General features: G+C 70.5%; 36 protein-coding genes and 2 pseudogenes. 23 read left to right on the top strand and 15 right to left on the bottom strand.

The window, feature by feature from the left end:
* The 4 genes from LWC35_RS31690 to LWC35_RS31705 all read right to left on the bottom strand — a co-directional run.
* Positions 1 to 340: iron-containing alcohol dehydrogenase (locus LWC35_RS31690; RefSeq protein WP_232874009.1), on the bottom strand; the 340-nt coding region annotated here is incomplete at its 3' end.
* A 97-nt stretch (positions 341 to 437) separates the two neighbouring features.
* On the bottom strand, positions 438 to 1,397 hold the full coding sequence (locus tag LWC35_RS31695; RefSeq protein ID WP_232874011.1) for a VOC family protein: 960 nt from the start codon (positions 1,395 to 1,397) through the stop codon (positions 438 to 440).
* Positions 1,398 to 1,465: 68 nt separating this feature from the next.
* A complete protein-coding gene (locus LWC35_RS31700) occupies positions 1,466 to 2,425 on the bottom strand; it encodes a PDR/VanB family oxidoreductase (RefSeq protein WP_232874012.1) in 960 nt (319 codons plus the stop codon).
* A 53-nt stretch (positions 2,426 to 2,478) separates the two neighbouring features.
* A complete protein-coding gene (locus tag LWC35_RS31705; protein WP_232874013.1) occupies positions 2,479 to 3,723 on the bottom strand; it encodes a cytochrome P450 in 1,245 nt (414 codons plus the stop codon).
* 221 nt (positions 3,724 to 3,944) lie between these two features.
* Here LWC35_RS31705 and LWC35_RS31710 point away from each other — a divergent pair, with 221 nt between their 5' ends.
* Positions 3,945 to 4,946: a helix-turn-helix domain-containing protein gene (locus LWC35_RS31710; protein ID WP_232874015.1), complete on the top strand. Its 1,002-nt coding sequence runs from the start codon at positions 3,945 to 3,947 to the stop codon at positions 4,944 to 4,946.
* A gap of 311 nt (positions 4,947 to 5,257) precedes the next feature.
* On the opposite strand, the gene LWC35_RS31715 is transcribed toward LWC35_RS31710, so the two are convergent.
* Positions 5,258 to 6,340 (bottom strand): aldo/keto reductase, encoded by a 1,083-nt coding sequence (locus LWC35_RS31715; protein ID WP_232874017.1) that lies wholly within the window; start codon positions 6,338 to 6,340, stop codon positions 5,258 to 5,260.
* A 153-nt stretch (positions 6,341 to 6,493) separates the two neighbouring features.
* On the opposite strand from LWC35_RS31715, the gene LWC35_RS31720 reads away from it, so the two are divergent.
* Both LWC35_RS31720 and LWC35_RS31725 read left to right on the top strand, forming a co-directional pair.
* On the top strand, positions 6,494 to 7,423 hold the full coding sequence (locus LWC35_RS31720; RefSeq protein ID WP_232874019.1) for an AraC family transcriptional regulator: 930 nt from the start codon (positions 6,494 to 6,496) through the stop codon (positions 7,421 to 7,423).
* Between the two features lie 208 nt (positions 7,424 to 7,631).
* Entirely contained in the window at positions 7,632 to 7,928 is a 297-nt protein-coding gene (locus LWC35_RS31725) for a DinB family protein (protein WP_232874020.1), read from the top strand.
* A gap of 75 nt (positions 7,929 to 8,003) precedes the next feature.
* Here LWC35_RS31725 and LWC35_RS31730 read toward each other — a convergent pair whose 3' ends face one another.
* The 3 genes and pseudogenes from LWC35_RS31730 to LWC35_RS31740 form a co-directional block, all read right to left on the bottom strand.
* The gene (locus tag LWC35_RS31730; RefSeq protein WP_308194711.1) at positions 8,004 to 10,004 is read right to left on the bottom strand and encodes a carboxylesterase/lipase family protein; all 2,001 of its coding nucleotides are present in this window, start codon (positions 10,002 to 10,004) and stop codon (positions 8,004 to 8,006) included.
* Between the two features lie 221 nt (positions 10,005 to 10,225).
* A pseudogene (locus LWC35_RS31735) lies at positions 10,226 to 10,609 on the bottom strand (transposase); the annotation flags it as partial.
* Between the two features lie 408 nt (positions 10,610 to 11,017).
* Complete coding sequence (locus LWC35_RS31740; RefSeq protein WP_232874023.1) at positions 11,018 to 12,466, bottom strand: amidohydrolase family protein; 1,449 nt, start codon at positions 12,464 to 12,466, stop codon at positions 11,018 to 11,020.
* A gap of 149 nt (positions 12,467 to 12,615) precedes the next feature.
* On the opposite strand from LWC35_RS31740, the gene LWC35_RS31745 reads away from it, so the two are divergent.
* From LWC35_RS31745 to LWC35_RS31755, 3 genes are read left to right on the top strand one after another with little or no spacing between them, the layout of a single operon-like run.
* Positions 12,616 to 13,491 carry a LysR family transcriptional regulator gene (locus LWC35_RS31745; protein ID WP_232874024.1) on the top strand — a complete coding sequence of 292 codons (876 nt, stop codon included), beginning with the start codon at positions 12,616 to 12,618 and terminating at the stop codon, positions 13,489 to 13,491.
* 52 nt (positions 13,492 to 13,543) lie between these two features.
* Positions 13,544 to 14,452, top strand: a complete 909-nt coding sequence (locus LWC35_RS31750; protein ID WP_232874025.1) for a fumarylacetoacetate hydrolase family protein — start codon at positions 13,544 to 13,546, stop codon at positions 14,450 to 14,452.
* Positions 14,449 to 15,393, top strand: a complete 945-nt coding sequence (locus LWC35_RS31755; RefSeq protein ID WP_232874027.1) for an MBL fold metallo-hydrolase — start codon at positions 14,449 to 14,451, stop codon at positions 15,391 to 15,393. Before LWC35_RS31750 ends, LWC35_RS31755 begins: the two co-directional genes overlap by 4 nt.
* A 529-nt stretch (positions 15,394 to 15,922) precedes the next feature.
* Here LWC35_RS31755 and LWC35_RS31760 read toward each other — a convergent pair.
* Complete coding sequence (locus LWC35_RS31760; protein WP_232874029.1) at positions 15,923 to 19,450, bottom strand: indolepyruvate ferredoxin oxidoreductase family protein; 3,528 nt, start codon at positions 19,448 to 19,450, stop codon at positions 15,923 to 15,925.
* 102 nt (positions 19,451 to 19,552) lie between these two features.
* Here LWC35_RS31760 and LWC35_RS31765 point away from each other — a divergent pair, with 102 nt between their 5' ends.
* Positions 19,553 to 20,749: an RsbRD N-terminal domain-containing protein gene (locus LWC35_RS31765; protein WP_232874031.1), complete on the top strand. Its 1,197-nt coding sequence runs from the start codon at positions 19,553 to 19,555 to the stop codon at positions 20,747 to 20,749.
* A 68-nt stretch (positions 20,750 to 20,817) separates the two neighbouring features.
* On the opposite strand, the gene LWC35_RS31770 is transcribed toward LWC35_RS31765, so the two are convergent.
* Both LWC35_RS31770 and LWC35_RS31775 read right to left on the bottom strand, forming a co-directional pair.
* On the bottom strand, positions 20,818 to 21,612 hold the full coding sequence (locus LWC35_RS31770; protein ID WP_232874033.1) for an SDR family NAD(P)-dependent oxidoreductase: 795 nt from the start codon (positions 21,610 to 21,612) through the stop codon (positions 20,818 to 20,820).
* A gap of 103 nt (positions 21,613 to 21,715) precedes the next feature.
* Entirely contained in the window at positions 21,716 to 22,816 is a 1,101-nt protein-coding gene (locus tag LWC35_RS31775) for a Glu/Leu/Phe/Val family dehydrogenase (protein WP_232874034.1), read from the bottom strand.
* A gap of 387 nt (positions 22,817 to 23,203) precedes the next feature.
* Between LWC35_RS31775 and LWC35_RS31780 the strand changes: the two genes are divergently transcribed.
* The 14 genes from LWC35_RS31780 to LWC35_RS31845 all read left to right on the top strand — a co-directional run bounded on the left by LWC35_RS31780 (position 23,204) and on the right by LWC35_RS31845 (position 34,476).
* Positions 23,204 to 24,817 carry a sugar ABC transporter ATP-binding protein gene (locus tag LWC35_RS31780; RefSeq protein ID WP_232874036.1) on the top strand — a complete coding sequence of 538 codons (1,614 nt, stop codon included), beginning with the start codon at positions 23,204 to 23,206 and terminating at the stop codon, positions 24,815 to 24,817.
* Positions 24,814 to 25,902, top strand: coding sequence for an ABC transporter permease (locus LWC35_RS31785; RefSeq protein WP_232874039.1), 1,089 nt, complete (start codon positions 24,814 to 24,816; stop codon positions 25,900 to 25,902). The genes LWC35_RS31780 and LWC35_RS31785 overlap by 4 nt, the downstream gene beginning before the upstream one ends.
* Before the next feature lie 38 nt (positions 25,903 to 25,940).
* Positions 25,941 to 26,393, top strand: coding sequence for a pyridoxamine 5'-phosphate oxidase family protein (locus tag LWC35_RS31790; RefSeq protein WP_232874042.1), 453 nt, complete (start codon positions 25,941 to 25,943; stop codon positions 26,391 to 26,393).
* A gap of 69 nt (positions 26,394 to 26,462) precedes the next feature.
* On the top strand, positions 26,463 to 27,251 hold the full coding sequence (locus LWC35_RS31795; RefSeq protein ID WP_232874044.1) for an SDR family NAD(P)-dependent oxidoreductase: 789 nt from the start codon (positions 26,463 to 26,465) through the stop codon (positions 27,249 to 27,251).
* 13 nt (positions 27,252 to 27,264) lie between these two features.
* Positions 27,265 to 27,663, top strand: a complete 399-nt coding sequence (locus tag LWC35_RS31800; protein ID WP_232874046.1) for a cupin domain-containing protein — start codon at positions 27,265 to 27,267, stop codon at positions 27,661 to 27,663.
* A gap of 25 nt (positions 27,664 to 27,688) precedes the next feature.
* Positions 27,689 to 28,246, top strand: a complete 558-nt coding sequence (locus tag LWC35_RS31805) for a VOC family protein (RefSeq protein WP_232874048.1) — start codon at positions 27,689 to 27,691, stop codon at positions 28,244 to 28,246.
* Between the two features lie 35 nt (positions 28,247 to 28,281).
* A complete protein-coding gene (locus LWC35_RS31810; RefSeq protein ID WP_232874050.1) occupies positions 28,282 to 29,019 on the top strand; it encodes an acetoacetate decarboxylase family protein in 738 nt (245 codons plus the stop codon).
* The gene (locus LWC35_RS31815) at positions 29,019 to 29,855 is read left to right on the top strand and encodes a mycofactocin-coupled SDR family oxidoreductase (RefSeq protein ID WP_232874052.1); all 837 of its coding nucleotides are present in this window, start codon (positions 29,019 to 29,021) and stop codon (positions 29,853 to 29,855) included. The genes LWC35_RS31810 and LWC35_RS31815 overlap by 1 nt, the downstream gene beginning before the upstream one ends.
* 97 nt (positions 29,856 to 29,952) lie before the next feature.
* Entirely contained in the window at positions 29,953 to 30,936 is a 984-nt protein-coding gene (locus LWC35_RS31820; RefSeq protein ID WP_232874054.1) for a sugar ABC transporter substrate-binding protein, read from the top strand.
* Positions 30,937 to 30,988: 52 nt separating this feature from the next.
* Positions 30,989 to 31,429 carry an Lrp/AsnC family transcriptional regulator gene (locus tag LWC35_RS40590; protein ID WP_232874056.1) on the top strand — a complete coding sequence of 147 codons (441 nt, stop codon included), beginning with the start codon at positions 30,989 to 30,991 and terminating at the stop codon, positions 31,427 to 31,429.
* A 43-nt stretch (positions 31,430 to 31,472) separates the two neighbouring features.
* The gene (locus LWC35_RS31830; protein WP_232874058.1) at positions 31,473 to 32,402 is read left to right on the top strand and encodes a LysR family transcriptional regulator; all 930 of its coding nucleotides are present in this window, start codon (positions 31,473 to 31,475) and stop codon (positions 32,400 to 32,402) included.
* A gap of 123 nt (positions 32,403 to 32,525) precedes the next feature.
* A complete protein-coding gene (locus LWC35_RS31835; protein ID WP_232874060.1) occupies positions 32,526 to 33,194 on the top strand; it encodes an RraA family protein in 669 nt (222 codons plus the stop codon).
* Between the two features lie 8 nt (positions 33,195 to 33,202).
* Positions 33,203 to 33,859 carry an RraA family protein gene (locus LWC35_RS31840; RefSeq protein ID WP_232874061.1) on the top strand — a complete coding sequence of 219 codons (657 nt, stop codon included), beginning with the start codon at positions 33,203 to 33,205 and terminating at the stop codon, positions 33,857 to 33,859.
* Positions 33,856 to 34,476 carry a 4-carboxy-4-hydroxy-2-oxoadipate aldolase/oxaloacetate decarboxylase gene (locus LWC35_RS31845; protein ID WP_232874064.1) on the top strand — a complete coding sequence of 207 codons (621 nt, stop codon included), beginning with the start codon at positions 33,856 to 33,858 and terminating at the stop codon, positions 34,474 to 34,476. The genes LWC35_RS31840 and LWC35_RS31845 overlap by 4 nt, the downstream gene beginning before the upstream one ends.
* A gap of 459 nt (positions 34,477 to 34,935) precedes the next feature.
* Here the strand turns inward: LWC35_RS31845 and LWC35_RS31850 are convergent, their stop codons facing one another.
* The gene (locus LWC35_RS31850) at positions 34,936 to 35,268 is read right to left on the bottom strand and encodes a hypothetical protein (RefSeq protein ID WP_232874065.1); all 333 of its coding nucleotides are present in this window, start codon (positions 35,266 to 35,268) and stop codon (positions 34,936 to 34,938) included.
* Between the two features lie 183 nt (positions 35,269 to 35,451).
* Entirely contained in the window at positions 35,452 to 36,072 is a 621-nt protein-coding gene (locus tag LWC35_RS31855) for a TetR/AcrR family transcriptional regulator (RefSeq protein WP_232874066.1), read from the bottom strand.
* Positions 36,073 to 36,238: 166 nt separating this feature from the next.
* On the opposite strand from LWC35_RS31855, the gene LWC35_RS31860 reads away from it, so the two are divergent.
* A complete protein-coding gene (locus LWC35_RS31860; protein WP_232874068.1) occupies positions 36,239 to 37,198 on the top strand; it encodes a quinone oxidoreductase family protein in 960 nt (319 codons plus the stop codon).
* 106 nt (positions 37,199 to 37,304) lie between these two features.
* A pseudogene (locus LWC35_RS31865) lies at positions 37,305 to 37,478 on the top strand (IS3-like element ISTesp3 family transposase); the annotation flags it as partial.
* Between the two features lie 126 nt (positions 37,479 to 37,604).
* Here LWC35_RS31865 and LWC35_RS31870 read toward each other — a convergent pair.
* Complete coding sequence (locus LWC35_RS31870; protein ID WP_232874069.1) at positions 37,605 to 38,789, bottom strand: LLM class flavin-dependent oxidoreductase; 1,185 nt, start codon at positions 38,787 to 38,789, stop codon at positions 37,605 to 37,607.
* Positions 38,790 to 39,352: 563 nt separating this feature from the next.
* Positions 39,353 to 40,408 (bottom strand): helix-turn-helix domain-containing protein, encoded by a 1,056-nt coding sequence (locus tag LWC35_RS40595; RefSeq protein ID WP_232874071.1) that lies wholly within the window; start codon positions 40,406 to 40,408, stop codon positions 39,353 to 39,355.
* Positions 40,409 to 41,339 lie beyond the last annotated feature (931 nt).

Here is a 41,339-nt window from a genome sequence, read left to right on the forward strand (position 1 = left end):
CCACCGGCAGGCCGCGCGCCAGGGCGACCGCCTTTCCCAGGCCGATCGCCGATCCGCCGCCGACCGCGACGCAGCCGTCGGCCCCCAGCCGAACGGCCTGTTCCCCGGCCCGCTCGGCCACCTCGACCGGCACGTGCATCCGGGCCTGGGCGAACACCCCGGCGGCGAGCCCACCCAGGCCCTCGGCGACCCGGTGGCCGGTGTCGTCCTGCTCGGGCGAGCAGAGCACGAGCAGCCGGCGCAGCCCGAGCCTGCCGAGCTCGTCGCCGAGGCCTGCCAGCGCGCCGGGGCCGAGCACCACCCGCATCGGCAGGGCCTGGTAGGTGAACGCGAGAACCATGGGGAGTCCGATCTGTCGGGCCGCCGGCCGCCGGGCGGCCGGTGTGCCGTCCGGGCGGGAACGCGCGGCTCCCGCCCGGACGCCGGTGCTGGCTCGGTCAGTTGTCGACCGTGATGGGCTCGAGCTGAGCCATGATCTCGCTGCGTTTGTCCTCGAACTGCGGCGGCAGCATGAAGTGGCGGCCGAGCTCCTCGGGCGACTCGTCGCAGTCCCAGCCGCCCTCGGCATGGGTGACGGCGAGCTCGAACAGGGCGCCGCCGGGCATCCGGCAGTAGACCGACTTGAAGTAGGTGCGGTCCTTGAGCTCGGAGATGTCGGTGTAGCCCGCGCCCTCGATCTCGAACTTGACCTGCTGCTGGTTCTCCAGGCTGCCCAGGTTCCACGCGAAGTGGTGGTAGGTGCCCGCGCCGTAGGACCAGGTGCCCTGGTCGTCACGGCGGTTGCCGATGACCTCGACGTGATTGCCGAACTTGTCGTTGCCGATCTGGAAGGCCGCCCGGTCGCCGTCCTCGACGATCCCGCCCTGGGCGAAGAAGACCTGCTCGGCGAACTCGACGGTGCGCTCCGGGGTGTGCGCGTGGATGGCGGTGCCGTGGATGCCGTGCACGCCGAACTCCTGGGGCACCCCGTTGCCCGCGTACGGCAGACGTGGGTCGCCGGTGTTGCCCACCAGTGCGTACTCGATGCCGCAGGGGTGCTCGAAGGTGAGCCGGCGACGGCCGAACACCTCCGCGTTCGCGACCGGCACCTGGTGCTCGGTCAGCCGCTTGTACCAGAAGTCCAGCGACTCCTCGGGCACCGAGAGCAGCACCTCGCGTGCCTGGTTGGTGCCCCGCTTGCCGGAGATTCCGTGCTGTGCCCAGGGGAAGGTGGTCACCACGCTCGACGGGTCGCCGTCGGCGTTGGAGTAGTACAGGTGGTAGACGGGCGTCGAGCCGTCGTAGAGCACGGTCTTCTTGATGAATCGCATGCCGAGGACCTGGGTGTGGAAGTCCACGTCCTCCTGAGCGTGCCCCACCGACAGGGTCACGTGGTGGGAGCCCTGGATGTAGGTCATCTGGTGTTCCTCTCTGGTTGCGCCGGGCGTCGGGTGGCACCCGGGTGGTGCAGAACGGACTGAGCAGGTCAGAGGTCGAGGACGAGCCGTGGACAGGCCGCTCGCGAGACGCAGATGAACATCGACTCGGCGGTGGCCTGCTCGGCCGGGGTGAACAGGCTGTCACGGTGGTCGACCTGCCCGTCCAGCACCGGCGTCTCGCAGGTGCCGCAGGTGCCCTCGGTACATGAGTACGGGACGTCGATCCCGGCCTCTGCGACGACCTCGAGGATCGACCGGTCGGTCGGCACGGGCAAGGTGAGGCCGCTGCGGGCCAGCACCACCTCGAACCCCTCGTCCCGCAACGGCTCGCCCTGCTCCCTCGCGGAGAAGCGTTCGAGGTGCAGGGCTCCGGTCGGCCATGCGGCGCACCGGGCCTCCACGGCCGCGAGCAGCGGTTCGGGCCCGCAGCAGTAGACCAGGGTGAACGGGGCGGGCTCGCCGAGGATCGCCTCGAGGTCGAGCAGCCCCACCTCGTCCTGGGGGTAGGTCCGGACGCGGGCGCCGTGGGCGCGGTCGAGCTCCTCGACGAAGGCCATCGAGGTCCGTCGGCGGCCGCCGTAGTGCAGCTCCCATTCGGCGCCCGCGGCCGCGGCCGCGGCGACCATGGGCATGATCGGGGTGATGCCGATGCCCCCCGCGACGAACACGTAGCGGCCCGCGGGTTCGAGCGCGAAGTGGTTGCGCGGGCCACGGACGTCCACCATGTCGCTCTCGTGCACCTTGTCGTGCACGAACACCGACCCGCCGCGGCCTTCGTCCTCGCGCAGTACGGCGATGCGCCAGGTCGCGGTGTCGGCGGGGTCGCCGCACAGCGAGTACTGCCGGATCAGGTCGGGCTCGAGGCGGAGGTCGATGTGCGCACCGGGTGACCAGGCGGGCAACCGGGCACCCGTCGGGTCGCGCAGCTCGACGACAACGACGCCGTCGGCGACGTCGGCACGTCGGTGCACCTCCAGCCGCAGGTCGATCTCGGGCGTGCTGGACACGGCGTCCTCCTCGCGGATCGTCGGGACGGGGTGGTGGGCGGGCTCGGTGCCACTCAGCCCCAGGTGGCCTGCAGGCTCATCAGTGAGACGTTGGTCAGCGCGGGCGCGTAGCGCAGCCGCTGCTCGGTGACCGTCACCCGCTTGAGCCTGCGCAGCACTGCCTCGATCGCGATGCGGCACTCCAGACGCGCCAGCACCGCGCCGAGGCAACGGTGTTCCCCGCGGCCGAAGCCGACGTGGGAGTCGATGTTCTCCCGCTCCAGATCCATCCGTAGCGGTTCGGGGAACTGCCGATCGTCGGTGTTCGCCGACCCCCACAGCACATGGATCAGCTCGCCCTCGCCGATGTCGGCCCCCCCGAGCGAGACGTCCCGGGTCGCCCGGCGGAACAGACCCTTGCTCGGGCTGTGCCTGCGGACGGTCTCCTCGACCACCCGGGGAACCAGCTCGGGATCGGCGGCGACGGAGTCCCACAGCTGGGGGTCCCGGCTGAGGTAGTAGACCGCGTGCGCGATCGCGTTGGCCGCGGTGTCGTTCCCGGCGACCAACTGCTCGAGCACCATGCCCTTGATGGCGTCGTCGGACAGGCGCTCGCCGTCGATCGAGGCGTGGGTGAGGGCACTGATGACGCCCGCGTCCGGGGTCTCGCGCTTCGCGGCGATCACCTCGCCGAGGTGCTCGCGGAACCGGACGACCCGCTCGAACCGCTCGACCTGGTCTGCGGTGAACGCCGCGTCGTCGGTCGCCTCGGCGTTGCCGGGAGTGAGGATGACCAGCGCGTCCTCGGTGACCTGCTGAACCACGGCGGCGTCCTCGGGCGGCAGGCCGAGCGCCTTGGTGATCGTCCTGATGGTGAACGGGTAGGCGAACTCGTTCATCAGGTCGCCCGCGCCGCGGGCGACCAGCGGATCGAGCAGTTCCTCGGCCAGCTGCTCCATCGCCGGCCGCATGACGTTGACTCGGCTCGGGATGAAGGCGCGCTGGGCCAGGACCTTGGCCTTCTTGTGGTTGTCGCCGTCTCGATTGATCAGGGCGGCGTTGCTCCAGACCCCGTCCGGGAAGGCCTCGCGGTACTGCGCCGGGACTCGGCGTCCGCCGAGGGTTCCACCGTTGGCGAACGTGGTCGGGTCCTCGAGGATCCGGACGACGTCCGCGTACCGGGTCACTGTCCACACCCCGATCTCCGGCGCATAGAAGACGGGGCACTGCTCACGAGCCGCCTGCCAAGTGGGGAAGGGGTCGGCGAGCTGCTCCTCGCTCAGGGGGGCGTAACCGTCAAGGTGCGGGCACCGCGTCATTGCTGGCTCCTCCAGAGTCGGCCTCGTCGCTTCGGACACCGTGGCGGGCCCTCCGGCTCCGGTCGAGGGCGGCAGCAGCTTCCGGTCACGGACGGACAAGTGGCGCCCTCGCGGTGCACCGACGGTCAAGATCACGAGGTCGGCCAGCCTGGACACTCGGTGCGGGGTGGCATACCGTCCAGCGCGCCTGACGATGCTGTCGCCGACGCCTGGAGCGGCCCATGACCCTCGCCTTCCACCTCCGCGAGGTACCGGTCGAGGGTCGGCTCGACGCGTGGCGGCGGGCCGCGTCCCGGCTCATCCATCCCATGATCGTGCGCGCCGAGGCGGCGCCCGAACGCGGCTCGGTGATCCGGCGCCTCGACGCGGGGCTGCACACCATCCGCGTGTCCGGGGTCCGGTCCACCGTGGAGCGGCCCGCGGCGCTGATCCGGCCGGATGATCCGGCCTTCGTCCAGCTCACTGTCGTGCTCAGTGGCGGTCTCGTGGCCGAACAGGACGGCGAGGGTGGCCAGGCGGGAGCCGGGGACCTGCTCTGGTACTCCTCGACGCGTCCCTATCGACTCACCGCCACCGACGAGTTCGAGCTGGTGCACTTCCTCGTGCCACAGCGGTGCACCGCGCTGGTTCGTGAGCATCTCTGCCCCACCCCGGCCACCCCGTTGGCCCGGCACACGCCCGCGTGGCAGCTGCTCGTTCCCTTCCTGCGCGGGATCGCCGACTGGCGCGCGGGCGACCAGCAGACCTATCGCGACGGCGCGCTGGAGTCGGCCCTCGTGCACCTCGTCGGCTCGCTGCCCCGGCGCATGAGCGGGTCCGTCGCGCGGGTGGGGGCGGACCCGTTCGACGCCGCGACCGACTACATCGGTGCGCACCTAGGTGCGCCCGACCTCACCCCCGCCCAGGTCGCCGGCGCCCTGAACGTCTCGGTCCGCCACCTGCATGCCACCTTCTCCCGGCGGGGGCTGTCGGTCGCGGCGTACATCCGCAACGAGCGGCTGGAACACGCCGCACGCGACCTCGTCGACCCGGCCTGCGCCCACGTCGCGGTGGCCGAGATCGCCCAGCGCTGGGGCTTTTCGAGCGCCGCGCACTTCAGCAGGGTGTTCGCGAAGCGGTTCGGCAGGCCGCCCACCGCGCTGCGCCGCGTCACGGCAAGCCGGGCGCCCGGCGAGTCTTCCCCACAGACGCCCCTGCGGCGCGCCCTCCCGTCTCCACCCTGACTTCCTCAGCCCTGACCCCGCCTGAGCCGCCAGCCACGGCCGAACCTGCGCTGGGGACCGGACGTCGAGCTTGCGGAAGAGCCGCTCGACGTGCCCGTCGACGGCCCGCCGGGAGAGCACAAGATGCCGCGGCGCGGAGGAACGGGACATCCGAAATCTCACACGGTCTCGCCGGGGTCGAGGCCGTGGGCCGGCCAAGGTGGGAGGACTGCGGATCCACCGAGCAGGCCAGCCCTGGTCGGCGAGCCGGGTGACCGGGGGCGGCGTATCGCGTGCCTCCGGGCAGCGCTGGCCCCCGTCAGTACCGCACGTCAGTACCGCACGTCGCTCTGCAGCAGCGGCGGGTAGACCTCGGACGCCTCGCCGTCGACCGTGGTGCCGGCGAACTGCAGCATCGCCCGCAGCGGGCCGTGCAGCGGCGCGGGGTAGCCGAGCGTCGGTGCCGACAGCTCGTCGAGGCGCGTGCGCTGCGCAGCGGTGAGCTCGACGTCGAGCCCGGCAAGATTCTGCTCGAGGTGGCTGATCCGGCGCGCCCCGAGGATCGGCACGACGGTGCCGGGCCGGGTGCGCAGCCAGGCCAGGGCGACCGCCGCGGAGGTCGTGCCGAGCTCCTCGGCGATCACGGCGACCGCCTCGATCACCTCGTACTCCCGCTCGTCGGGCCGCCCGACGAAGGCGGTGCGCGCCGAGTCGCCGACCGCGGCGCCGCGGCGGTACTTGCCGGACAGCAACCCGTTGCGCAGCGGGCTCCATGGCACCAGCGCCAGCCCCTGGTCTCGTGCGAGCGGGGCGATCTCGCCCTCGACGGTCCGGGCGAGCAGCGAGTACTCGACCTGTAGCGCGATCAACGGGGTCCATCCGGCGAGCAGCGCCCGGGTCTGCGCCTGCGCGGTGACCCAGGCCGGCACGTTGGAGAAGCCGAGGTAGCGGACCTTCCCCGCCCGCACGACGTCGTCGAGAGTCCGCATCGTCTCCTCGATCGGGGTGTGCCGGTCCCAGTTGTGCAGCCAGTACAGGTCGAGGTGGTCGGTACGCAGCCGGCGCAGGGACTCGTCGAGCTGGGCGAGGATCGCGGACCGGCCGGCGCCGCCGCCGTTGGGATTGCCGGGGAAGAGGTTGGTGAAGAACTTCGAGGCGACGACGACCCGGTCCCGCCGCCCGGGCACGGCGGCCAGCCAGTCGCCGAGGATCTTCTCCGAGTGGCCGTTGGTGTAGAAGTTCGCGGTGTCGACGAAGTTGCCGCCCTGGTCGGCGTAGAGGTCGAGGATCTTCTCCGACTCCTCGACGCTGCACCCGGCGCCGCCGGGGTCCTCGCCGAAGGTCATGGCGCCGAGCGCGAACGGGCTGACCCGCAGCCCGGAACGGCCGAGGGTGACGTAGTGGTCGAGCGGCACGGAGGCCTCCGGAGGTCGTCGGGACGATGCCCTCCCAGGGAAGCCGCCCCGACCGTCGTCGCGGTAGACCGATCCCGCCCACCTCGTGCACGATCCGCTCGATCGCGGCCGGATCGGGTTGCCGCCGCACGGTCCAGGTGATTGCGTGTCGGCATGCGGCACACGGCCCCGGAGCTGGTCACCGAGCTGTGCGCACTCGTCGACGCGCACGCCGGGGCCGGCGTCACGACCGCGATCGAGGGCCTGCTGCTGGGTCGCGCGGATGGCGGCCCAGAGCCGGACCACAGCCTCACCGAGCCGCTGCTGGTGATCATGGCGCGGGGCGGCAAGCGCCTGCTGCTCGGCGAGCGCGTGCACGAGTACCGGGCCGGTGAGATCCTGCTCGTCACCGCCACCCTCGCCGTAACCGGGCACTTCGTCGACGCCACACCCGAGCGGCCGGCGCTGGCCCTGGCGCTCGTGCTACGCCCGTCGCTGATCGCGGCGCTGTCGCTGCAGGCCCCGGCCCCGTCCCGGGCACGGCAGCACACCCCGCAGCCGGCCGTCGCGACCGGGCCGGCCAGCGTCGACCTGCTCGACGCCGCGGTCCGGATGCTGCGCCTGCTCGACCACCCCGCCGACGCGCCGGTCCTCGCACCGCTGATCGAACGCGAGATCCTCTGGCGGGTGCTGACCGGCCCACACGGCGCAGTGCTCCGCGAGATCGGGCAGGCCCGCAGCAACCTCTGGCACGTCGGCCGCGCGATCGCGTGGCTGCGCGAGAACTACGCCGAGCCGGTGCGGATCGAGGACCTCGCCGCTCGGGCCGGGATGAGCCCGTCGACCTTCCACCGGCACTTCCGCGCGATCACCGCGCTGAGCCCGATCCAGTTCCAGAAACGCATCCGGCTGCAGGAGGCCCGCTCACTGCTGGTCGCCCGGCCCGACGACGTCGCCGGCGTCGGGCACCTCGTCGGCTACGACAGCCCCTCGCAGTTCAGCCGGGAGTACCGCCGCTTGTTCGGCATGCCGCCGGGCCAGGACGCCGCACGTCTACGGGCAACGACACCGCGCGAGCGCGAGATCCGGCGACCGCTGCCCTGACCCCGACGTGATCAAGCCGCGTGCCACGAGCCCGAACGCCGAGCCAACTCGCCACGAGGGCCCCAGGCCGCCGTTCCATCGCGAGAGCGGCGAGTGCCCGCTGAACCTCTACTCCGGAACGTCCCGCCCCCTCAGCAGCTGACCCTGGGCCGCGTCCTAGGTGAGGTTCCGGCCGGGTGGCACCGGCGGTGATGTCGGTCAGCCGACGGTGCAGCGCAGCGTGATGCGCGCCCGCGAGACCTGCATCCACGCCGTCGGCCGCGGGACGGGGACCACGTTCGACGACCTCCCCGAGGGCTTCCTGACCGCACTCTTCGCCGACGTCGCCGCCTGGCGGGCGGCGCGTCCGGGGCCCGGCGATCCCCCTCACCACTCCCCCGACCCGCCACGAGTTCGGGGCCGACCCGCCTCTGACGCGGCTCGACCTCCCCGTCGCCACGGCGGCGGCGTGGCTGACCGGGCGCCGCCCGCGGCCGACCTCCCGGTGCTGCGGGGCTGGCTGTAGGCGGTCGGGCATCGCGTCGCCCGTCCGCCACCTCCGGAGCACGCCGGCCACCGGCCTGCACCTGCTCCCCTCAGCTCAGCCGACGAACCCCGGGCCGGACCAGTAGCTGCGCCAGAACGTGAGCCGGCGGGTGTCGAGGATGTCCGCCACGCTGTCCTCGAGGTCCCACACCTTCGTGCGGGGCGAGCGGGCGTCGAGGGCCGGCCACTCGATCCTCCCGCCGTCCGTGGGGTCCCCCGATCGCACGAACGAGATCCACGCGTCCTGCATCCGTGCGGCCAGAACGTGATCCGCCTCGGTCCAGTCCCAGTCGCGGTCCTCGTACGTCCCGAAGAGGTAGAGCACGTCCGCGGTGTGGAAGGCACCCGCCTCCGCCCCCTCCAGCACCTCCGAACGGGCCGGGACGGGGGGTCGCCGGGTGAACCGGAAGTGCCAGACGGGCGCCCGGAGGTTCTCGCTGTGCAGGAGTGCGGCGTTCCACGAGGGCATGATGAAGACCTCGTCGCCGGCGAGGGACCAGCTCGCCTTCCTGGTCGCGGCGTCGTCCGGGGCCGGGTACAGCTCGAACACCTCGTCCGCGCGGTCGCCGAACTTCACCTCCAGGTAGGCGCGATACGCCGTCACGGTCGGCAGGTAGCGGGCGCCGGCCTGCTCGTCGGTGACGTTCCCGACCAGGGCGGGCAGGTCTGCCGCGCGTCCCTGCGCGAACGAGCGCTGGACGGGTTCGGTGAGCACGTACCCGTCGACGACGGGGTAGCCCGAGTCGTAACGGTGCACGCTCAGGCCGCCGGGAGCGGAGTCGGAGACCCACGCACCATGCGTCCGGGGAAGGTCGGCGCGCAGGATCACCTCGGGGTCCAGCGCCCTCGCCTCGGCCACCGAGCCGACTCCGAGGGCAGCGAACAGCTCGACGCCCGCCTGCTCGGCCGCCGCCAGGGTCGAGGCGTACGCGGGGTTGCCGGGACCGTCGATGGCAGGCGTGACCCCCGGCCCGCTGTGCGCGATCACCCGGTGGAAGAGCCCCTGTGCCCGCGGTGAGCAGCGCAGCTTCTGGGCGCTGTCCCCGCCCGCGGAGACACCGGCGAGGGTGACGTTGCCAGGGTCCCCGCCGAAGGCCCCGATGTTGCGGCGCACCCATTCGAGGGCTGCGATCTGGTCCATGAGCCCGTAGTTGCCGGAACCGCCGTAGGTGGTCTCGGCCGAGAGGTCCGGGTGGGCGAGGAAGCCGAGCCGCCCGAGCCGGTAGTTGACGCCCACCACGGTGATCCCCCGGCTCGCCAGGCGAGCGCCGTCGTAGAGCGGATTGCTCGCCGAGCCGAAGTGGAAGGCTCCGAAGTGGAGCCACACCAGCACCGGTCGGTCGGTGTCGGCCGCGGGCCCGGTCCAGACGTTGAGCGTCAGGCAGTCCTCGCTGAAGCGGGACTCCCTCCCGGAGAAGAGCGAGCCCGCGGGCGGCGCGAGCTGCCAGCTCGCCGGACCGAACTCGGACGCCGCCCGTACACCCTCCCAGGGCACTACCGGCTGCGGGGGTCTCCAGCGATTCGCACCCGTCGGTGGCGAGGCGTACGGGATTCCCAGGAAGCGGCGAACCCCGAGATCCGGCAGGCATGTTCCCTTGACAATCCCGCCCTCGACTCTGACGCCCTCGTTCACGGACCGATGCTCGCACCTCCCGCCGTCGGGGCGGCGGCTCTTCTGCACCGAGGAACGCAACGGCCGCCCACCCTGGACGAGGTAGGCGCCCCCGACCGCCACACCTCCGTGACGAGGACCGGCCGCCTGTACGCGCTCGTCGAGGAGCTGCGCGCGGCCCACGGTCCAGCCGCTGGCTCGCGACCGTTTCGGGTGACCCCCCGGACGATCGAACGGCACCTGGCCGTACTCGCGGACTCGGATCTGCCGCTGGTGAGCGTGCGCCGCGCCGAACGCGACGAACAGCTCGGTGTCCGGAGAGCCGACGCTCAGGTGCGGCGAGTCCGGCTCATCCGTCACGCAGAACGGCGGGTGCATGGCCGCCCCGGGCGACGAACTCGTCGGATCGGGCGCGAGCAGTCGGAAAGTGAGCCGCGTACCCATGCAGAATCCCACGGCGCCCTTGGCCCCGGAGGCCGCGGCGTGGTCCTCGGCGACGGGGTCGAGCAGGGCCGCCACGTCGGCCAGCACCGCGCCGTCGAGGGCCAGCCGGCGCCGTGGGACCGGGACCGCGCGGTCGGCGCGGACCCACGGCAGCGGCGCGGGGGCGGGCGGCTCGCCGGCGCGGGTTCGCGTAACGGGGGCGCGTCCGCGGTCAGCCGGGCGAGGGTGTCCGCCAGCGGATCTTTGCCAGCGCCGGACTCTCCGAGCACATAGCTCGTGGCGACCACCGACACCGGCGCCTTCTCCGCGCGGCGACGCCGCTCCGGCAGCCACTCCGGGAAGTACGAGCCCGCCCGCAACTTCGGGATGGCGAGCTCCACGGTGCCAGCGCGGGTGTCCCAGTCCCGATACCGGTAGCCGTTACGCGAGTTCACCCGCCCCTCGCTGCGCTGCCGATAGCCTGCCCCGCAGGCGGTGTCGGCCTCGGCTGCCATCAACGCCTCCGCGAACCGCTTGACCATCGACCGGAGCAGATCCGGGCTGGCTTCGGCGAGCCGCTCATCGAGCCAACCCGCCACATCGTTCACAGTGTCCGACGCGGCCATCGCGTCTCCTCCCTCGAGAACCAGAGCACTCGAAAGATCACGCGATGGCCGTCTCACATCCCGACGCCACGCCCCAGATCAGCAACGACGCCGTACACCAGGTCCCCGGACGCAGCGTCTCCGGCAGCACCGTTCGACGATGTTTCGTGTCACGAGTGGTGTCATGCCGACCCCTCGTAATCACTCGCCGGAAAAACGTGCGTGCCCCGAAGCTCGAACGAGCTTCGCACAGATGAGCGCGCACGAGCGGACAGGCCTGGAGATCGATCTCCAGCGTGTCGAGTCGAGGGCGGGTGGGCCGTCCGGCCCTGCCGGGGGTCGGTCGACAAAAGGGAACGAGGACTCCCACCCGGCCCCGCTCGAGGCGAACGTGTGCCGGGGCCTGTCGAGCCCCGAGAACGATTGCGATCAGGAGGAGGCGCGGCCCTCGACGGCGCGGACGGCTTCCGCGTGCCACCCACGGGCGATCGGCTCCAGAGCCTCGAAGGCACCGGCGGGGGTGCCGGGCAGAGTGTGACCGGCTGCGTGGACCCTTCCCAGGATCGCCTCGGCGGCGGTGTCCGCCTCGGCGGCGAGCCGCGGCAGGTCGACGCCGGTGAGCAGGCCGTCGCGCTTGACGACGCGGCCGTCGACGAGAACCGTCCGCACGTCGGCGGCCGTGGTCTGGAAGACCAGGGTGGCGTAGGGGTCGATGCGAGGGTGCTGCTCGATCCCCGTTCCGCCGATAAGCTGCAGGTCCGCTCGCTTGCCGGGGGTCAGCGAGCCGATCCGGTCGCCGAGCCCGAGGGCGTAGGCGGCGTTCACGGTGGACCAGCCGAGGGCCTCCTTCGCGCTGGTGGTGACCGTCTCGGGCATCGCGTTCGCGAGGTTGACCGCCTCCGTCGCCTCCCATCTCGTGAACCCGAGCCCGAAGCGCATCTCGTGCCACAGGTCGCCGGAGTTCAGCGAGATGACGTCCGCGGACAGCGTCGGGGCAAGCCCGTGGCGGCGGCACCGCGCGAACACCGGCCTGCCCATCCCCATGTTCAGCTCGGTCTCGACGGAGATCGAGACCTTCCCCCCGCTGCGCGCGAGGGCGTCCCACTCCGCCTCGTCGAGGGTGTTGCAGTGCACGTGGATCATGTCCGGGCCGAGGAGTCCGAGGGCGTCGAGCTCACCGACGCCTCCGGTGAGCACGCTGCCCCAGACGCACCCGGTGTGGTTGACGATCAGCGCCCGGCGCTCGCGCGCCGCGGCGAGCTCGGCGACCGTGCGGTCCCAGGGCAGCCCGAAGAGCTCAGAGAGCGAGACGCCGAGGGTGAGCAGCCCGTCCGAGGCGAAGTAGGTGTCGGCGATGCGGTGGAAGTCCTTCAGGCGCGCGCTGTGGTCGCCGAACCGGGTGGCCTCCGGCGAGCTCTCGAAGAAGCCGTAGCAGAAGGCCGCGCGGATCCCGGTGTCCAGCAGCCCCTGCACCGCGCCGTCGGAGTGCTCGGGCGTGTTGTTGCAGTGGGAGAAGTCGAGCAGCGTGGTCACGCCGGCGTTGAGCGCGTCGAGCGCACCGAGCCGGTTGCCGAGCCGGACGTCGTCGGCCGTGAAGGCGGGTGAGATCGCCAGCCGGATGCCGAAGTAGTAGTCACCGAGCGTCCAGTCCCCGCAGATCCCGCGCACCAGCGACTGCCAGGTGTGCCGGTGGGTGTCGACCAGCCCGGGCAGGACCAGGTGACCGGCCGCATCGATCACCTCGGCGTCGGTGACGTCGAGCGACGGGGCCACCGCGGCGATCACCCCGTCCTCGACGAGGACGTCACCGGTGGGGAGGTCGCCGAGGGCGGGGTCCATCGTCAGGACGTGGCCGCCGCGGATCAGGGTTCGCGTCATGTGCTCCTCCAGGATTCGGGTGCCCCAGAGTGACCTGCTCGCTCGGCACGAACATGTGCCGTTCCGGTTGCGGTGGTGGCCCCACCGTCGCCGGGGAGACCGTACGATCGCGCGCGGCGACCCAGGCTCGACGGCGAGGTGGTGGCGACATGGACGTCCGATCGCTCCGGTACGCGGTGACGCTCGCCGAGACCCTCCACTTCGGACGCGCCGCCCAGGTCCACTACATCGCCGCGCAGCCGTTCGGCCGCCGCATCCAGGCCCTGGAACGCGAGCTGGGCACCCCGTTGTTCAGCCGCACGAGCCGCCGCGTCGCGCTCACACCGGCCGGGGAACGGTTCGTGACGCGGGCCCGCCGGATCCTGGCGCAGCTCGACGCGCTGGTCGAGCAGGTCGAGGGCCCGCGCGAGGACCCGCCCTTCCTACGGGTCGGCGTCCTCGGTTTCGGGCTCGCCGACCTGTGGCCGGACGTCCGGGCGCTGGTCGAGTCGCGCTGCCCGGCGCTGGGTCTGGTCACCGTGGAGCTCGACTGGGAGAACCAGTACGACACGCTCCGGGCCGGCGAGGTCGATGTCGCCGTCGTCCACGACGTCGGCGGGGCGGACGACCTGGTTCTGGACCGGACCCCGGCGCTGGACCGCTACGCCGTGGTGCCGGTCGGCTCGGAGCTCGGCGAGGCGGACCGGCTCACCCTGGCCGACGTCGCCGGGCACCGGTGGGTCTCACCGGTCGGCGGTCAGCCCGGCCTCGCGGAGTGGGGAGACTCCGGCGGCCGCGGGCGCGTCGCCGTCCGTTCGCCTGCGGGTGTCCCGACGGCGGTGGCGACGAGCGGCTGGCTGGGGATGCACGCCGAGCCCGCTCGCCGGTACTTCCCCCACCCCGGGGTCCGGTACGTGCCGTTGGAGGGGCCCAAGGCCACCATCGCCGTCGCCACCCGCCCGGACGACCGCCGCGAGGCCGTCGCGGTGTTCCGGGCCGCGGCCCGAGCGGTGGCGGGTGCGGATCGCAACCTCTCCGGACCATGATCTGCGCCGCCCCCAGGAGCCAGACTGGACGGCGACGACGGAGGAGGGCGCGATGCGCTGGAGCACCTGTGCCGATGCGGAGGGCACCGAACGAGCGGCGGTCTGGCGTGACGACCGGCTTTACCTCACCCGCACGACCCTGATCGACCTGCTCGGCGACGACGGCACGCGACTGCGCTCCGCCGCCGAGGCCGCGTTGCGCGGTCCCGGCGTCGACCCGGCGACCGTCACGCTGCTGCCCCCGATCCCGCGCCCGCCGTCCGTGCGGGACTTCATGGCCTTCGAGGAGCACGTGGTCACCGCGAGCGCCGCGATCGGGCTGACCGTGGACCCGCTCTGGTACCGGCAGCCCGTCTTCTACTTCACCAACCCGGCCGCGCTGCGCGGGGCGAACGACCCGGTGCCGATCTCGCCGGGCAGCACGATGTTCGACTACGAGCTGGAGGTCGCCGCCGTCGTCGGGCGGGAGGGGGCGGACCTCTCCCCCGCCGAGGCGGTGGAGCACATCGCCGGGTACCTGATCTTCTGCGACTGGAGTGCCCGGGACCTGCAGGGCGAGGAGATGAAGCTGAACCTCGGCCCGGCCAAGGGCAAGGACTCGGCGTCGAGCTGCGGGCCGTGGATGCTCACCCCGGACGAGCTGCCGGCCGCCGCGGCGATGACCGCCACGGTGAACGGCACGCCCTACAGCAGCGGCTCGCTCGACACGCTGTACTGGTCCTTCGGCGAGATGATCGCCTACGCCTCGCGCGGCACCCGCGTGCTGCCGGGCGACCTCATCGGCAGCGGCACCGTCGGCACCGGGTGCATCCTCGAGCTGTCCCGGGTCCACGGTGCCGACGCCTACCCCTACCTCGTCCCGGACGACCACGTCCGGCTCGAGGTGGACGGACTTGGCGCGATCGACGCCCGAGTCACGGCCGGGGCCCCCGTCCGCCCCCTCCGAGAGGGGCACGCATGAGCGCGCACACCCACGGCATCACCGTCCCCGGCCCGCCCCGCCTCGAGGAGGTGTCCGACGGCATCCACGCGTTCATCCAGCCCGACGGCACCTGGTGGATCAACAACACCGGGTTCGCCGTCGGACCGCAGGGGGTCGTCGCCGTCGACTCCTGCTCCACCGAGCGACGCACCCGGGCGTTCCTCGCCGCCATCAGGTCGGTGACGCCGGCGCCGGTCCGGACGTTGGTCAACACCCACCACCACGGCGACCACACGTTCGGCAACGCGCTCTTCGACACCGCGACGATCGTCGCCCACGAACGGGCCCGCACGGAGATGATCGCCTTCGGGCCACCGCGTGAGCTGCCCTTCTGGGAGAACCCGGACTGGGGCGACCTCCCCCTCGACCCGCCGTTCCTCACGTTCACCGAAGCCGTCACCCTGCACGTCGGCGACCTGCGCGCGGAGGTCCGGCACGTCGGGACCGCAGCGCACACCACCAACGACTCGCTGGTGTGGTTCCCCGAACGCTCCACGCTGTTCTGCGGGGACCTGGTGTTCAACGGCGGCACGCCGTTCCTGCTCATGGGTTCGGTGGCCGGCGCCATCGACGTGCTGGAGAACGTCGTCGCCCCGCTCGGCGCCACGACGACCGTCCCCGGTCACGGCCCGGTCTTCCACGACCGCAGACCACTCGACGCCACCGTGGACTACCTGCGCTTCGTGCTGGAGCTGGCGGAGCGAGGCCGCGCCGCCGGCGTCACTCCCCTTCAGGCGGCGCGGGACACCGATCTCGGACGTTTCTCCGACTGGCCGGACGCCGAACGGATCGTCGGAAACCTCCACCGCGCCTACGCCGAGCTCGACGGGCCCGAGCGCGGCGGCACGATCGACGTGATGGCCGCACTGGCCGACATGGTCACCTACAACGGCGGCCGGCCTCTGACGTGCTTGGCCTGAGCCACGTGCGCAGGTCGTCCATCGTGTAGCGCCAGTGCCGTTGGTCAGGGCGCGTGCGTGGCACGGGACGACTGCGAGACGGTCGAAGTCCCATGAACCGGTGCCTCGACAGACCCAGGGCGAGTCACGCCGATTGGCGGTCCGCCTGCGCAAGGCTGGCCGCAAGCGACGTGTCGACGCAGAGACCCGCCCGGCTGAACAACTACTTCCACATCGAGCAGATGCGCCAACCAGAGGCCGTCGAGCAGGCCATGGGTGTGGCCTTGCGCGGGCGTTCGCCGGTGCTGCCCCGGTCACTCGGGCGTCAGGCCGCTCGACGCTCGTGCACGCGCGCCGCGCGAAGAACACCGGATGGCCGCGGTCGCCTACGTCTGGGCGCTGGCCGCGGTGCGTCACGACCCGCTCGGGAGGCCCCCTACCGCGCCCGCCACGCCGCCTGCGACCGACACGTCACCGCGCTGCGGAGGCATTGGGGAGGTGGTGGCCGCGGCGGTTCGTCCGTGGTGCGCGGCCCCACCTCCCTGTGGGCCTACCGGGCCAGCTGATCCAGGAGCTGCGTGCGGCGGGTCCGGTAGCGCTCGAGCGAGGCGAGCTTGATGTCCTCGTAGCCTCGGACGACGTCGGGCAGGCCGGCGAGCTCGAGCACCGTGTCCCGGGTGGCCGGGGTCAGGGCCGCCATCGCGGTGGTCATGGAGTGGACGAAGTCGTCGATCAGCCGTCGCTCCCCGCGCCGCACCTCGTCGTAGCCGAAAGGGTCGAGCCGGGTCCCGCGCAGCGGGCGCATCGCGTACAAGGCGTGCAGCACCGGCTTGGCCCACCACGAGCGGAGCCGGATCTTGTTCTTCAGACCCATGGCTCGCAGGATCGGCGGATGGAGCAGGATCGAGTATCGGGCTCCTGCCCCGAACTCGTCCGCGAGGCGCCGTTCCTGTTCCGGGTCGAGGTGCAGCCGGGCCACCTCGTACTCGTCCTTGTAGGCCATGACCTTGTAGAGGTGTCGGGCGTAGGCCTCGGTGATCGCGGTGCTGTCGCCGAGCGCACTGGCCTCGGCGCCGCGGACGGTCTCGACCTCGCGGGCGTACCGCTCTGCCCATGCCGTGTTCTGGTAGTCGACGAGCTCGTCCACCCGGCGGCGAACCAGGGCACCCAGGTCGGATCCCGCCGGAACCTGCACGATCGCGGCGATCCGTGCCGTCCGGTCGCTCGTGCCCCGTGCCGCGGCCGTGGCGCCCGCCCCGCCGGTGACCACGTGGCGGCGGCCGAGCCGGAACGCTGCGAGGTTGCGCTCGACCTGGACACCGTTCAGGTCCAGTGCCCACTCGATGTCCTCGGGCGAGAGCGGGAGGAGCCCTGACTGCACCGCTACGCCGAGCAGGAAGATGTTGTCGTACTGGTCCTCGTCCAGTCTGGCGGTACCGGTCGCCGTGTGCGCGTCGACGAAGACGTTCTCCGGGCGGGATCCGGCCCACTCGATCCGGTCGATCAGGTCGTCTGTCGCCGGGAAGAGGCTCGTCGTGTCGACGATCATCTGGCTGGTCGGGGTGACCGAGGTCGAGACGACGGCGTAGGTCCGGTCGGGCGCCATGACCGCGAGGTTGGTGTCGGTCGCCGCGACCAGGATGTCGCAGCCGAGATAGAGGTCGCAGCCGCCGGGCCCGATCTTGTTGGTCCCGACGATCTCCGCGGTGGACATGCGGACGTCGGACACGACGGCACCGCCCTTCTGGGCCAGGCCCAGTTGGTCGAGTCCCTTGACCTGGAGCCCGGCGTGGGCGGCGGCCGCGGCGAGGACCTGCGCCACCGTCACCACGCCGGTACCGCCGACGCCGGTGATGCGCATGGTGAAGTCGTCCGCGGTGACGAGCCGGACGGGGGTGGGCAGGTCATCGGCCTCCACCTGCGGGGGGAACGCCTTACCGGGCCGCTTCGCCGCCTTGCGCGGGAGTACCTCGACGAACGAGGGGCAGTCGCCCTTCAGACACGAGAAGTCCAGGTTGCACGAGGCTTGGTGGATCATGGTCTTGCGGCCGAACTCGGTGTCGGTGGGGCGCACCGACAGGCAACCCGACTGGTCGCCGCAGTCGCCGCAGCCCTCGCAGACCCGCTCGTTGATGACGATGCGCCGGTCCGGAGTCTCGACCAGGCCCCGCTTGCGCTTGCGCCGCAGCTCCGTGGCGCACTCCTGCTCGTGGATCAGCACGGTCACACCGGCGACCCGGGCGAGCTCCTCTTGCACGGAGATCAGCTCGTCCCGATGCCGGATGGTCACCTTCGCGGGGAGCCTGCGCCCGAATGCCCGCCTGCTCCGCTTCGGTTCGTCGCTGGTGATCACGATCCGGGCCACGCCCTCGGCCAACAGCTCGGCCACCATCTCCGGCACCGCCATCTTCCCGACGGCCTGCTGGCCCCCGGTCATCGCGACAGCGTCGTTGTAGAGCACCTTGTAGGTGATGTTCGTGCCGCTCGCGACCGCCGCCCGGATGGCGAGCGAACCCGAGTGGTGGTAGGTGCCGTCGCCGAGGTTCTGGAAGAGGTGCTCGCGCGTGACGAACGGGCTCATGCCGATCCAGGTGGCGCCCTCGCCCCCCATCTGGCTGTGCCCGATCGAAGTGCCGACGCGGTCCTCGGGCATGTAAGCGACCAGGGCGTGACACCCGATGCCCGCCCCGAGCAGCGAGCCGTCGGGCACCTTGGTCGAGCTGTTGTGCGGGCAGCCGGAGCAGAAGGCGGGGCGACGCGGCAGGATCGGAAGTAGCGTCGGTACCCGGCGCGCGGACTGCTGCCGGTCGAGCCAGGCGCTGGCCGAGGCGGCGCCCAGACCTGCCCCGGCGTGGTCGCGGATTCGCGGCGCGAGCCGGGCCGCGATGTAGTCTGCCGGCAGGTCGCCGTCTGCCCGGAACAGCTCCCGGCCCTGCTCGTCCCGCTTCCCGACGACACGGGGGGCCCACGGCCGTCCGTACAGCAGGTCCTTCAGCGCGAGCTCGACGAACGCCTTCTTCTCCTCGACCACGACGATCTCGCTCAGGCCCTCGCTGAAGCGGTCGACCACGCCGGGCTCAAGAGGATGGATCATGCCGAGCTTGAGCACGCGGACACCGCTCTGGCCGAGCGTCGCCGCAGTGATTCCCATGTCCGACAGAGCCTGTCGCACGTCGAGGTAGGTCGCCCCGGCGCAGACGACACCGATCTCGGCGGCGTCGTCGCCGATGATCTGGTTGAGGTCGTTGGCGGCCGCGTAGCGTCGCGCCAGTTCCATGCGCTGCCGGACCTGAGTCGCCTCGAGCCTGCTCAGCGTCGGCTGCAGGAGGTTCCCGGTCGGCTCGTGGACGAATGGCACACCGTCGAAGGTCGTGTCCGGGACGACCGGCATGAGCCGCGTCGAGCTGAGCCGGACGGTGCCCGCCCCGTCGACCACGTTCGTCGCCAGCTTCATCGCCACCCACAGCCCACACGTCCGCGACATCGCGATGCCGTGCAGACCGAGATCGAGGATGTCCTGGGGGTCGGCCGGGGACAGGCAGGGCATGCCGAGCTCCGCGATGGCCGGCTCGGAGCTGCTGGGGACCGTCGAGGACTTCGCGGTCGAGTCGTCACCGACCAGGGCCAGGACGCCGCCACGGTGGTGGGTGCCGCCCAGGTTGCCGTGCCGGATCGCGTCGGTGGCTCGATCCAGACCCGGTGCCTTGCCGTACCAGATCCCGACCACGCCGTCGCCGATCCGATCCTCCGACGCGGATGCCAGCTGCGTTCCCTGGACGGCGTTCGCCGCCAGCTCCTCGTTCACACCGGGCTGGAAAACCACTCGGTGCGCGGCGAGCCGCTTCACCTGCCGCGAGAGCTGCAGGTCCAGCCCGGCCAGGGGTGAGCCCTCGTAGCCCGAGACGAAGATCCCGATGTCGAGATCGCGCCGCTGGTCCAGCCGCCGCTGGTCCAGCGGCAGCCGGACCAGCGCCTGGATGCCGGACAGATGGACCTCGCCGTCGAGCAGGTCGAAGCGGTCGTCCAACGGGTTGCCGCCGGGGGCGGCGCCTGCGGGGCTCGCGGTGGAAGTCGTCATTGGGTCCTCGTGACGCAGGAGTCGGGGCTATCCCCATCGTGGCGCGGAGGGAGGCTAGCTTCCATAGGAGAAAACCAGGTATTTCGCAGAACGGAGCTGGACATGGTTCGTGATAATCACGACGACTGGGTGGCGGTGGAGCGGATCTGCCGGGGCATGGCGCTGGAGGTCTCGGCCATCGCGGGGACCGTCACCGAGTCCATCCGCCGCGCTCAACCCGTGTACTCCGCCGTCATCGAGGCCGAGCACCGCAGGGCCGTCGCGGTACAGATGGGCAACCGGCTGCAGGCACTGGCCGAGCAACGCGGGCTGAGTCCGTCCGAGCTGGAGGCGGCCACCGACCTCGCCGCCGAGCGGGCCGCCGAAGGCATCCCCATCGACGCGCTCATCGCGGCCTACCAGGCGGCGGACGCCGAAATCTGGCGGATCGTCGTCGAGCGCTCGACTCCCGCGACGGCCCCGCTGCTGCCTCGCATCGGCACCCTGATGTTCGACGCGATCCGCGAGACCACGACAGTGATGGCCCGTGCGCACAGCCGGGTCGCCCGGGCCATCGACGGTGACCGGATCACCCTGGCCCACCAGTTCCTGGACTGCGTCGAAGACCCCGAGCAGCGGTCTGTCGCCTCGGTCATCGCGTCCCGGCTCGGGCTCGATCCGGCCGGGTCGTTTCTGGGCCTCGTCTGGCTGCCCGATCTCGACGATCTCGAGCCCGCGACCGCGCGGACCGTCTCGGCACTGCCCGCGCATCTCGCCGCGGACGTCGTGAGCCGCGCGGTGGCGGGCGGTGGGCTGGAGATGGTCACCCAGACGCAGCGGTTCCCCGAGCTGGTCGGGCAGTGCCTCGCCGCAGGGTCGCTCTCGGGGCGGTGGGGGGTCGGGGTCGCGCGGGCGGGCCTGACGGGTGCGAGCGCGAGCCTCGGCGACGCCCGCCTGGCGTTCGGCGCCACGTCCGCGCGGCACCCGATCCGCACATTCGCCCGGGACTGGCACGAGGCCGTCGCGCTGGCCGAGCGGGCGCGGCTGGAGGTGCTCCTGGCCTCCGCCGTCGAGGTGGCCCAGAGCAACCCCCACCTGACCGAGACCGTGCTGGCCTTCGCGGCCGCCGACATGTCCGTCGCCGCGACCGCCCCCGCCGTGCAGGTGCACGCCAACAGCGTGACCTACCGACTGGAGCGGTGGGCGCGGCTGACGGGCTTGGATCCGCGGACCTTCGCCGGTCTGTCGCAGTCGGTCGTCGCGTGCCGGCTCGCCGGGTCGGACCACGAGCGGACCGGCGGGGAGCACCACGTCCGATAGCCCGGTTGCCCCTAGCGTCGTCGGTCGCGAACCGGGCGTCGTAGGACCGGCGGTGCCGGAGTACTCCGTCAGTAAAAGATCGGCCCCAGCTGGCCGCCGCCTGCGGCGACGCCGTCACCGTTGATCGACACGCTCAACGGTGAGGCCAGGAACGTCACGACGTGCGCGATCTCGGCCGGGCGTACGAGGCGGCCGATGCTGACGTCGGCGGCGAAGGCTTTGGCCAACTCCGCCTCCGTCACTCCGCGCGCCTGCGCGCCGGAGCGGATCATGTCCTGCACCCCCTCGGTCTCGGTCAATCCGGGATGCACGACCGTCACGTTGATCCCCTTGGGGCCGAACTCGTCGGCCAGGTTCTTGGTCAGGGCGGACACCGACACGTTGCGGATCGAGCCGAAGACGGAGCCCGTCCGGCGGAAGTTGAGCCCACTGATGTTGATCACGCGCCCCCAGCCCCGCTCGACCATCTGGGGCGCCACCGCCCGCACGCACCGGAGGTAGCCCAGGACCTTGGTCTCCACCTCGGAGCGCAGCTCGTCGGCGTCAAGGTCCAGGACTCCCGTGGGCGGCCCCGCATGCGCCTTGGCCGCCCCGTTCACCAGGATGTCGATGCCACCGAACCGTTCGGTCACCTCGGCGACAGCGACCTCGACATCGTGATCGCGGGTCGTATCCGCGACCACTCCGATGGCGTCATGGCCTGCAGTGCGCAGGCGGGACGCGGCGGCTTCGACGCCTGCGGCGCCGCCGGCGAGCAGCGCGACACGTGCTCCCTCGGTGCAGAGCTCGCTCGCGATCGCGAACCCCAGCCCCCGGCTGCCGCCGGTTACCAAGGCGCGCTTGCCTCGCAGCTTCAGATCCACTGATCTCGTCCTCTCTCGGTCGGGCGGCCTTCCGGCCCATTCCCGGGTGGGCTAGCGCCGCCGCTGCATACACACATGACGTCGGAACCGGGCCGATGGCGCCTCAGGTGTTCTGAAGCGCTCGAGCCGCGGCGGCCGAGCGGATCCGCTGCAGCACGAGTTCGCGGGCTGCCGCGCCGGTCGTCATCCGATGTGCGGCCGCATGCGCGACAACTCGTTCCACGGTGTCGAAGATCCCTTCGACGCGTTGCCGGGTTTCGGCTGCGTCCTGGCCGGCGATTTCGGCGGCCGCCTGGATGAGCCCGCCGGCACTGGCCAGGAAGTCGGGCACCCAGAGCGCTCCACGGTAGGTGAGCCGCTGTTCCACATCCGGGGTGGAGAGCTGGTTGTTCGCGCCACCGCAGATCAGCCGAGCCGTGATGCGGTCGACGGCGTCGGCGTTGACCGTGCCGCCCAGAGCGCACGGCGCGTAGATGTCGAGTGCCGCGGAGGACACGTCGCGAACGAACCGGACGGTGGGCAACGCGGCACGGACTCGCTCGACGGCCCGCTCGTCGATGTCGCCTGCGATCACCGTCGCGCCGGCGTCGACCAGTAGTGCGGCAAGACGGGAGCCGACCTTGCCGAGTCCTTCGACCCCGACGGTCCGGCCGACCAGCGAGCTGGTGCCCCACTGAGCCTGCGCACCGGCGCGCATCGCCTGCAGAACGCCGAGAGCGGTGTTGGGGCCACTGTCTCCGGAGCCGCCTGCCGAGACGGTGCGGAATGCCACGTAGCCGGTCGTACGTCCGATGACGTCCATGTCATCGGAGTCGGTGCCCGCGTCGCCTGCCGTGATGTACCGGCCGCCGAGCTCATCGACGAATCGGCCGAAAGCCTCGAAGAGACCAGGCGACTTGTCCCTATGCGGGTCCCCGATGATGACCGCTTTCCCGCCGCCGTGGTCGAGGCCCGTCCCGGCGGCCTTGAACGTCATCCCACGGGAAAGCCTCAGTACGTCGAGCAAGGCAGACGCCTCGTCGGCGTAGGGGTACATCCGGCAGCCGCCGACGGCGGGTCCGAGGGCGAGGGAGTGGATCGCGATGATGCACCGCAGGCCGCTGACGCGGTCGTGGCAGAACAGAACCCGCTCATGCGGAGAGTCCGCGAACTCGGGATTGTCGAACACACCGAATCGCCCCGGCATGGTGGTCGAAGTGATCATGATGCTCCTGAAGGTGCTGCTCAGCAGGGGTCGCCCGTCGCAGCCAGGCCGGTGTCGGTGCCGTCGAGAACGTCCGGCAGCGGGGGCCCGACACGCTGACCACCGGTCCCGCCTGGACGTTCACCAGTGTCATCGAGGGTGGCCCCGCGGACCGGAGCAAGCACCGATTCGCCGCAGAAGACGCAGGAATCCAGCGCGCGAAGCGCGATCTTGTGTGGATGTGTGCGCGCCCGCGGCGCTCCTGCGACTGGTCACGCACCACCGTCAAATACCTCGAAAGTATGGATGACCGGTCGCGGCGGTATTGGACCGTGAGTCGGCTCACTCCTTACCTTTCCTCGCACGGCCATCGACGAAGTGGTCGGCAGCCGAGACGGGAGACGGCCTGTGGGGTTCGAACGATGTCCCGATCGGGCGGACGGCGGCGACGACCGGTGCGCGACACCGCGAACTGGTGCCGACGGTGATGGCGCTGCGCAGTCGGCAGAGGCCGTCCCGACCGTCCGCCTGGAGGGGATCACGGTCCGGTACGGCGGCATCACCGCTCTCGACGGGGTCGACTTCCAGGTCGCCCGCGGCGAGGTGCGCGCCCTGCTCGGTGAGAACGGCGCAGGCAAGAGCACTCTCGGCAAGGTCATCGCGGGGGCCGTCCGGCCAAATGCCGGATCGGCCACTGTGGATGGCCATCTGCTCGACTTCCGGCCCTCCTCGGCGATCCGTGCCGGGGTGCGCATCATCTCGCAGGAGATGTCGCTGTACCCGCCACTCAGTGTCGCGGAGAACCTCGTGACCGGAGGCTTCGGCCACCGTCGGAGGCTCGTGCGATGGCGACAGGCGCAGGCAACCGCGCAGGACCACCTTGACCAGCTCGGGCTGTCCATCGACGCGCGGAGGAAAGTCGGAGAGCTGTCGGTCGCCGAGCAGCAGATGATCGAGATCGCCCGAGCGCTGTTCTCCGGCGGCAAGATCGTCGTGCTCGACGAGCCCACCTCCGCCCTCGGCGTCGCCGAGGCGGATCGCCTCTTCGCGTTCATCCGCCGGATGTCCCGCAAGGGCACGTCCTTCGTCCTCATCACCCACTTCCTCGACGACGTCATGGCTCACACGGACAGCGCGACCGTGCTGCGCAACGGCTCGGTCGCCGGCGAGCGCCGGACGGCGAAGGTGACCAAGAACGACCTCGTCCGTCTCATGGTCGGCGCGGACAACCGCATCGCGAGCGTGGTGTCCGGGGCCGAGTTCCGGCTGAAGCCGGTGCCGGAGTCTCGGCCGCGCCTGCGCATCGCCCGCGTCGCGGCCCCCTCGCGGATCGCGGACATGAGCCTCGAGGTTCACCCCGGTGAGGTCGTCGGCTTGTTCGGGGACATCGGGTCCGGGAGTGTCGAGCTCGCCGAGGCGGCGTTCGGAGTGCGCCAGGCGCACTCCGGATCGGTCGAGGTCGACGGGGTGGCGGTCCGGTCTCCGGAGCACTCCGTCCGGACGTTGGAGTCGGCCTACATTCCGCAGGACCGTCGGGAGGCACTCGCCTTCCCGCAGCACGCCGCGGCGAACGTGACGATCGCGCAGCTGCACCGGCTGCTCGGCCTCCGGCTCGCCCGGTCGAAGGAGTTCGCGATCACCAGCGAGCAGCTCGGCAGGCTGTCGGTCAAGAGCTGCAACCCACGCACCCTCCCCGGCACCCTCTCGGGGGGAAACCAGCAGAAGCTACTGTTCGCCCGCTGTCTCGTGCGACCGCCACGACTGATGATCCTCGTCGAACCGACGCGCGGCATGGACGTCGGCGCCAAGGACGACGTCGTCAGGCTCATCCGCTCCTCGGCGGCCGAGTACGGCACCGCGGTCCTCGTCGTGTCCGCCGAGCCGGAGAGCATCCTCGCTGTCGCCGACCGGGTCTACGTCGCCCAACAGGGCCGCATCCGGGCGCACCTGCACGACTGCCCGGCCAGCAGCTCGACGCTCATGACCGCAGCCCACCTCGGGGAAACGGAGATCTCGGCGTGACCAGGACATCGATGCTCAACGAGTGGGCTCGGCGCAGTCTGCCGACGCTTGCGCCCCTGGCCGCGCTCGTGGCGGTCATCGTCGTCTTCTCCGCGATCGCGCCGGATACCTTCCCGACCCTCGCGAACGTGCGGAACATCGCCATCCAGTCCTCGGTGCTGGCGATCCTGGCGACTGGCTTGACGCTGGTCGTCGTGCTCGGCGAGATCGACCTGTCCTTCGCGGCCATCGCCTCCGTCAGCGGGCTGGTGGCCTCGCTAGTGGTGTCCCAGACACCGTTCCCGCTGCCCTTTCTCGGGCAGGTCATCGTCGGCGCGGGCAACGAAGTGTTCGCGATAATCATCGCCATCGCTGTCGGCCTGATGTTCGGCCTGATCAACGGTCTCATCGTCGTGCGCGTCGGGGTACCCAGCTTCGTCGCGACACTGTCGATCCTTCTCGTCGCCCAAGGTCTCGCGTACTACTTCGCCCAGGGCAACTCCGTCGCGGCCACCACCTCGATCGGTCGCGGCATAGCCCAGGCCACGTGGGGCCCGATCCCCGTCATCGCCGTGTTCGCGGCGGCGATCATGATCATCAGCTACCTGGTGCTCCGCCACACCCGAATCGGCCGGTACATCTACATGGCTGGTGCCAACCGGCAGGCCGCGGTCCTCAGCGGCGTCCCCGCCGGGCGCATTGTCGTCTACGTCTTCGTCGCAGCAGGGGTGCTGTTCGCGATTGGCGGGTTGGTCAACGTCGGCCGCCTCGGGTCAGCCCAGGCCGACACCGGCCTGAACAACCTGCTGCCCGTCTTCGCCATCGTCGTCCTCGGCGGCAACTCGCTCTTCGGCGGCGTCGGTGGCATCCGGCAGACGCTCGTGGGCGTGCTGCTCTACTCGATACTGCAGAACGGGCTCGACCAGAGCGACCTGAACGTCTACATGAAGCCGCTGGTCGGCGGCGTCATCCTCGTCCTGGCCGTCATCCTCAACGTCTACACCGGCAAGATCGCGACCGCCGCCGCCACGGCCGGACGCGGCCCCAGGGACGAATCGCGAAACGACGCGCCGAAGACGAGCCTCGAGACCGTCGGGAACCCCTGAGATAACCCACCTGGCGACGACACGACAAAGGAGTAACGATGTCGATCCCGATCCATCCCGAGGCACGCAAGATCCTGGAATCCCCGGTCAACGCCCACTTCGTGACGACCCGGAGCAACGGCAGGCCCCACGTCTCGTTCGTCTGGTTCGACCTCACGCCCGAGGGGACCATCACGATCGGTACCCCGCCGTGGCGGGTCAAGACGAAGAACGTCCTCCGGAATCCCTACGTCGTCCTCTCGATCATGGACGACATCAAGGCCGCGAACGGGCTGCACCGGCACCTCCTGGTCGAGGGCAACGCGACTGTCGACCACGACCCGGTCAAGGCCAAGCGGTTCATGGACGACCTCGCCCTGAAGTACACGGGCACGTGGGGCCTCGACCTCGGCGAGGACGACTTCTGCACGATCAACATCGACGTCACGCGAATCACCGGCCACGGCCCCTGGCACACCGGGCGGACAACGTCCTACGGGACGCCGGTCTGAGCGACCCCCGGAGTCGCCCCCAGGCGGCCCCTTCTCCCTTCACCAGACCGCAGAGAGGAATCAGCAGACATGAAGACTGGACTCGACGGAAAGAACGTCGTGGTGACCGGTGCAGGTTCCGGCATCGGCCTCGCCACGGCGAAGGCCTTCCTCGCCGAGGGCGCCAACGTGGTGGGGGTCGACATGAACCCCGGCGAGATCGAGCCGCTGACCGGCAGCCGGCTCGTCTTCCTGAAGAAGGACCTCACCGAGGCCCGCGTCGGCGACGAAGTGCTCTCCGCGGCGGTCGAGGCGTTCGGTCCCCCCGCGGTGCTCGTCAACTGCGCCGGTATCGCTCCGGTCCGCGAGAGCGCCCTCGACGGTGCCGATGCGGACTGGATGCATTCCATCGACGTGAACTTCCTCAGCGTGGTCCGGATGTGCCGCGCGCTGATCCCCGCGATGGTCGACGCCGGGGGTGGTTCGGTCGTCAGCGTCGCCTCCGACGCGGCGCGCATGCCCGACCCGTTCTTCGCGGAGTACAACGTCACCAAGGCGTCGATCGTGATGTTCATGAAGACGCTGTCGATCGAGTTCGGGCCCAAGAACGTCCGGGTCAACACCGTGAGCCCCGGTCCCACCAGGACGCCCATGTGGGACCGGCCCGGCGGTTTCGCCGACTCCCTCGCCGAGCAGCTCGGGTTGTCGACCGAGGAGGCCATCCGCCATTTCGCCACGACGATGCGGCGCCTCCCGCTGGCGCGCCTGGCTTCGGTCGACGAGGTCGCGGCGGTGAACGTGTTCCTGTCCAGTCCCCTTGCCAGCTTCGTGACCGGTGCCGAATACACGGTCAACGGCGGCAGCATCCCCACAATCTGAGAGAAGGACGAAAATGAGCGACGAAACAGCAGTTCCGACGTACGACGTCGACGAGTTCCAGGACGAGCTGAAGGCGGCGAAGGACAACCTGGCCGTCGGCAACGTCGTGTGGTTCGAGAACGAGTCGGTGCGGGTATGGGGCTCCACCATCGAACCAGGCACTCGCGTGCCCTTCCACAACCACACGATCGACTACTTCTGGGTGTGCGTGCGCGCCAGCTCGGCCTTCCAGCGGTTCGAGGACGGGACGGGCCGCTACATCGAGCCGACAGTCGGGCAGGTGTCGTTCCAGCGCTACGGCCCCGGCGAGAACCTGATCCACGACCTCGAGAACGTCGGCGACTCGCCGCTGGAGATCGTGACGGTCGAGCTCCTCGACAGCGGTCAGCGTCCCCACACCCATTCCGACTGACCCCGATGAGTCCGGGAGGACACACATGACTGACACCCACATGGCCATCGGCGTACCCACGGCCACCAACGTCGACCACGTCGCCTGGACCGTCCCCGACCTCGACGCGGCCGTTGCGTTCCTGCGCGACGTGCTGGGGGGCACCGAGCTGTTCCGCGCCGGGCCGTTCGGCGATCCGACCGGCGACTGGGTGAGCGACCACTTCGACGTACCCGCCCGGGCGACGGGGGTCCTCGCCATGGTCCGCCTCGGACCGACACAGGTCGTCGAGCTGCTGGAGTGGACCTGCCCGGACCAGCGGACGACATGGCCGCGCAACCACGACCGGGGCGCGACCCATCTCGCCCTCCAGGTCGGCGACATCGACGCGGCCCGCGAGTACCTCGTCGCCCACGGCTGCACGCCCTGCGGCGACCCCGTGCTGCTTGAAGACGTGCCGCATGCGGGCCTCACGATCCTCTACCTGCGGACGCCGATCGACCTCTACCTCGAACTCGTCCACCGGCCCGGCGGGGCACTGCCGTACGAGGCGTCCACGGACGGCCGCCTCCTACGGCCCGCCGCAGCGTGGACCAACTCCTGACCGACCGTTCCCTGCGACCCACGAGGAGATTCGCCATGACCTCCGTAGCCCGCGCCGACAGCGACACGACCGGCGTCGTCCCCCTCGAGCGCCAGCTCATCAAGGGCGCCCACATGATGATCATCGCCTATCGACCGGCCGACCCCGGGGCCGTCCGCGCAGCACTGCCCGAGCAGCTGGAGCCACACGACGACGGGTGCGTGCTGCTGAACCTCTGGGTGGCCCCGCAGCCGGGCACGTCCTCGGGCTTCGGCGAGTACTCGCCGCTGTCCTGCGGCTACCTTGCCCCCGAGGTGAACGGCTGGGACAGCACGATGCCCGGCGGCGGCGTGGCCCATGGGCGCTACTTCGCCCAGCACTGGCTGGGCCACGACGGCATGCGCGCGTACGCCGAGGCCTCGTGCGGCAACGTCGCCGACGTCGGCCACGTCACCTACACCGAGCCCGAGCCCGGACGGCTGGTGGCCGAACTACATGTCGACGACACCGTGCGCATCCGGGTGCGCGCGTCGGTCGGCATGGACACCCTCGACACCGCCGGCGGCCACTTGAACTACTTCACCAGCCGCGCCGGCGACGGCGGCTCCGAGGTCGCCCGGATCCGAGTGCCCTTCGTCGCCGACCTCCTGGCGGCCCAGGTCGACAGCATCGAGTGGCTCTTCCCCAGCGACCACCCGGCGGCGCGGCTCGCTCCCGCCGATCCGCTCGACGTCCGGGACGTGCTCTACGGCTACGTGTCCTGGGTACCCTTCACCGTGGCCGAAACCCTCTAATGCCCAGCCGCCTGTCGAGGAAGATCGCGCTGATCTCCGGTGTGGCGCGGGGGCAAGGACGATCGCACGCGGTCGCACTGGCAGCAGAGGGCGCCGACATCATCGGCTTCGACATCTGCGGTCCGGTGCAGGCCCAAGGTGCGCCGCCGGCCTCGGGTGCCGACCTCGCGGAGACCGTGAGACTCGTCGAGAAGCTCGACCGCCGCATCGTCACGGCGGAGCTGGACGTGCGCGACCACGATGCCGTCGACCACTTTGTCGCCGAGGCCGCAGCCGAGCTGGGCGGTCTGGACATCGTCGTCGCGAACGCGGGGATCAACGGACCGGGCGTGACGGTCGCCGAGACCCGGCACGAGGACTGGCGATCGGTCATCGACACCAACCTCACCGGCACCTACAACACGGTCAAGGCGGCGCTGCCCCCACTCCTCGCCGGCAGCCGCGGCGGCTCGATCACCCTCATCTCGTCATCGCTCGCCCTGCGGCCCGGCCTGCACTTCGGTGCGTACACCACGACCAAGCACGGCATCGTGGGCCTGATGGAGACGCTCGCCCTGGAGCTGGGCGGCCAGTCCGTCCGGGTCAACTCGATCCATCCCACCGGTGTCCGCACCGACCTGTTCCTCAACCCCGCCACCTACCGGCTGTTCCGACCAGACCTCGAACGGCCGACCCTCGACGACGCGATGCTCGCGTTCCACGACCTGAACGTCCTCCCGATCCCGTGGATCGAGGCCGATGACGTGTCGAACCTCGTCGTCTTCCTGGCCACGGACGAGGCCCGCTACATCACCGGCGCGTCGATCCCCGTCAACGCGGGCCACCACATCCACTGACCCCGACAAGGACTTACCGATGACCCCACCAGCCGCCTCCCAGCGGCCCCCGGCGCCACCGCTGTCCCGGCGCTCAGTCGTCCGGGCAGGGGCCGCAGTGGCAGGCACGGGCCTCGTCGCTTCCCTGCTCGCCGCCTGTACCCAGGTCCAACCCGGCCCGACCGCCGGGGAAGGCGGGGGCGGCAAACCGGTCAAGATGCTCTCGACCTCCTACGGCAACGTCATCCCGTGGACCACGCAGGGCTACGCAGCACAGAAGTACTGGGCGCGCCAGTTCGGCGTCGAGCTCACCCAGCTCGACCCGGGCGGCGACCCGGCCAAACAGCTCAGCCAGCTCGAGGCCGCCCTGGCGCAGAAATGGGACGTCGCGATCATCAACGGCATCATCCAGGGCAACCTCGCGGCGCCTGCGCGCAAACTCGTCGACGCCGGCACGGCGGTGATCAGCTACCTCAACGACGTCGCCCTTCCCGACGACCCCGTGCCCGGCCTGCTGAGTACCGTCCAGGCCGACCACTACCAGCTCGCCTTCGACATGACGACGAAGCTCTGCAACGGCCTCGAGGGCAAGGGCAAGCTCATCGAGACGCAGGGCATCGCGGGCAGTAGCAACGTCGTCGACCGGCACCGCGGGTTCTCGGACGCGGTGAAGGCCTTCCCCGGTGTCGAGGTCGTCGCGTCGGACTACGGCAACTTCGTGACCGACAAGGCCCAGTCGCTGTGGGAGTCGTACATGATCAAGTACCCGGTCATCGACGGCGCGTTCCTGCACAACGAGGACATGACCTTCGGCGCCCTCAACGCGCTGATAGCGGCCGGTCGCGCAGGCAAGACCCTCCTGGCAGGCGTCGACGGCTCGGTGCGTGGCTGTCAGGCGGTGCTCTCCGGACAGATCTTCGGCACCGTGCGGCACGCCGCGTCGCAGGTGTACGGCTGGCCAGTGATCCTCGGGGCGCTGCATGCCCGGGGAATGGTCCCGGAGGGTATCCCGGAGAAGGTCGTCGTCAGCTGTCCGGTCGTGGACAAGTCCAACGCCGACAGCGTCATCTTCCTCCAGAGCGAGAACGTCAATCTGGTCTGAATAGCTGCGTCGATCAAGGTTCCAAGGAGGGAAATCTGCGTAGGATCGGGTGGTGACTGACGACATCGACCGGCGGCTGATCGGCCTGCTGACCCGTGACGGCCGGACCAGCGCGAGCGCGCTGGCCGGCGCCGTCGGCCTTTCCCAGACGGCCGTCACCCGGCGGCTCAAGCGGCTGGAGGCGGTCGGGGTGATCACGGGATACACCGTCCGCGTCGACCATGCGCGCCTCGGCCTGCCCGTTGAGGCGTTGATCGAGCTGCGGTTCAGTGGTCGTACCCGTCCCCAGAGCATGGACGACACCGCCTCCGCGATGGAGGAGGTCGTCGCGGTCTTCACCGTGTCGGGCAACTACGACGCGCTGGTGTGGGTCCGCCTGCGCGACATCGGCCACCTCACGCAGGTCATCGACACGCTGCGCCAGACGCCAGGCGTCGTGGACACCCGCTCGCACGTCATCCTCGCCTCCCACGTCACGCAGGGGGTCGGATGAACAGGCGAGCCGGACGACCGCCGCACGCGGGAGAGGGCTGACCGTGGAGCTGCGCCATCTCCGATACTTCCTCGCGGTCGCCGAGGAGCTCAACTTCAGTCGGGCTGCTGCTCGCCTGCACATCGCGCAGCCACCCCTGAGCGTGCAGATCAGGTCCCTGGAGCGTCACCTCGGTGCCGCCCTGTTCCTGCGGCAGGGGCGCACTGTTCGGCTCACGAAGGAGGGCGAGGCGTTCCTCGTGGAGGCGCGCCGCATCCTCAATCTGGCCGACTCCGCCAAGCAGGTCGTGCACCGGGCGTCGACGGGCCAGGCCGGCACGCTGCACATCGCCGGCATCGCGCACGCGTTCTGGCAGATCCTGCCACTGACGGTCACCCGGTTCCGGACCACCAACCCCGACGTGACGATCGACCTCGCCGAGGTCGACACCGCCGAGGCGCTCGTGCGGCTGCGCGACCGCGTGGTCGACATCGCCCTCGTGCGGGCTGGGGCCGCTGACGACGACCTGGCGCTGCGCCCCCTCAAGAAGGAGCTGCTCGCCGCCGTCGTACCCGCGACGCATCCGCTGGCGACGCGCGCCCGGGTCGACATCGCCGAGCTCGCGGGCGAGCCGTTCGTCATGCCCAGCCGCAGCGTGTCGCCCTACTACCACGACCAGGTGGTCATGGCGTTGCTGAACGCGGGGATCCCCAGCAGGATCGCTTTCGAGGGCTCGACCATCCAGTCCCAGATCGGCTTCGTCGCCTGCGGCCTCGGGGTCACCCTCGCGCCGACCTCGGCCCGCATGCTCCGAACGCAAGGTGCGGTCTGGGTGCCGCTCGCCGAGTCGGTCCTGCTCACCGAGATCGCCGCCGTGTGGCTCCGCGACTCACCGTCAGCGCTCGTCCGAAGCTTCCTCCGCACCCTCGACGTCGTCTACGGCCCGGAGGACGCCCCGCCGCTGCCAGGCTCCGAGGAGAGCATCGATACCTAACGCGGGGAGTATCGAGCGGTCGCCTCGCAGGTATTGGACGGCGCCGACGACGCGTCCGACGATGTGGAGTAGCTAACGATCCGACGCACTTCGCGTCATGCACCGTCGACTTCAGGGGCCGCATTGACCACGCTCACGGACACCGACATCCTCGACCAACTCGCTTCGTACGACACCTGCGCGATCTCGGACGCGCTCGACTTCCTCGACCGACCCGGCGCCGTCCACGGAGTCCGCCCGCTCTGGGACTGCGATAAGATCGTGGGCCGCGCCCGGACGGTCAGCGTCGTGCCGCGCGCGGAGTCCGAGACCGGGACGAGCCATCTCGCCACCGAGGCGATCGCGACGGCGGAGCCGGGCGACATCATGGTGATGGCCAACCACGGCCGCCTCGACGTCTCGTGCTGGGGCGATATCGTGACACACGCCGCCCGCCGACGCGGCATCTCCGGAGTAGTGATCGATGGGGCCTGCCGGGACATCGGCGCGAGCACGGCGCTCGGCTTCCCGGTCTACGGCCGCGCCGTCGTCCCGATCAGTGCCCGGGGACGCATCGTCCAGCAGTCGTACAACGAGCCCGTCGACTTCGCCGGGGTGCGGGTCGCCGCCGGCGACTACATCCTCGCCGATGCCTGCGGTGTCACCTTCATCCCGCCGGACCTCATCGTCGAGGTGCTCAGGTTGGGTGCGCTGATCGTCGAGCGGGAGCGCCAGATGATCGAAGCGGTCCAGGGCGGCGCATCAGTGGTCGACGTCATGCACGACTCCCAGTTCGCCGCGATTGTGAAATGAGCGACACGATGACTGATGACACCCGCTCCGCCCTGGCCGTCCACGGAACCGCGACCCTCTCCGACGCTCTCGACAAGATCGGAGTGCTCGGATCGGCGCTTGGCATCGCTCCGCTCGACCCGTCCTCCCGGATCGTCGGCCGCGCATTCACTGTCCGGTACGTGCCCGTCGGGCACGGCACGTCGCACTCCGGCGACTGGCTCGACGACGTGGCGCTAGGCCAGGTCCCGGTGATCGACAACGGCGGCCGGGTCGATTGCACGGTCTGGGGCGACATCATGACCTCGATCGCCGCAGCCAAGGAGCTCCCCGGCACGGTGATCGACGGGGTCTGCCGCGACAGCGCGACGGCGCTGGACATCGGCTACCCCATCTTCAGCCGAGGTCGGTTCATGCGCACCGGGAAGGACCGCATCGAGCTGGCCGAGACCGGTGGGACCGTCAACGTCGGCGGGGTCCGGGTCCGCCACGGAGACTGGGTAGTCGGCGACGCCGACGGGCTGGTGGTGATCGCCGCAGAAGCGGTCGACGACGTCGTTGCGATCGCGCGCGAGATCGCCGAGCGGGAGGCGAGTCTGCTCCGCTTCGCGCTGCTGGAACACCATTCGCTGCGTGCCGCGCGCGAGAAGTTCCAGTACCACACCCTGCAGCGACCGAGCTCATGACCGAAACCAACCCCTACGAGGAGTTCCGGGCTCTCGACGCAGCCACTGTCTACGAGGCGTCCGGTCTCGAGGCGGCCGTGGACCCCGCGATCCGGCCGGTCTGGGCCGGTGCCCGGGTGTGCGGTCCAGCGGTCACCGTTCTCGGCCATCCAGGAGACAACCTGGCTCTCCACGACGTCGTCGCCGCCGCGGGTCCGCACGCCGTCCTCGTCGCCGACGTCGGGGGCCACCTCGCGGGCTACTGGGGTGAAATCCTGTCTATCTCCGCACAGGCGCGGGGGATCCAGGGCCTGGTCATCGACGGCGGCGTCCGCGACGTCGCCGCGCTTGAAGCACTGCAGTTCCCCGTCTTCAGTCGCGGCATCGACATCCGACGGACCGGCAAGTTCCATCCGGGGAGGGTCAACGTGCCGGTCGTGTTGGGTGACGTGCCGGTGCGGCCGGGCGACCTCGTCATCGGCGACCACGACGGTCTCGCCGTCGTACCCGCGGCCGACACCCGTCGCGTCCTCGACGCGGCGCGCCGACGCGCGGCGCGCGAGCAGGCCGCCGTGAAACGCCTGCAAGCGGGTGAGACAACACTGGAGGTCTTCGGACTCGGTGTCGCGAAGTCCTAGCTGGCCGTCGCCGCCCGACACGGCCCGCTCGGCGGTCTGTCCGCCCGCATCCTCCCGGAGACGAGATGACGGGGATGAAGAACGACAAGGACGGGGAGGCATCTGTTTTCGCTGTCGGGGCGTAGGGCACTCACCTTCCATCGTTCCGGCGCCGTGACCGGCTCGGGCCCGGCCGCGCCAGCGGCCGGGCCGAATCATTCACAGCCCGGTCAGGAGCGCTCCATCGCCTCCACAGCCGCGAGCGACGCCGCCGCCTTCTCACACGCAGCCGGCGTCGAGGCGTGGCGGCAGCGTCGCACAGGTCCCAGGTGATCGAGCCAACTCGCAGCCGAAGCATTGCCGGGACCTCCGACCCGGAGCGGCCTGGCATGATGCCGTCGACGATGTCCGGCGTACCGCTCATCCGGACCATTGTGGCGACCGACCACGGCCCGCTGCTCAGCACCGGCCCCGCGGCGGTCACCGGTGAGCTGCGCGCCCGGTGAGGCCGCCACTGGGGCGGCGGACGTCCACAGGCCCGGCGATGATCTGGACCGTGTCGTGGCTGCGCAAGTACGCCAGCACCGTCCCCAGCCACAGCCCGACCTGGCACTCCGGCGTTCCCGCGTGCTGCAGGCCCACCCTGGTCGGGACCCGACCGGCCACACGGACAAAGAACCCCATCACCTGCCCGAACCCGTCGGGCCGCTCCGCAGTGCTCGTGTTGCCGATGCTGACAGGCTTCGATGATCGACATCGGTCGGACGACGGGAGGTCGCTCATGACCAGCGTCCACGCGCCGATCGCCGCCACCGCCGCCGCATGCTGACCTGGCCCCACCGCCGTGGCGGCGAGGTCCTCACCCTCGTCCGGCTCCGGACCATCCGGATCGACGGGGCACTGGCCACCGCGGTGGCCAGCAACCTCTCGCGACCTCGGCGCCGAGCCGGAAGTCCTGGTTCTCGGCCGGAGACTGTGCCGGTCGCTTTGGTGGGCTCAGCGCCGTGTCTGAGTGCTGTGGGGCGATAAACCGAGCAGTGGCAGCCACACCGCGTCCACGATCTCGACGATCGTCTCGTCGGGTACCGCGTCCATGCTCATGAGCATGTCGTGGCGCACCAGGTCGAAGGGAAGGTTGACCACGCGTTCGGATCGCCGAATATCCGCTAGCTCGCCGCGTTCGACGGCGCGGTCGACGAGCCTCGCAAAGGGGGGTGTCTGGTCCGCAGGGCGGAGGTGGCTGCGCAGATGGTTGAAGGTGGTGCCGGTTTCCCGGAAGTAGTCCGCAAGCTGGATGCGCAGGAGTATCAGCGTGCGAGCTCGCTCGGCGTTGACCGTGCGCAGGAGAGTTAGGGCGTCCTGGCGCAGGCCGCCAGTATTGGGGATGTTGAGCGGACGCCAGTTCCGGGCAAGTGTGGCGAGCAGCAGGTCCTCGCGCTGCGGCCAGCGCCGATAGAGGACCGGTTTGCTGGTTCCGGCGCGCGCCGCGATGGTCTCGAAAGTGAAGCCGTTGTAGCCCTGCTCGACCAGCACCTCCCAGGCGGCATCGGTGATCGCGTTCTCCAGGGCGGCGCCCCTGCGCCGCGTGGGAGTGGTTGGCGTGCGTTGCTGGCTCACCACTACCCCCGGCGTTCTCTTCGAGGCCTTCTTCCCGGCGATTAGGGTCGCTTGCGTACCCTAACCCGCCTGCGTATGCTGGAGAAAATAAGATACGCGATAGTATCTACGGGTGGAGCTCCCCGCCCACCTCCACCGAGTCATGCTCGACGCAAGGGGTGCACACATGTCTGTGATCAACGCCGCGTTGATCGAGTCCTTCGACGAGCCGCCGCATTTTCGGTCCGTTCCCGCGCCCGAGGCCGCGCCCGGCCAGGAGGTGGTGGACGTTCTCGCCGTCGGCGTGCACCCCGCCACTCGGGGCATCGCCTCGGGCAAGCACTACACGAGCCCCACGACGCTGCCCGCCCTGGCCGGTGCCGACGCCGTCGTCCGCAGGGCGGACGGCAGTCTCGCCTACGTGATGATGCTGGGCCTCGGTACCCTGGCCGAGCGCATCGTCATCGATCCGGCCGCCGCGATCCCGGTCCCGGACGGAGCCGATCCCGCGGTCCTGGCCGCCACCATGAATCCCGCCCTGTCCTCCTGGGTTGCGCTGCGCACTCGTGTGCCCTTCCAGGCCGGGCAGTCGATCCTGGTGCACGGCGCGACCGGCAACGCCGGGGCGATGGCCGTCAAGGTCGCCAAGCACCTCGGCGCCGGGCGAGTGATCGCCGCCGGGCGCAATCGCACCCGCCTCGACGCACTCACGGCCGAGGGCGCGGACGACATCGTTGCGCTCACCCACGACCAGGACGCCACTGCGGCTGCGCTCGGCGAGGCCGCCGCAAACGTCGACGTGGTCCTGGACTACGTGTGGGGGCCGCCCACGGAACTCGCCATGCGTGCCGTCCTCGGGGCACGTACCCGGTACACCCGCCTGCTCGACTGGGTGCAGATCGGCGGCATGGGCGGGGACGAGATCACCCTGTCCGGGCACGCAATGCGTTCCAACGCGTTCCGCGTCCTGGGCAGCGGCTTCGGCTCGGTGGACATGCCGGTCATGCTGCGGGAGTTCACCGAGCTCGTTGCCGCGATCGCTGCAGGCGGCATGGCCGTGCGCCCACGCCCCTTCCCGCTGGAGAAGGTCGAGGCAGCCTGGTCCAACCAGGATGCACCCGGCGAACGCACCGTCATCGTCCTTTGACCCACGTGCCGCCTCCTGGATGCTGGCTACCCGGCGATCGGCGGCGAACGCGCCGCTGGGACAACTCCCAGCGCAGCCCGTTTTCGTGAAGAACAGCTCGGTGGCCGACCTGCTCGGGCGCGAGTTCACCGCTCCCGAGCCGAGCCAGGCCTACCTCGGCGACTTCACCCACCTGCCCATCGCCGACGGGGAGAACCTGTATCTGGCCACGGTGATCGGCTACTACTCGCGGCGCCTGGCCGGGTGGGCAATCGCCGACCACATGGGCACCGAACTCCTGTCCTTCCCGGACATCGACAACCGGGCGGTGATCAGCTCAGCCAACCCGTGCGGGTCGCCACCCCAGCACCGGGACCAGCCGGGCGCACGACACGACCCCCCAGCTCAGGCGCCACGAGTCAGGAAATCAGGCGTTCTGCTTCGTCTCGGCGGTGTACTTGTCGGTGGCAGCCTGGATGGCAGCGCCGTTCTTTGCGTCGAGCTCGCCGTGCCGGCTGCGCGCCCACTTCTCGGCAGCGAGGAGGCGCCGCTGGGAGGGCTGGAATGCGGGGATGACGTAGCGGGCGAAGAGTTCGTAGTGGCGCTGGGTGGCTTCCCAGTTCGCCCAGTCGTGCTGCATGAACATGTAGCAGCCGAAACCACCGTCGGACTGGTCCATCAGGCGCTGGATCTGCGCGATCGCCATCTTCGGGGTGCCGATCACGCCGAGGCCGGTCTCGTTGATCCAGGCGATCCGTTCCTCGAAGGTCTCGCCCTCGGCCCGGAACGTGGGCAGGGCGAGAGTCTTCTGGGTGTAATCACAGAAGGTGTCGAAGCCGTACCGGACGTCCTCGATGGCCTGTTCCTGGGTCTCGGCAATGTGCATGGGGCCGACGAGTCGCCACTTTGAGCGATCCGTCGACTTACCGGCCTTTGCCGCCTCGGCCTCGAGCACCTTCCAGTGGTGACCAAGCATGTCGAAGCCCTCGCGAGTTGTTGCCCCAAGGGACAACATCGACAAGCCGTGCTTGCCCGCCAGCACCGGGCCGGCCGGGGAGATCGTCGCGGCGACAGCGATGTCAAACACCGGGTCCGAGTACGGTGCCAGTTGGGTCGCAGCCTCGACCAGGTTGTAGCGGTCGGTCTTGCGGGTGACCCGCTCCTCGCCGTGAAGCAGCTGCAGGACCACCTCGAGGTCCTCGGCGAGCGCAGGACGCAGGTCCTTCGGCTCCAACCCGATCATGGCCGAGTCGGTCGGCAGCGAGCCCGGGCCGACACCGAGCATCAGGCGGCCCCGGAGCAGGTGGTCGACCAGGATCGCGCGGTCGGCGACCCAGAGAGGGTTGTGATAGGGCAGTGAGACCACGCCGGTGCCGAGCTTGATGTGCTTCGTCACAGCTCCAACATGGGCGATGAACGTGAGCGGGTCCCCGATGATCTCCGTACCGGCACTGTGGTGCTCGCCGATCCACGCCTCGTCGTAGCCAAGGCGATCCATCAGCTGGATCGTCTCGATGTTGCGTTGAAACGAGCTCGTCGGGTTCTGCGCGGCGGGTGAATTGAACGGCGGCATGAAGATGCCGAACCGAAGCTTGTTCACGGGATTCGCCATGGTGTCCTCCTTGACAGTGAGGGAATCGATATTCTCGCGTTGTAGCGCGCCGAGACCGAGTATGGGAGCAGAAGCAGTCTCATGATCTGTTCAAGTCCTGAACAGGTGCCCCGATCCGGTGTCGACCTGTTCAGAAGATGAACGGTCCGGGGCCAGCCGGCGGCGCCGACACTGCTATCGGGTGCAGCAACGACGCGAGCACCTCGGAGAGGAGCAATCGACAGCGCGAGTCGAGGGCAAGGTCGCACTAATCGCCGGAGCCGGTCGCGGGCCCGGCCGTTCGCAAGCGGACCGGCTGACCGAGGAATGCCCATACCGTCGGAATCGGCATCGGCGGCGATGTCTCGACTGTCGCCTACCCGATGGGCACGGAGGACGACCTCGCGTAGAAGGTCCAGCTCGTCGAGGAGCAGGACCGTCGGATGCTCGCGCTGAAAGGCGGACATGCGTGCCCTCGGCGCGCTCGACGCCTTCGCCGAGGGGACGGCTGAGTTCGGCCGGATCGACATCGTCGAGCCATCGGCGAGTCGGACCGGGGAGCGTCGCGCAACAGCCTGGGCTCGTCAGTCGAAGGGAGCGGCACCGGGCAGGCCGATGCGGTAGCGGCGCAGCTTCTGGTAAAGCGTCGCGCGCGAGATCCCGAGCCGTGCCGCGACGGCAGACTTGTTGCCTCCGCACTCGCCCAGGACCCCGGCGATGACCTCGGCCTCGGCCGCCTCGAGCGGGCTCAAGCCCGGGACGTCGCTCCTCGACGGTGCCGGGGTCTGGGCATCAGGGTGCAGTGTCAGGAGAACCCCGGCCACCTCGCCGAGAGGGTGGACGCGACCGCGTAGGCCCGACTTCAGCACGAGGTCGGTGCCGGGGTCGGCTGCCCGGGCCAGTTCCCACACGGCGCGGTGGTCCAGTCCCCAGGCTCCGGCGACGTCGTCGGCGATCATCATGCGTTCGCTGACGACGAGAACCGGTGCGGTGCTCCGCCGCTGGCCGAGGACGAACGCGTCGAGCATGGCTCGCTCGTGGGCGGTCGCCGACTCCGTCAGCCTGCTTGCCACCCCGTCGGCGAGCGAACTGGTCATCGCCCGGAGGAAGTGGTTCGCGTCCGGAACGAAGCACGTGACGTTCACGGCGCCCATCACGCGCCGGGTGATCGGGTGCGTCACAGGTGCGGCTACGCACGCCCAGCCGTGGAAGGCCTCGACATAGTGGTCCGCACCGACCACCTCGGCCAGCGTCCGACACTCCAGCGCAGTACCGATGCCGTTCGTCCCGACGCGTTCCTCGCCGAACGACGCGCCCTCCTGCATCCGCGCCTCGTCGAGTGCCTGTCCGATCGAGCGCTCTGAGACCCACCGCCACAGCACGCTCCCCCGCGGGTCCGCCAGCGCGAGGCACGCAGGTCCCCCGGTCAACAGGTCCGCTGCCCGGAGCAGGACGGGCGAGGCCAGCCGGACGAAGTCCGAGTCGGTGTCGACGTCGACGACGGGTACCTCGATACCCGCGGGATCGACGCCGCTCCAGCGGGACCGTCGCCACGACGTGAGCACTTGCTCGGAAACGCCGGTGGGATCGGCCCCCGCCTGGAAGGCCTCCCAGGCGCTACGCCCTCTAATCGGGCTCACCTCCTGCCCGCTCTTCAGTGAGTGGTCTGGTGGAGGGTACGGCGTGCCGCGACAGCGCGGACTGTTCAACATCTGTACACCGGTTCAGCACCTGCGGGAAGTCGCGGTCGCCTCGGTGCGCGCCTCTCCCCACACGCCGTCTACGCCCGCATCGCGATTGACCGGGTTGAGGGCCCGAGCGCGGTGCTGCGGCCGAGAACCCTCGTGTCGCCTTGCTGGCAAGGTGACAACACAACAAGACAGCGTGCGCGCACGTGCTCTTGTCGCGATGACGTCTTCACAGGTCCCGTCGGTGTCGGGGGGCCGCCTTGCCGCCTTGGTGCGGTATCGAGCGTCCAGGTCCAGCCGGTCGCGGTCCGGTGGGTGGAGACCTGGGCGCGTTGGCGGGCGCGCTGTAGCAGCCGCTCGTTGAACCCGTCTGCTTTCGCCGCCCGGAAGAACTCCCCTGCGCCGGGAGCCTGCTCGCTTCTCGTCGGCGAGAGCCGAGTAGCCATGTCACGCCCAGCGATCGGAGGGCGGTCCTCCCCGCGGGCCGGCCGCGAGAAGCTCCTCCGCCGTTGCGTCGTCTCGCCGTGTCACCCCCGACGCGCGCCACCTGCGTGATGCCGTCAGGTCTCTCCACCGCTGCGGGGACGAGGCCGGCCGCGAGTGATGGTGCGTTCCCTGGAGCGAGGTTCGCCTTCGTGGAGGAGATGACGAGCTGACGGGCCTCGTCCCGGGCCACCGCCAGCACGGAGCGCAACCTGGGACCAGGCGACCGTGCGGAACGGGTTTCCGGAGGCCAGGATCGCGCGCAGCGCCGCGGACTCGGCGGCGAGGTCGTCGGCCAGCGCGGCCATCGAGACGGGCATCGCTATCTCCCCTTCCACACCGGGGTCCGCTTGTCGCGGAACGCGGCAGGTCCCTCCTGGGCGTCCGCCGACCGGTAGAC

It is taken from the genome of Pseudonocardia kujensis, from assembly GCF_021283305.1.
Classification (GTDB): domain Bacteria; phylum Actinomycetota; class Actinomycetes; order Mycobacteriales; family Pseudonocardiaceae; genus Pseudonocardia; species Pseudonocardia kujensis.

Excerpts from the sequence above, each read along its gene's own strand:
- LWC35_RS31765 (WP_232874031.1), top strand. The coding sequence starts at position 19,553 with ATGGTTCGTGATAATCACGACGACTGGGTGGCGGTGGAGCGGATCTGC.
- LWC35_RS31845 (WP_232874064.1), top strand. The coding sequence starts at position 33,856 with ATGACCGAAACCAACCCCTACGAGGAGTTCCGGGCTCTCGACGCAGCC.
- LWC35_RS31795 (WP_232874044.1), top strand. The coding sequence starts at position 26,463 with ATGAAGACTGGACTCGACGGAAAGAACGTCGTGGTGACCGGTGCAGGT.
- LWC35_RS31720 (WP_232874019.1), top strand. The coding sequence starts at position 6,494 with ATGCGGCACACGGCCCCGGAGCTGGTCACCGAGCTGTGCGCACTCGTC.
- LWC35_RS31695 (WP_232874011.1), bottom strand. The coding sequence starts at position 1,397 with ATGACCTACATCCAGGGCTCCCACCACGTGACCCTGTCGGTGGGGCAC.
- LWC35_RS31790 (WP_232874042.1), top strand. The coding sequence starts at position 25,941 with ATGTCGATCCCGATCCATCCCGAGGCACGCAAGATCCTGGAATCCCCG.
- LWC35_RS31730 (WP_308194711.1), bottom strand. The coding sequence starts at position 10,004 with ATGGGTACGCGGCTCACTTTCCGACTGCTCGCGCCCGATCCGACGAGT.
- LWC35_RS31860 (WP_232874068.1), top strand. The coding sequence starts at position 36,239 with ATGTCTGTGATCAACGCCGCGTTGATCGAGTCCTTCGACGAGCCGCCG.
- LWC35_RS31805 (WP_232874048.1), top strand. The coding sequence starts at position 27,689 with ATGACTGACACCCACATGGCCATCGGCGTACCCACGGCCACCAACGTC.
- LWC35_RS31840 (WP_232874061.1), top strand. The coding sequence starts at position 33,203 with ATGACTGATGACACCCGCTCCGCCCTGGCCGTCCACGGAACCGCGACC.
- LWC35_RS31740 (WP_232874023.1), bottom strand. The coding sequence starts at position 12,466 with ATGACGCGAACCCTGATCCGCGGCGGCCACGTCCTGACGATGGACCCC.
- LWC35_RS31710 (WP_232874015.1), top strand. The coding sequence starts at position 3,945 with ATGACCCTCGCCTTCCACCTCCGCGAGGTACCGGTCGAGGGTCGGCTC.
- LWC35_RS31760 (WP_232874029.1), bottom strand. The coding sequence starts at position 19,450 with ATGACGACTTCCACCGCGAGCCCCGCAGGCGCCGCCCCCGGCGGCAAC.
- LWC35_RS31755 (WP_232874027.1), top strand. The coding sequence starts at position 14,449 with ATGAGCGCGCACACCCACGGCATCACCGTCCCCGGCCCGCCCCGCCTC.
- LWC35_RS31750 (WP_232874025.1), top strand. The coding sequence starts at position 13,544 with ATGCGCTGGAGCACCTGTGCCGATGCGGAGGGCACCGAACGAGCGGCG.
- LWC35_RS31870 (WP_232874069.1), bottom strand. The coding sequence starts at position 38,789 with ATGGCGAATCCCGTGAACAAGCTTCGGTTCGGCATCTTCATGCCGCCG.
- LWC35_RS31815 (WP_232874052.1), top strand. The coding sequence starts at position 29,019 with ATGCCCAGCCGCCTGTCGAGGAAGATCGCGCTGATCTCCGGTGTGGCG.
- LWC35_RS31800 (WP_232874046.1), top strand. The coding sequence starts at position 27,265 with ATGAGCGACGAAACAGCAGTTCCGACGTACGACGTCGACGAGTTCCAG.
- LWC35_RS31745 (WP_232874024.1), top strand. The coding sequence starts at position 12,616 with ATGGACGTCCGATCGCTCCGGTACGCGGTGACGCTCGCCGAGACCCTC.
- LWC35_RS31705 (WP_232874013.1), bottom strand. The coding sequence starts at position 3,723 with ATGACGCGGTGCCCGCACCTTGACGGTTACGCCCCCCTGAGCGAGGAG.
- LWC35_RS31775 (WP_232874034.1), bottom strand. The coding sequence starts at position 22,816 with ATGATCACTTCGACCACCATGCCGGGGCGATTCGGTGTGTTCGACAAT.
- LWC35_RS31810 (WP_232874050.1), top strand. The coding sequence starts at position 28,282 with ATGACCTCCGTAGCCCGCGCCGACAGCGACACGACCGGCGTCGTCCCC.